Genomic DNA, 57,671 nt, shown 5'->3' on the forward strand with positions numbered 1-57,671 from the left:
CCACCAGCTTCACCGCCTCCGCCCGAAATTCCAGCGTGTAAATCCCTTTCGGTATCCGTTCCATTTCCGTCCTCCATTTCTGATATTTTATAAAACGTTGGACTCCTCTTTTTTCAACCTACCTCAACCCTTACGGTTAGCATGCTGGTGCAGATCCAGATCGGCGATTTCATTATTTTCTACGATAACCGGGCCACGTTCAGTCAAAGCAATATCCCAGTGGTGGAGATTCATACCCATCAGGTAATTTGCTGCCCGCCCACAGATTTCTGTTAGCTGTGACCAGTCAGGCAATATGTATTGATCAAATCGCATGCCTGTATCCGGATGAGTAGCGACTGTCTCGATCCGGTTGTTAACCCTGCCGACTACTCGGGTGATCTGGCCGCTGAATATGTCGACACCACCCAGCAGGTTACCGGAAGCACCGTGCTGAAAATTATCTATCATGTTTGATCCGGCGGGAATGCGCCAGACTGCACTGACAATAGTATTTTTTCCGTTAATCCGGGCGGAAGTAACACGTATACTGCTGACGCGAGAGCCACAGATACGTGCAATTTCCGGATGTGGCCTGAGCAGCTCCTGGAATAGAATGCCACGTGCAAATCCGGGATTGAGTGATTCAACCCATTCAGTTACCTTGCATTGCCGGCCATTCAGAAAAATAATGCTGTCTGACTCCGGCAGATAATTTTGCAAACCCATGGCTCCCCAGCCATAAGCACCGTGACTGGGTTTGGCAAACAGCGGATAATGCCGGGAAGTGCGAAGGTAATCAGCAGCTTCATCACTATTGTTTAATGTGATAGCACCAGGCAGATTTCTGCCGCTGAGGTCATATATTGCATGGATCCTGGGCATGGGGAGTTCAGTTGCCATTATGAAAAGTGTCATGGGCAACTTTTCACCCAGCATGAACCAGTGAGGATCATTACATACATGATTAAGCCGGAATTTCCGGCCATTTCCCAGAAATCTGCTGCGTTCTCCGGCATTCAGGTCATCCAGTTCATGCAGGCGATAGTCAATATATTCCTGAAACAGCAGACGTTGTGAGCCAAAACGCATCCTCAGCACTTCAAACAGCACTGAAAGGGGGGCTTTGCGCGCGCGTTTACCCAATAAAATCCGGAAAATATTCATAAGCACCCTAAATAAATCAGTTTTTACCGGAGCCGGACTTCCCAACAGGGACTTACCAGCGTGTGCTGATAATTTTAAGGCCTTTTGCAGTACAGTCCATTATTACATGTAGACCGGAGCAGCCTGATATCTGACAGGTCAAGCTATTGACCGATTCTCGTTTTTCATTGAAATAAACAGTTGTCGAGATAATATCACCGGCGAACCAGATCGATCACTTCATGGTAGCCGCGTTTGTTGAAGAGCAGCGTAAGACCGGCATAAGCCAGCATGCCTGCAGTAATCATGACCAGCAGTTTTATCCACTGATCAACATTGTCTGCCAGCAGTGTGGCTGTTGTCCATACTGCCAGATACATTCCAATGGTGGCACCCATTGCTGGCGTAATGGCATAAAAAAAATCAGACAGCCGCAGCTCAATTACCAGGAGCATACGCTGGATATTGATAAAAAATACTAGCGGGTAGACGATAGCCCAGCTGAGCGCAACCCCCTCCAGCCCCCAGTTGCACCCGACCAGAAAGGCAATTGGCATAATGATTGAGGCCAGGAGCACATTTCTCATGGTGACATCAGGCCTGCCCAGCGCATCAACGGCAGAAGGCAGGAAATTTGCGAGCATGCGTAAAGGCATGACTAATGCCAGTAATTGCAATGGCAGTATTGCGCTACTCCATTTTTCTCCCAAAAGCAGAGGAACCATTTCACTGGCAATGCTTGAAATCCCCCACAGTACAGGAAATGTAACCAGGGCAAGTATCCTGGCAGCCTTGAGTATGAAATTACGAAATTGTCCCGGGTCATCCTGAATTCTGGAAAATACCGGGAATGCGACCTGATTGATGATCGATGATATTTTTTGTACGGGCAGTGACGCAAGTTGCATTGAGATTGAATAGAAACCAAGGGTTTCTTTCCCGAGTAACTTGCCAATAATCGTCGTGTCAGCTTGTGTGAAGAAAAACCAGAGAATGCGCGATAACGTGACATTCCTTCCAAAGGACAGGAGATGACGCATCCCTGTTAAAGAAAATCGGGGTGCCAGATGAACTGGAGCTGCAATATTGATGGCAATTACATTTAATGTGGCAGAAAACAGATTCCCCAGAATAAGCGCCCATACACCAAATTGTGCAAATGCCATTAGCAGTGTCAACACACTTCCGGCGATTGTGGTTGAAAAATTAATCAGCGACAGGCTTCTGAATCGTAGCTGCCGATATAGCTGAACGCCAGGAAGCGTATCAAAAATTTTCAGTAAGAACTGAAGTGACAGCACTCGAAGAATGGGTATCAGCCTGTCTTCATTAAAAAAATCTGCGATGGTGGGCGCCAGCAGGTTGAACAGTAATAACAATCCGATATTTGCGATGATTACGATGGCAAAGACGCTGCGTAATGAAGCTTCATCGAGATCCTGTTTCTGTATCAGAGCCGGCCCGAGGCCGGCTTCTGACAGCATGAGCATAAAAGCAATAAATACAGTTGCCATTGCCAGCAGGCCGTAATCGTCAGGTGTCAGCAGGCGCATTACAATCAGTGTGATAGCCCATGTAATGATTTGTGCACCCAACTTCCCGCCGGCAGTCCATTTGAGGCCTGTTAATACCTGCTCTCGTGCTGTCATATCAGGAAGGTTATTTTCCGTTTATCAGTATTTTTCATAGCTGATCCCAGTTTTTGCTGTCTTGGAGCCTGCTCAAAGTCTCGATCAAGGGATGAGTTCAATTTCAACGCTGCAATGTGTCCCTCGGTGAGATATGGAACAGGTTCTTACGCAATTTTGGACCAGTATTGATATAACACTCTCGGTAATTGAAGCAGATACGAGCTGTCACTTTGCTTCCATGGCATCAGTAAAATCCATAATCGCAGATAAGTACGGTTAAGATATTTATGTGAGAATTCTGTGGCGGAAAGCAGCTTTTTTGCCCATTGCAATGAATTCTGTTTGTTCTGTCTGATAGCTTCGGTACCAGATTCCCACTGGTACGTCAGTCCTTCTGGCTGAGGTAAAGGACAGGGCACATGGCCAGGGTAAGCCTGCCACGGCACTTCCAGTGCCGCTTCAGGAAAATGGCTTAGCCATTCCAAATAGAAAACGTGACGCAGGAAGGGGTCTATGGGTTGTCTGATGATTTCTGCAACAAAGTTGGAATCAAAAAACGGGAGCTCAAACTCCATTCGTCCAAGATCGATATTCTCAAAATGATTGAACAAATGTCGTCGCTGGTCGTTCAGCATCAGAAACAAATAAAAGGTACGACCAGGGTCCTCAGGGTGAACTGAATTCAGCTCGGATTGAATCCCCTTGTCAAGGTATTCCCGGAATGCCAAGGCTGTTTCCGGCTTTAAAAGCCGGGTGCCCAGTCCCCAGTTGACGTGGCTAAAAAATTTCTGCTTCGCTATTTGCAGATTGGCTTCCCGTGATGCCCGGATAATTTCCGGATTCAGATATACATGGCCAAGGCCGACACTGCCACCATCCCCTGACCAGATGATACGAGGTCTGGGCAGATTTTCAGCCTTATAAGACTGTGAATTTATCCACTCATTTACAGATAGCTTGTGGTACGGATCCCTGTCATTCTGTCTGCCTTCCGGAAGGTGGGCATGATGAGTGCCCAGTTTCTCGGCGATAAGCTGTCCAAAAACCTGATCCTGGCTGCCAGCCGGAGCAAAATTTGATGTGACTACATCGGCGCCAAGGCTTCTGAGTGCCGCAACAATGGCGCGAGAATCCAGGCCACCACTTAAAAATGCTGCAACAGTTTTTTGTTCCCGCAACCGGATCCTGATGGAATCGATGAAAACTGCGTGAAGATGTTTGGCAGAAGTACCCGTATCATCAGTTTTTTTGACAGGTAACTTATCCCACTCCCAGTACTTTTGCCGGTTGATTATTTCATCCGAAAAACTGACTGTTTCACCGGCGTAGAGTGTAAATATATTTTCATAGGGGGAACGGTCGGACAGCGGGTAACCGAAGCATGCTATTTCTGCGATACCCTGAAGATCTAACGATTTTTTCCGGAAAGATAAGGATTCAAGAATTCGCAGGGCAGTTGCAAAAACAATAAAATCCGGCAGTATCCAGTAATAAACCGGGCGGACACCGAGTTTATCCGTTACCAGGTAGAGTTTATGCCCGATTTGTTCGTAAATGGCTGCGCAGTAAGTCCCGCGACAGGATCGCAGGGCGTCCTGTTTTTTGCTGACAGCCAGATCGTATGCCAGATTTTGCAGGCTTTCTGCCCGCGTTCCCGGTAAGTCAGGACCGGTCTGGAGTAAAGGATCGCCTGCCACGAATGCGGTAAACCCCGGGGAAGAAGAAACACCCGGTTCTTTTAAGATACCCGCATCAACCCTGGCCAGATATATGCCGGTACCAGAGAACTCCGCTATGGCATCGACGTCATCCGGATGGCGTGATATGGCAGATTGAAGTTCCTTTATGAATGATGCGGGTATCGCTTTATTTTTAGAACGGGCAAATATTCCGGCAAAAATTGTCATCAGGAAAATATCAAAAAAAGATAAATAAAAACGGGAAATATTGAGGAATACTTTGCAGTATATGCTTTTCCGGCACTATGATGATGTCATAAACTTTACCTGAAACTGTTCAGATAAATCTTTTTAACAGAAATTACTGATGACCGTAGCGTACCTGTAACTATATCGAATATAGTGGTAAATAACGGTAATTTTTCCACGGTTAATTATTATGATCATTTAATATATTTTCAGTCAGACTGGCTGTTCAAAAAGGGGGCAGTATGAAATTTGCGTATCAGAGGGTATCCGGCTGGCCGCCGCTTGCCTGGATAGCCCGTTGTGCTGCTAAAAATGGAATTGTTACCGTCTGGCATGGCAGCCAAGTTGAAGTGCGGGAACAATGGTTTTGTGAAGCAGCCTGGCCAGGCCTGTTTGAAGAAGGTAATTTCGATCAGACAGATCTCACTGCAGGTACAGGCGGCCGGTGCCGTGATGATAGTGTAATTTTTGCAGCACCAGGTAATACGACAGATCGGATCCTGTCATTATTAACGGATAAAGGGCTGTTTGTTTCAAATTCACTGGCATGTCTATTAGCTGTATCTGGAGCAGCAATCGACATTTCTTACCCTGATTACTATAAAGATTTTACCAGTATCATCTATGGTTTATCGAAATATAAACAGACTGTTGCCACTTCATTGGGTGATGTCAGGATTACAATGTTCGGTTATGTTGTCTGGGATGGCAGCAAAGCTGCTTATACATTGAGGAAGCTGGAAAAAAGGGATTTTAGAAACTTTGCCTGTTACGAACAATTTCTTCAGGAAAATCTGAATAAATTTGCCGACAATATTGCTGACAGCGGGAGAAAGCGACGTTATCGATTTCTTGCTACTGCATCCTCCGGCTACGATTCTCCCGCCATTGCAGCACTTGCGAAGGGGGCAGGATGCAGGGATGCTTTATGCATTGACAAAGATCGTTTTGGGGAAAAGGAAAATGGCGAACAGGTGGCAGCTTATCTGGGCCTTAATTCAGTCTGCGTCGAACGTGATGCCTGGCGCCAGCTTGAAGGAATCGAGATTTTTTTCCTGGCGGCTGATGGAACAGCGGAGGCTGTACCATTGGCCAGTGCCAAAAATGAGTTATCGGGCCGGGTATTATTGACCGGATATCATGGTGACAAGATTTGGGCAAAAGATACTCAGGATCTTGGTGACGATATCGTGCGCGGTGATTCATCGGGCCTTTCTCTAACGGAATATCGTCTTTGGGCGGGATTTATCCATTGTCCGATCACTTTTTGGGGAGTACGGCAGATTCGTGATATTAATTTACTGAGTCGTGCAGAAGAGATGCATCCATGGGATGTGGCAGGAGATTACAGTCGGCCGATTCCACGCCGGATTATCGAATCCGGCGGTGTGCCGCGAGGTGCTTTTGGTATCGCTAAAAAGGCCAGTGCTGTGGGATCTGGTGAATTTTTGAGCTCTGTTTCTTTCGACGCCTATCGTACCTGGCTTGCCGGGAATCGTATGGAATGGCTGAAACGTGGTCGACTTCCCCCGCCGCTGAGCAAACGTTATGAGCATATCACCGGCAGGATTTCCGGTACAGTAGAATCAATTTTGCATAAAACACCGCTGCTCTGGCGACTTGCCCCCCGTAATTCTCTTGATCGTCCCACACGGTTGCGACAGTATGTGTTTGCCTGGGCAGTAAACGAGGTAAGCCGGCGTTACCGTGCTCATTTTGACTATGACCGGTATTGATTTCTCATTGGATGATTTGGCCGGGAGGCCGGAAAAAATGAGTCGAAATATAATATTCCTCAAAATACGGCAGGTAAGTGCCATGGACTTTTATATTTGTCGGTTTTGGCCGCAGTCCGCATAAAAATTCTTATAGAAAGCCAATATATGTCTGTTATTCGTAAAGCAGTTTTTTCAGATGGAAAATACAGCTTACTGACACCATTGCTGACTTGATTAATAAAGAAAATGTTCTGGCTTACCGTTGTAAAGATAAACGCTATGATTGCGGGAATAAATTGGAATATCTGCAGGCTACTGTTGAATATGTACTGAAAAACCCTGAACTGAAGAACAGGTTCAGGGTTTTTTGTGAAATAGTGAATGGTAGTTTTCCCGGTATTCAGCGATAACTGTTCACACAAGGGGCGCTTGCAAGCGCTGTCTAACGCATGGCTGTGAGTACACCGTAACTACAGGATAAAACTTTGTCGCTTCGAGATATTGCCATAGCACTCATTATTCTGGTCGCGGGACTGTATGCGTTACGTCGTGCGTGGATCGGAGTGTTGCTCTGGACCTGGCTGAGTACCATGAATCCGCACCGTTATGCATGGGGAATACTTTCCAGTTTGCCAATTGCAGCATTCGCTGCAGGGGTAACGTTGCTGGGGTTGGTATCCACTAAAGAACGGCGCTCACCATTTATTGGCCTGCCAGTTACTATCTTTGCTCTTTTTGTTACGTGGATAACTTTGTCTTGGCTGATGGGACATGATGTATCCGAAGATTATTGGCAGTGGAACAAATGCATAAAAATATTTCTGATGATCTTTGTTACCCTGGCACTGATTCAAACCAAGGAACACATTATGGCGTTTGCCTGGGTTCTGATTGGTTCGTTAGCGCTACTGGGGGCAAAAGGTGGATTTTTTACACTTTCAACCTTGGGAAATTATCGTGTATGGGGGCCTCCGGGATCATTTATTGAAGATAACAATGAGTTCGCTTTGGCACTCATCATGACAATTCCTCTGATATATTTTTTACAACTCCAGGTGACAAAGAAGGCTTGGCGTCACGCACTTAATATCGTAATGCTGTTGTGCGCTGTTTCTGCTCTCGGATCATATTCCAGAGGAGCATTGCTGGCTATTGTTGCTATGGGAGGGGTATTCTGGTGGCGCAGTCCTAAGAAAGGGGAAGTAGCGATATTTATTCTTATTATCGCTGTGGCAATGATCCCTATGCTTCCGGAACAATGGTGGGCACGAATGGATACTATTTCGGAATATCAGGCGGACAGCTCGGCAATGGGGCGGATCAATGCGTGGGGTGTGGCGTGGGAGGTAGCCTTGCACCATCTATTTGGCGGGGGAATGAGTTACCAATACCCTGACTATTTTTTGCTTTATGGAAAGTATGAAACCATTGTACGTGCTGCTCATAGTATATATTTCCAGATTCTGGGAAACCATGGCTTTATAGGGTTATTTCTTTTTCTTCTTTTATGGATTATTACTTATCGGGAAGCCGGATGGTTGAGGAGAAATGCGTATAGTGATCCGAATACTTTATGGGCGGCTCAACTTGGAGCCATGGCGCAAGTCAGTCTTGTCGGATATGCCGTTGGTGGCGCCTTTTTGAGTTTGGGCTATTTTGATTTGCCCTATAACCTAATGGCACTAGTAGTAATGGCAAAAAAATGGGTTACATCCCAAGCCGGATATAGCCTTAATAAAGGGCCCAGTCAGAAATTCTGATTTTTTCTGTTCTCCGGGGCTCAAGTCAAGGCTCCACAATACTAATGCGACAGTCCCCATCTGTAAAAACAGTTTTAGCTTCAACGCTATTCCAAGCTGCTGGTTGAGCTATCCCAGAAGAAAGCACCATAGTAAATTTTCAGGTATTTATACTTCTGAGTATATGCCTTAATAGTCCCTGGCTTGCATTTTCTACCAGATCCAATACTCTTTCGAATCCGTGACTGCCGCCATAATAGGGGTCTGGTACTTCCTGATGGGTTTTCCATTGATCACTGTATTGCAGGAGCAGCCCCAATCGGCTTACATATTGGGGCGGGCAGTTTTGTTGCAGACCTTCCAGATTGTGGTGGTCCATAGCCAGAATGTATTGAAAGCGTGAAAAATCTTCCTGTATGACTCTTCTGGCGCGCAAATCCTGCATGTTGTAGCCCCGTTTGAGTGCAGCCCGTTGTGAACGCCGATCAGGCGGTTCGCCAATATGATAGGCGTGTGTTCCGGCGGAATCGATATGAAAGAGATGTTCCAGTCCGGCTGATTTGACATGATAGTTGAAAACCGCATCTGCGGTGGGTGATCGGCAGATGTTTCCCATACAGACGAATAGCACACCGATTTTTCCTGCTTCTGAATATTTCATTTATCCTGCTGTTACAATTGAACCAAAAACCCTGTAATTATACTGTTGATCGTCAAATCCGGAATTGTTGTCTCTCTTTCCTTTTTCTGCCCGATCTGAGATTTAGCCCCGGGATTTATGTATGACGAGTAATCGCTGGCAGGCTGTTTTAAAAACGGCTGCTTTCCTTAAACCCTATAAGTTATCGATGGGTCTCAGTTTGCTGGCGTTATTTCTGACTGCCGGCATTACCTTGTCACTCGGTCAGGGGATACGGTTGATGGTGGATCGTGGGTTCGCTACACAATCCCCCGATCTGCTGACCCGGTATGTGCTGATTTTTCTGTTACTGGTAGTGTTGCTTGCAATAGGCACATTTGCGCGCTACTACTGGGTAACGTGGCTGGGCGAACGGGTGGTTGCGGATATAAGGCGTAAGGTTTTTGCACATTTGATCGAGTTACATCCAGGTTTTTTCGAAGCTAATCGCAGTCTTGAAATCCAGTCCCGCCTGACTGCAGATATGACCTTGCTGCAATCTGTAGTGGGTTCTTCCATCTCGGTAGCGCTACGCAATCTGATTATGCTGATTGGTGGTGTGATCTGGCTGTTCATTACCAATATTAAACTGACGGTAATCGTTATGTTTAGCATTCCGCTGGTTATTGCTCCTATTCTGCTGTTTGGCCGGCGGGTACGTGTATTGTCACGGCAAAGCCAGGATAAGGTGGCGGCAGTCGGTGCTTATGTTGGGGAAATGCTTGGGCAGATCAAGACGGTGCAGGCGTATCACCATCAGGCGGTAGATAAAATGCGTTTCGACCAGTATGTGGAGGATGCATTTCTCATTGCCTGCCAGCGGACATTGCAACGTGCCTGGCTGATCGCGGTGGTGATCGTCCTGGTATTCAGTGCGATCGGTATGATGCTTTGGGTCGGTGGTATGGATGTGATCGAAGGTAGAATCAGCGGGGGAGAGCTGGCAGCGTTTGTTTTCTATAGCATTATCATTGGCTCGGCAGTCGGGTCAATATCAGAAGTACTGGGAGAATTGCAGCGCGCTGCGGGAGCAGCGGAGCGTACCATAGAACTGCTGGAGGAACCCAGCCGGATTCGTTCACCTGAAAACCCCTGTCAATTACCAGCTGTAGCAGGCAACATCATGTTTCAGCAGGTATGTTTTGCTTATCCGTCGCGACCGGAGATACAGGTCATCAACGATTTTTCACTGGCCGTACGGCCGGGTGAAACACTGGCATTGGTTGGTCTTTCGGGGGCAGGAAAATCAACCTTGTTTGATTTGTTACTGCGTTTTTATGATGTACAGTCCGGCGCTGTCATGCTTGAAGGTGTGGATATCCGTGATCTGGATCTGTCTGATCTCAGGCACAGTTTTGCACTGGTATCCCAAAATCCCGCGCTGTTTCACGGCAGTATCGAGCAGAATCTGCGTTACGCCCGCCCCGACGCCACTGACATGAAGGTAGAAATGGCAGCTAAAGCTGCCTTCATACATGATTTTATTGTTTCCCTGCCGCAAGGTTACCAGACTATCCTGGGTGATACCGGGCTGGGGCTGTCCGGTGGCCAGAAGCAACGTCTGGCAATTGCCCGGGCTATTTTGGCAAATGCTCCAATTTTATTGCTGGATGAGGCTACCAGTGCGCTGGATAGCCAGAGCGAGGACCAGGTACAGCAGGCAATTACCAGATTGAGCGCTGGCCGGACGACCATTGTTATCGCCCATCGCCTGAGTACTGTTATTGCTTCTGATCGCATTGTCCTGATCCATCATGGCCGTTTGAAGGCGCTGGGCACACATACGGAATTGATGAAATCCAGCAATCTTTATGCGCGTTTGGCAGCATCACAGTTGCAGACATCGGGTTGATGCTACTGGAAATTACTGGTTTCCTTTGCTAGAGCAGAGCCGCATGCCGGGCACCGTGGATCTTTACTTAATTTGAGTGAGCGCCAGTGCATAGTCAGCCCGTCCAGGAGAAGTAAACGGGCATGCAGTGTCTCACCGATTCCCAGCAATACCTTGATCGTTTCGGCAGCCTGGATACAGCCGATAATGCCTGTCAGCGGAGAAAACACACCCATAATCGCGCATGCGGGATCATCGCTGTCACCTGAATCAGGGAACAGACAGTGATAACAGGGACTGTCATGCTGGCGCAGATCGAATACGGCAACCTGTCCGGTAAATCGGACAGCTGCTCCTGATATTAAAGGTTTACGATGGGTGAGGCATGCCTGATTGAGCAGATGGCGCGTTGAGAAGTTATCGCTGGCATCAACGACAGCATCAACACTTCCAATTTCCCTGTTCAGCAGTTCGGCAGTTGCATGTTCCGACAGCGGAATAATCTCAATTTCCGGGTTGATGCGCTGCAAGGTATTTTGGGCGGAAATTGCTTTTAATTTACCAACGGAGGCAGTTTCATGCAGAATTTGCCGCTGGAGGTTGGTCAGATCAACCTGGTCGTGGTCACAGACAATGAGTTTTCCGATTCCGCTGGCGGCAAGGTAAAACAGGGCGGGAGAGCCTAGGCCACCCGCTCCCAGAATAAAAACACTGGAGTGTGTTAACTTTTCCTGACCGGGAATATCAATTTCCGGTAACAGGAGATGGCGGCTGTAACGTAACAGCTTTTGGTCATCCACGTCGCTCCCGTGCTGCCTTCATCAGAGAAAATCAGCTCCGGGCCGCCCTGGCTGTTTTATTTCTGGATTTCTGAGACATGGATTTCAGGTGATTGACTGCTTTGGTGAGCAGCAGGTCATCTTTGGATCCAAATTCCATGGGCTCATGTTTTTTCTGTGTACTGTCTGCTTTATTTTTGGGTTCTTTGGAAGGTTTCACACCTTTTTTATCAGATGTTGACGCCTTGTCAGTTTTTCCTTCCTGGTTATTACTCAAATGCCGGTTAAGATCGGCTTCTCTCAGCAGGCGTGAGTTGCTGTCGGTTTCTTCGTCCAGTATATCCGGTGTGATTCCTTTCGCCTGTATCGACTGACCATTGGGTGTAAAGTAACGTGCCGTTGTCAGCTTGATGGCTGTGTTATTGCTGAGTGGCAGAATGGTTTGTACCGACCCTTTACCAAATGTTTGTGAACCCATAATGATGGACCGTTTATGATCCTGGAGTGCACCAGCCACGATTTCTGAAGCAGATGCTGATCCGCCATTAACCAGCGTTATCATAGGTATGGTTTTAACACTCTGAGGGAGATTCGCCAGAAAATCACGCCCTGACCCGCGGAGATAGTACTCGGAATTGGCACGAAGCTGCATTTTGGCGTCATTCGTGCGCCCTTCGGTATAAACCACCAGCGCGTTACTTGGCAGAAAAGCGGCTGAAACTGCGACTGCGCTGTTAAGCAAGCCACCCGGATCATTGCGTAAATCCAGCACTATACCTTTCATGGGAACCTTGCTTTCACTGTAAAGCCTGGTAATGGCTTCAGCCAGGTTTTCACCTGTACGTTCCTGGAACTGAGTGATGCGAACGTAACCATAGCCCGGTTCGATAAGCTTGGATTTTACGCTGTCAATTTTGATTACAGCCCGTACAAGTTTGAATGTAAGCGGTTCTGACTGGCCTTCACGAATAACAGTTAGTGTAATTGGTGTGTCCGGCTTTCCGCGCATCCGTTTGATGGCATCATTAAGGGTCATGCCTTTAACAGCGGTATCATCAATCTTTATGATCAGATCACCTGTTTTAACGCCGGCGCGGAATGCGGGTGTATCTTCGATTGGAGAAATGACTTTAACGAGGCCGTCTTCCATTGTTACCTGTATCCCCAGCCCGCCAAATTCTCCCTGTGTACCAATCTGTAATTCTTTGTATTCTTCACTATCCAGAAAGGCTGAGTGTGGATCCAGGCCAACCAGCATTCCGTTGATAGCTTCAGTAATCAGTTTTTTATCTTCTACAGGTTCAACATAGTCGCTTTTGATACGTCCGAAAACCTGTGAGAACGTGCGTAGTTCTTCGATGGGAAGTGTTTGTAATTCTTCTTTAATTTCTTTATCGGCGATGGCGGAGAAGTTCAGGCTGATCATGATTCCGGCGATGGTGCCAGCCAGGACTAAACTTATTTTTTTCATAAAACTACGCATGGTGTATTTGCTCCGCACTTGGTCTTTTCTGTAGATTCTGTATTTTCACTTGATTTACTGCCTGACTGGAATTTCGGCTTAACCCGGCTAGTCTATTTTCACCCAGCTTAACGGGTCAAACGGCCTGCCCTCGTATCGGAGTTCAAAATATAAACCTGCTTCAGCGTTTCCGCCACTATTGCCAACGGTTGCTATCGTATCACCACTTTTCACTTTGCTGCCTACTCGTTTGAGAATCGTTTCATTATTACCGTACAGGCTCATATAGTGGCTGCCATGATCCAGAATCATTAGGTTTCCAAATCCGCGCAACCAATCGGCAAATATTACCTCACCCCCTGCGATAGCTTTGACTTCACTGCCTCCGGCAGATCGGATGAACAACCCTTGCCATTTAATACTTCCGCTTTCACGTGGACTGCCAAAGCGATTGGCAAGTTCCCCTTTGACGGGCAGTCTCAATTTTCCTTTTAATGCAGCAAAAGCACCTCTGTGTTCAATGTTGCTGTCTGGCAGTTTTTCATTACGCAATACTGATTTTCCACCAGATCGGGCTGGAACACTTTTTTTCCGGGCAAGTTGTTTGTTCAGTTTGTCAATTAGTTGTGAAAGGCGCTGTTCATCCTGTTTCAGTTCATCAATTTTTTTCTGCTGTCGAGTGACTTCTTCGGAAAGCGCTGCAACAATTTCAGATTGCCTGTTCTTTTCCAGCTCGAGCAATTGCTTTTGCTGGATTTGTTTAGTACGGATCTGTTTAAGAGATTCATTTTGTGCCTGGCGTTCATGAGTTAATGTATCCAGAGTGGCCAGTTGGTTACGCAAGTTATCTATATTTTTTGAACGTGCCTGAGCAATATAACTGTAGTAGTAAAAATTACGCGCAGCTTTATCTGGATCCCGCTGCCTGAGCAGTAACGGCAAATAGTCACCGTATTTCGTCATATGCTGGCTGTAGATGAGATTGCCAAGTTGTTTTTGTCCGGTTTTAACCTGGTCCTGGAGTTGAATTGATTGCTGCTGCAGCCGGTTGAGTTTTTCCTGTGTGTTTTTCTGCTGCTGTGCAAGCAGCGAGAGCTTTTTGTGCAGATCGTTTATTGATTGTTCAGATTTTTGTAATGTATCAGCAGCTTTGGTCTTGGATGATTTTTTATTAATCAGATCTTTTTGCAGTGTATCAATACGAGTGCGTAATTCCTGTAACTGTTTCTGACTATCCCGGTTGGTTTGCGGAATTGCATGCAGAGAGGAAGATGAAAACGCATTAACCAAAAGCAGCACAAAGCCGGTTTTAAGTAATCTCCGTATTTTTAGAGAAAGGCGGTGCGGTGCTGGGCCTGGGCTCGAAATTAAACCAGGGAACATTAAATTCCGGATTTGCCCTGATTGGCGACTGCCGAAATTGCTTGTCCAATTTGGCTGTCATCGCCTAGATAATAACTGCTGACTGGTTTCAGGTCGTTGTCAAGTTCGTATACCAGCGGGATTCCGGTGGGGATGTTGCAGCTCAGAATGTCCTGATCCGAGATATTATCAAGATGTTTGATCAGGGCACGCAGTGAGTTTCCATGCGCGGCAATAATTACCTTTTTGCCAGCCGTTATCTGTGGTGCAATAGTCTGATTCCAGTAAGGAAGAAATCTCGCAACCGTATCCTTCAGACTTTCCGTAACCGGAATATCATTGAATGGCAGGTGCTTGTAACGCAGATCAAGTCCAGGATAGCGTTCATCATCAACAGTAATAGAAGGTGGGCGAATATCGTAACCGCGTCTCCAGATAAGTACCTGCTCGTCTCCGTACTGTTTGGCAGTTTCAGCTTTATTCAAACCTTGAAGCGCACCGTAATGCCGCTCGTTTAATCGCCAATTGAGCTCGATTGGTGTCCACATCTGATCCATTTCATCCAGCACGATCCAAAGTGTACGAATTGCGCGCTTTAGTAGCGAAGTGTAAGCGATGTCAAAAGAAAAATTATTTTCCTTGAGAACCTTGCCTGCATCTCTGGCTTCTTTTAGACCTTTAGAGGTTAAATCGACATCAGTCCAGCCAGTAAAGCGATTTTCCTGATTCCATATACTTTCTCCGTGTCGCAGGAGAACGAGTTTCTTCATGTCAACCTTAGTTAAGCAAGGGGCAAATTACATAATGTAAAACTTACTATATTTTATTATATTTTACGCTAAGACGCAGCAAATCAAAGTAATGCCAGTAACAGACAAGTCCGGTTAACGAGGGCTGGCATTGACGCAATCCGGTTTCGCAGGTAGCATCCATCGGATTTTACGAATCTGGATCCGGATAAACAGGGGGAGTAATGGCGCGCGCGCGGTTTGTGGCAGGAAATTGGAAAATGCATGGAAATTTGGCGCAGAACCAATCATTGCTGGAAATGGTTATCTCAGGAATACGTACATTACAAGATGTATCCTGTGCTGTATGCGTGCCTTATCCCTACATATCGCAAGCACAGTTAATGCTGAAGGGCTCTCATTTGGCGTGGGGGGCTCAGAACGTTAGCCAGTACCATCAGGGGGCCTATACGGGTGAAGTATCGGCTGATATGCTGGCTGATTTAGGGTGTCAATATGTGATTGTTGGCCATTCCGAGCGGCGAACATTATTTGGTGAGACGGACCAGGTCGTGGCTGAAAAATTTCGTGCCGCACTGGGTCGGTCATTAATGCCGATTCTTTGTGTCGGTGAGACTTTAGCTCAGCGAGAGCAGGATGAGACCGAGAAGATAATTGCAAGGCAGCTTGATGTTGTAATCAATTTGGCGGGTATTGATGCGTTTAAGGAATCGGTAGTAGCGTATGAACCAATATGGGCAATTGGTACGGGTAAAACTGCCACACCCCATCAGGCACAAGAAGTTCATGCGTATATAAGAAATCGAATTGCCGTGCATGACAGGAAAATAGCTGAGAATATTCAAATTCTCTATGGTGGAAGTGTGAAAGCAAGTAATGCTCGTGAGTTATTTGAGATGCCGGATATTGATGGCGGGCTTATCGGGGGAGCATCTTTGGTTGCTGCAGAATTTGTATCGATTTGTCTGGCTGCGCAGAGTTAACTGGAAAAGGTATATTGTGGAAACGCTTATTTGGTCAGTACATGTTATTGCAGCGGTTGTAATCATTATCTTGGTTTTATTGCAGCAGGGGAAAGGCGCTGATATGGGAGCGGCTTTTGGTAGTGGTGCTTCCGGAAGTCTGTTTGGTGCCAGTGGATCAGCCAATTTTTTGAGCAGAATGACTGCAGTGGCTGCTACAACTTTTTTTATTACCAGTCTGACGTTGGCTTACTTTTCAAGCAGCAGTAATCCTGCTGGTGAGAGCGTCATGCAGAAACTGGATATGAAATCCGGTGAAATGGCTGTCCCTGCTAAAGAAGGTAGTAAATTTGAAGATTCCGGTAATGGAGAAAAGAGTGAATCCAAGGCCGGGGAAATTCCGGAATAATTTTTCTTCTTGAGACCGGGTGGCTGAAATTTTTTGGCCGACGTGGTGGAATTGGTAGACACGCCGTCTTGAGGGGGCGGTGGCGAAAGCTGTGCGAGTTCGAGTCTCGCCGTCGGCACCAGGTAGGTGGATGTATTCAGAGCCGGATCTGAATGGTCTGGATTTGGTGGATTGAGTTAAGGGTATGAGAAATGCTAAACACCATGCTTGGGAACTATTTCCCGGTTTTATTATTTATTTTAATTGGGCTGGCGATCGGTGTGTTGTGTATGCTGGCAGGGTGGTTTCTTGCTCCCAACAAACCGGATGCCGAGAAATTATCTTCCTACGAATGCGGTTTTGATGCGTTTGAGGATGCACGTATGAAATTTGATGTGCGCTATTACCTCATTGCAATCTTGTTCATACTTTTCGATTTGGAAATTGCTTTTTTGTTTCCCTGGGCTGTTGTTCTTAAAGAAATCGGGTTGTTTGGTTTTGTTGCGATGCTGGTATTTCTCGGGTTGCTTGTAGTTGGATTTATTTATGAGTGGTTCAAAGGCGCTTTAGAGTGGGATTGAATAATGGGTATTGAGGGTGCTTTAGATAAGGGATTTGTTACAACAAACCTTGATTCCTTAATCAATTGGGGAAGAACGGGTTCGATGTGGCCTATGACCTTTGGGCTGGCGTGCTGTGCAGTTGAAATGATGCAAACCGGGGCATCCCGCTACGATCTGGATCGGTTTGGTATTGTTTTTCGCCCCAGTCCACGACAGTCAGATGTCATGATAGTTGCGGGTACGTTATGTAACAAGATGGCGCCTGCGCTACGTAAGGTGTATGACCAGATGGCCGAGCCTCGCTGGGTGATTTCCATGGGATCTTGTGCAAATGGTGGTGGATATTACCATTACTCTTATTCAGTGGTGCGCGGGTGTGATCGGATAGTGCCGGTTGATATTTATGTGCCCGGGTGCCCGCCTACGGCAGAAGCGCTACTCTATGGAATTATTCAGTTGCAGAATAAAATAAAGCGCACTAACACCATCGCACGCTAGAGGGTTGAAATGACAGAAAGCCGTCTTGATAAACTTTCGGCAGATTTGCAGTCGGTATTGAGTGTCTATCAGGTTGTTATTGGTTGTGCACTTGGGGAGCTGACAGTACTGGTACATTCTCGGGATCTGCAGAATGTTGCGGGGTTATTACGAGATCATCAGGATTTAGGGTTCGATACGCTGATTGACTTATGCGGAGTGGACTACAGTGAATATTCAGCAGATACTCATGCCGGATATCAGCGTGGAGATCGGCGGTTTGCTGTTGTTTATCACTTACTTTCTGTTCAGCATAATTTCAGATTACGAGTGCGGGTCTTCGTGGAGGATAATGAGCTTCCTACGGTTGATTCGGTTACGCAGATATGGCCCTCAGCCAGCTGGTTTGAGCGGGAGGCGTTCGATTTATTTGGAATCATGTTCAACAATCATCCGGATCTCAGAAGAATTCTCACGGATTATGGGTTTATTGGAAATCCGTTTCGTAAGGATTTTCCATTATCGGGGTATGTGGAAATGCGGTATGACCCGGATCAAAAAAGGGTTATCTATCAGCCTGTTACAATCGAGCCTCGTGAGATTACACCTTACATTATTCGTGAAGAACAATATGGCAGGGAAGAGGTATGAGATATTCTGATGTGAATTGCTGGAGCATGGGAGATTTTCAGATAAAAGGGTGCTTGGGAAATGGCTGAGATTCGTAATTACACTATGAATTTTGGGCCACAGCATCCGGCAGCTCATGGTGTTTTACGCCTGGTAATGGAGCTGGATGGGGAAGTTATCCGACGTGCCGACCCCCATATCGGATTACTGCACCGGGCCACAGAGAAGCTGGCGGAAAATAAAACTTATATACAGTCTGTGCCTTATATGGATCGTCTGGATTATGTATCTATGATGGTCAATGAGCACGCGTATGTGATGGCAATTGAGAAGTTATTGCAAATTGAGATACCAGTCAGAGCACAGTATATACGTGTAATGTTTGATGAAATAACACGTATCCTCAATCATTTATTGTGGCTGGGTGCTCACGCATTGGACGTGGGGGCGATGACAGTGTTTCTGTATGCCTTTCGCGAAAGGGAAGATTTAATGGACTGTTACGAGGCAGTATCAGGTGCTCGTTTACATGCCGCTTATTATCGTCCGGGTGGGGTTTATCGTGATTTGCCAGATAGTATGCCGCAGTATCAGTCATCAGCAATACATGATGAGAAAGCAACCCGGGTACGAAATGAAAACCGCCAGGGCTCGTTGCTTGATTTTATAGAGGATTTTACTAACCGGTTCCCGGGTTATGTTGATGACTATGAAACGTTGCTGACAGATAACCGTATTTGGAAGCAACGCTTGGTTGATATTGGTATTGTATCTCCAGATCGTGCTAAAGCCCTTGGATTCAGTGGACCGATGTTGCGTGGATCCGGGGTGGAATGGGATTTGCGTAAAAAACAGCCATATGAGGTTTACGATCAGGTAGATTTTGATATCCCTGTCGGCGTCAATGGTGATTGTTACGATCGTTACCTCGTCCGTATTGAGGAAATGCGTCAATCCAACCGGATAATTAAGCAGTGTATTGATTGGTTAAGAAAAAATCCGGGTGCTGTGATAACGGATAACAATAAGGTTGCTCCTCCTTCCAGATTGGCGATGAAACAGAATATGGAAGACATGATTCACCATTTCAAATTATTTACGGAAGGTATGCATGTTCCGCGTGGTGAAGCTTATGTTGCAGTGGAACACCCCAAGGGAGAATTTGGTATTTATATCATTTCGGATGGTGCTAATAAGCCTTATCGCCTGAAAATTCGTGCACCCGGTTTTGCACACCTGGCAGCATTGGATGAGATGACTCGAGGACATATGATCGCTGATCTGGTGGCGATTATTGGTACACAAGATATCGTGTTCGGTGAAATAGACAGGTGAGTTGACTGATGTTAAGCACTGAAGCTCTGAAAAAAATTGATCGGGAAGTTACCAAATATCCCGAAGATCAGAAACAATCAGCTGTAATGTCTGCGCTGGCTATTGCGCAGGATGAAAAGGGGTGGCTGGCTACTGAAACAATGGATTTTATTGCGGATTATCTTGAAATGCCTGCAATTGCTGTCTATGAGGTAGCGACTTTTTACAATATGTATAATTTGAAGCCGGTTGGGAAACACAAGCTTACAGTTTGTACCAACTTGCCCTGTGCATTATCCGGTGGAAATCAGACGGCAGATTATCTTAAGCAAAAGCTTGGGATTGGCTTCAATGAAACCACGGCTGATGGGTTATTTACCCTGAAAGAGGGAGAATGTATGGGGGCCTGTGGCGATGCGCCGGTACTTCTGGTTAATAATAAACGTATGTGCAGTTTTATGACCGAAGACCAGATAGATAAATTACTTGAGGAGTTGAAGAAATGACTCAGGTTATCATGGCGGGTGTAGATGCTGCAGACCCGGATAACTGGCGGTTAAAGAGCTATCTGAAACGCGATGGTTATGCCGCGCTGAAAAAAATCCTTATAGAGAAAATTCCGCCGGAGGCCGTTATCGAGGAGGTCAAAAAATCTGTACTTCGCGGTCGTGGAGGAGCTGGTTTTCCCACCGGGCTGAAATGGAGTTTTATGCCAAAGCAGTACACGGGTGAGAAATATCTTGTCTGTAATTCAGATGAGGGTGAGCCGGGTACATTTAAGGATCGCGATATCATGCGTTACAACCCCCATATCCTGATTGAGGGTATGTTGATTGCCGCCTATGCAATGGGGATACGAACCGGGTACAACTATGTACATGGAGAAATATGGGATACCTATGAACGCATGGAGGAGGCTGTTGAGGAGGCTAATGCAGCTGGCTTCCTGGGAAATAATATTTTAGGTTCTGGTTTTAATTTTCAGCTTTATAACCACCACGGGTATGGCGCTTATATTTGTGGAGAAGAAACCGCTCTTCTGGAATCTATAGAAGGGAAGAAAGGTCAGCCGCGCTTCAAGCCGCCATTCCCTGCTAATTTTGGTTTATACGGAAAACCTACCACAATTAACAACACGGAAACATTTGCCTCTGTCCCCTGGATTATACGTAATGGCGGGGAAAAATATCTGCAGCTCGGTAAACCAAACAATGGCGGTACTAAAATTTTTTCCGTTTCCGGGCATGTGAATAAACCAGGTAATTATGAAGTTCCTATGGGAACGCCTTTTGCCAAATTATTAGAGCTTGCCGGCGGGATGCGTGGCGGTAGAAAACTGAAAGCCTGTATTCCTGGAGGGTCGTCAATGCCAGTGTTGCCTGGTGGTGTCATGATGGAAACAGATATGGATTACGATTCAATTGCAAAGGCCGGTTCCATGTTAGGTTCTGGTGCAGTAATCATCATGGATGAAACAACTTGTATGGTACGTGCATTAGAGCGACTTTCTTACTTTTACTATGAAGAATCCTGTGGACAATGTACACCGTGTCGCGAAGGAACGGGCTGGCTTTACAGGATCATCAACCGGATTGAGCATGGCAAAGGACGAGTGGAAGATATGGATTTACTTAATAATCTTGCAGATAACATCCAGGGCAGGACTATCTGTGCGCTGGGTGACGCCGCTGCGATGCCGGTAAGGGCGATGTTACAGCATTTCAGGGATGAATTTGTTTTCCATATTGAACATAAAAAGTGCATGGTTTAGTAAAGTTGGTACTTTCGTATCGTACTTTTCTGACTTTCAATGAATCCGGAATTTATTGTTGATGATTAATATAGAAATTGATGGCAAGCAGGTAACTGTTGCGAAAGGCAGCACTGTAATGGATGCTGCCAAGCAAGTTGGTATCTATATTCCACATTTTTGTTATCACAAAAAGTTGTCGATAGCGGCGAATTGCCGGATGTGTTTGGTCGAAGTCGAAAAGGCACCCAAGCCGCTGCCTGCTTGTGCAACACCAGTCGCTGAGGGGATGAAAGTATCGACACACTCCCAGCAGGCCGTAACTGCACAAAAAGGTGTAATGGAATTTTTGTTAATTAACCATCCTCTGGATTGCCCGATTTGTGATCAGGGTGGGGAGTGTCAGCTGCAGGATTTAGCGGTCGGGTATGGTTCAAGTGGTTCACGTTATCAGGAATCCAAACGGGCTGTAACTAATAAAAACCTTGGCCCGCTTATATCCACAGATATGACGCGTTGTATTCACTGTACCAGATGTGTTCGTTTTGGCCAGGAAATTGCCGGGATTATGGAACTTGGGATGGCGGGGCGCGGAGAACATTCTGAGATTTTAACTTTTGTTGGCAGGACCGTTGATTCCGAGCTTTCTGGTAATGTGATTGATTTATGCCCTGTTGGTGCGTTAGTCAGTAAGCCTTTCCGTTATTCTGCCAGGACTTGGGAATTATCGCGCAGGAAATCCATTAGCCCACATTGCGGGCTTGGCAGTAATCTCGTTGTACAGGTAAAAAAGAATCGCGTGATGCGTGTTCTGCCTCGCGAAAATGAAGCCGTTAATGAATGCTGGCTGTCAGATAAAGATCGTTTTTCTTATGAGGGATTGAATTCAGAAGACAGGCTGACGGCCCCGATGATCAAAAAATCTGGAGAGTGGCAGACCTGTAGCTGGCAGGAGGCTCTGGCTTACACTGCTGAAGGCCTTACTAAGATAATTAAGGAACAGGGTGCACAAAGCATAGGCGCGTTAGGATCCTCTCATAGTACGCTGGAGGAGCTCTATCTGTTGCAAAAATTGATACGGGGCCTGGGAAGTCACAATATCGACCATCGGGTACGTCAATCCGATTTTCGTGCAGATACTGTATTGCGAGGGATACCATGGCTGGGTATGCAAATTGCTGAAGTATCTCAGTTAAAAGCGATGTTGGTCATTGGCAGTAATCTGCGTAAAGATCACCCGTTACTTGCTCAGCGCATGCGCCAGGCTGTAAAACAGGGAGGGCAGCTGAGTCTGATTAATCCAATAGGGGATGATTTACTGACCAGAGTTGCCCAGCGTGCGATTGTTGCACCGTCAGCCATGCTTGATATGGTATTGCAGGTGCTTAAAGCAGCTGCTGAAATTAAGGGTGTTACTGTACCGGGGCATATTAAGCCTGTCACAGGCGCAGTTAAAGTTTCAGAAGTTGCGCGGGAAATAGCAAAAAACCTCACAGATTATAATCCGGCAGCAATTTTTCTGGGTAACCTCGCCCAGCATCACCCGCATTATGCTGACTTACATTGTGCAGCTTTGGCTCTCTCAAAGATAACAGGTGCACGTTTCGGTATGCTAGGTGAGGCTGCAAATAGTGTGGGAGCATATTCTGCCGGTGTTTTACCTTGGAATACCCGCGCCAGTTCAGTAAATAAAACCCTATCAGAAAAAGTGGGCTTAAATGCAGGGCAGATGTTGGGCTTAGGTACACCAGATGAAGAGCCGGTTTGTGGTGCTTATATGCTGCTAAATCTCGAACCTGAACTGGATTGTTATGATACAAGGCGGGCACTTCAGGCTTTGAAGAAAGCTGAGTTTGTAGTTTCTCTGAGCAGCTACAGAGGTAATATCCCTGATTATGCAGACATTATTTTACCTGTAGCACCTTTTACTGAGACATCTGGTACTTTTATCAATACTGAAGGGAGGGTACAGAGTTTCAACGGTGTGGTCTCTCCTTTGGGGGAAGCGCGCCCTGCCTGGAAGGTATTAAGAGTGCTGGGAAATTTGCTGCAATTGGATGAGTTTAATTATGATTCTTCGGAACAGGTTCGGGCAGAAATAGTATCTGCCGAGGATGGGTTTGTTCAAAATATAAATAATGCACTGGAAACATTCTCGATTTCAGATGTTAATTTGAAAACTAATGGTATTGAAAGAATTGGCGAGGTACCAATTTATCGAACCGATCCTGTTGTGAGGCGTGCAGATTCACTGCAAAAAACTAATGATGCTGTTCCGCCAGTTGCGTTTGCTTCTCCTGTTTTTCTGGGTAAATTCGGAGTCCAGGCTGGTGAAACAGTAAAGATCAAACAACAGAGTGGTGAAATACAGATAGAAGTTGCTGCTGATGTCAACCTGCCCGATAACTGTATTCGGCTGGCTTGTGCTCACTCTCAAACATCCAGATTAGGCGGGATGTTTGATGAGATTAAACTGGAAAAGTTATAAAAATATGGATTTGGAATTCATCAATGGATAGTTTGCAACCATTATTTGAGCAATTATTTGGTAGTGAGTGGGGTATACCTCTTTTTCAACTGATCAAGAATTTATTGCTGATTGTGGCGATTATTGTCCCTTTGCTTTTGGCGGTTGCATACCTTACTTTTGCAGAAAGAAAAATTATTGCCTATATGCAGGTTAGGGTAGGGCCGAATAGAGTTACCTTTTTTAACATACCTTGGTTGCGTGGTTGGGGTCAGCCTATAGCTGATGCTGTCAAGGCAATCATGAAGGAAATTATTGTTCCAACTGGTGCCAACAAATTTCTGTTTTTATCAGCACCGGTTCTTTCCATAGGGCCCGCACTGGCAGCATGGGCTGTTGTACCGTTTTCACCAGAATTAGTATTAGCTGATATAAACGCAGGCTTACTTTATATTCTGGCAATGACATCATTGGGTGTTTATGGTGTCATTATTGCCGGATGGGCATCAAATTCAAAATACGCTTTCCTGGGCGCGATGCGTTCCGCTGCACAGGTTGTTTCGTATGAATTGGCAATGGGATTTGCATTAGTTTGTGTGCTAATGATGTCTTCAAGTCTTAATTTGGGAGATATCGTGGCGGGTCAGCAAGGAAGCAGCTTTTTGAACTGGTATTTGATTCCGCTATTTCCAATGTTTTTGGTGTATTTCATATCCGGTGTGGCTGAAACAAACAGAGCTCCTTTTGATGTGGCAGAAGGAGAATCAGAAATCGTAGCAGGTTTTCATGTTGATTATTCAGGGATGGCCTTTACGGTATTTTTCCTTGCTGAATATGCGAATATGATACTAGTCGCAACTTTAACAAGTATTATGTTTTTGGGTGGATGGCTTCCCCCCGTGGATATTACCCCGTTTAACCTGATCCCGGGTATGGTCTGGCTGCTCTTGAAAGTAGCTTTTATGCTGTTTTTCTTCCTGTGGTTTCGTGCCACGTTTCCTCGTTATCGTTATGATCAGATTATGAGGCTGGGCTGGAAAATATTTATTCCGATAACGCTTGTCTGGATCGTGCTGCTGGGGATGGTGATGCAATTACCAGAGAATATTCGACAAAGTTTTCCATTGAATCTCTGGTTTAACTGAGGGTATTGGGCAAATGGAGCGTATTAAGCAGTTTTTTAAATCGTTACTGTTGTTGGAATTGTGGGATGGGATGAGAGTAACAGGGCGTTACTTATTTGCACCTAAAATTACTGTTCATTATCCGGAAGAAAAGACACCACAATCGCCTCGTTTTCGTGGATTACATGCATTACGCAGATATCCAAACGGCGAAGAGCGTTGTATTGCATGCAAGCTGTGTGAAGCTGTTTGCCCTGCTATGGCAATTACTATCGAATCAGAGCAGCGTGATGATGGCACACGGCGTACGACCCGTTACGATATTGACATGATTAAGTGCATTTTCTGCGGGTTCTGTGAAGAAGCTTGTCCGGTTGATGCGATTGTAGAGACGCGTGTTCTTGAATACCATGGCGAGGTTCGTGGGGATCTAACTTATACGAAAGAAATGTTATTGGCAGTTGGTGATCGTTATGAAGATCAGATAGCTGAAGATAAAGCCGCAGATGCTCCTTATCGCTAAACAAGTAGATATATAGGTTTATGAATTTACAGGATTTTGTTTTCTATAGTCTGGCTGGTATGACCGTAATTGCTTCATTGGGAGTGATTACGCTACGCAACCCCGTTCATTCGGCGTTATTACTGGTATTTACTTTTGTAACATCTTCAGGATTATGGCTGTTGCTTGAGGCTGAGTTTTTGGCAATAGCCCTGGTATTGGTATATGTTGGTGCAGTTATGGTGTTATTCCTGTTTGTGGTAATGATGCTGGACATTAACCTGGATCAGCTTCGAGAAGGTTTTTGGAAATGGTTTCCATTTGGTGCCGTACTGGCTTTAGTTATGGCTGGTGAATTGGCTATGGTATTGATGAGTAAACAATTTGGATCTGAAAATATATCAGCTGTGGTTGCAAAATCAGCTGATTACAGCAATACAAAAGAGCTGGGTCGTCTGATTTATACAGATTATGTATATGCTTTTGAGTTGTCAGCGGTGATTTTACTGGTGGCTATGGTTGCAGCTATCGCCATTACTTTACGTTATCGAACTGACAAGAAATCTTCGAATGCTTCAAATCAAATAGCTGTTAGCCGTGAGAAGCGATTAAGAGTTATTTCCATGCCAGCGGAAAAGAAAGATTAATTTTTGCCTGGAATCTCTTTTATTTCCTATTTTCTCCATCTCTAAAAGGTAATCATCTTGGTATCACTATCACATTATCTTGTGCTGGGTGCTCTCCTGTTTGCCATTGGGGTCGTCGGTATTTTTCTTAATCGGAAGAATGTCATTATCCTGCTGATGTCGATTGAGTTAATGTTATTAGCTGTCAATATGAATTTTGTAGCCTTTTCACATTTTCTACAGGATACGGCGGGGCAGATATTTGTATTTTTTATTCTGACTGTAGCCGCAGCAGAGGCAGCCATTGGGTTGGCAATTTTAGTTGCGCTGTTTAGAAATCTGCGCACTATTAACGTAGACGATCTGGATGAGTTGAAAGGTTGAATACTGGCTGGTTCTTTAAGATTGACGATAGTTTGTTAAACCAATTCGAATAGTTGATGGCTTAAATGGAAAATCTCTATTTACTAGTTCCAATGGCACCCTTGTCGGGGGCAATTATCGCCGGGTTGTTCGGGAGATGGATTGGCCTGGCCTGGAGCCATCGCACAACAATCATGCTGGTGGCACTGTCATTCATCGCATCCATAGTAATTTTCTTTGATGCATTACAGGGAAATGTCTATAACGGCAGTGTTTATACCTGGATGACTTCCGGCGAGGTTGCAATTGAAATCGGATTTTTGATTGATATGCTCTCAGCCACGATGATGGTGGTAGTAACCGGTGTATCGTTAATGGTGCATATTTATACCATCGGGTATATGCATGGGGACCCGGGATATCAGCGCTTCTTCAGCTATATATCCTTATTTACATTTACGATGTTGATGCTGGTAATGTCCAATAATTTCCTGCAATTGTTCTTCGGCTGGGAAGTTGTAGGATTGGTGTCTTATCTGTTAATCGGGTTCTGGTATACACGCCCAACAGCAATCTATGCAAATTTGAAGGCGTTTCTTGTTAACCGGGTTGCGGATGTTGGTTTTTTGCTGGGCATTGGCCTGATTCTGGCATATTTTGGCACGCTGGATTATGAACTTATTTTTGCTCATGCCGAGCTTATGGCTCCCCGTTCCATTGAGATAATACCCGGGCAACCCTGGATGCTGTTGACAGTCATTTGTTTATTGTTATTTATCGGTGCAATGGGTAAGTCAGCCCAATTTCCGTTGCATGTATGGCTGCCGGATTCAATGGAGGGGCCTACCCCGATTTCTGCGCTGATTCACGCTGCGACAATGGTAACCGCAGGGATATTCATGGTGGCCCGTATGTCTCCCCTGTTTGAACATTCTGAAACTGTGTTATCAGTAATTCTGATAATTGGTGGTATTACAACGCTGTTTATGGCGCTGGTTGCAGTAGTTCAGAATGATATCAAGCGAGTTGTTGCTTTTTCTACATTATCTCAGCTTGGTTATATGACGGCTGCATTGGGTGCATCGGCCTATTCTGCTGCTATTTTCCATCTGATGACTCACGCTTTTTTTAAGGCGCTACTCTTTCTTGGGGCCGGTTCAGTCATCATCGCAATGCATCATGAACAGGATATGCGCAAGATGGGTGGACTGAGAAAATATATGCCGATTACTTTTGCGACCATGTTTATTGCTGCTTTGGCCAGTGCTGGTGTTCCCGGGTTTTCGGGCTTTTTTTCCAAAGATGCGATTATTGAAGCAGTTCATTTATCCCAGCTTCCAGGAGCAGAGTTTGCTTATTTTTGTGTGTTGGCGACAGTTTTTGTGACTGCACTTTATACTTTCAGACTGATGTTTATGACTTTCTACGGTAAGCCGCGAATGGATGAGCATACACGAGAACATTTACATGAATCACCCTGGGTCGTAACTGTGCCATTAATAATACTGGCAATTCCAACGGTTGCCTCAGGCTGGTTAATTGGTACGATGCTTTTTGGGGACTATTTTGCTGGAGCTATCGAAATACAAGCGCAGCATGATGTGGTAGTGACTATGAGCGAACATTACACGGGTGTGTTTGGCATGATAATTCACTCGTTGACAACGCCACCTTTCTGGTTGGCAATGGCAGGTATTTTTACCGCCTGGTTCCTGTATCAGTATAAGGTTGAACTGCCAGGTAAAATTCAAAAAATTGCAGGTCCTCTCTATACGCTTTTGGACCGAAAATACTTTATAGATGAATTTTATTCATGGCTATTTGCAGGCGGGGTGCGTACATTGGGTAGTTTACTGTGGAAGTATGGAGATACCAAGGTGATAGATGGCTTTGTGGTGAATGGTTCTGCAAAGGCTGTTGCATGGTTTTCTACGGTAGCTCGTCGCTTTCAGTCTGGCTATATCTATCACTATGCTTTTAGCATGATTGTGGGTGTTTTTGTGTTAATGAGTCTGTGGCTGTTTCATTTTTAGGATTCAGAGAAGACGTGGTTTTTTACTATTTCCGGCTCTCTGAGATAAATAACCTGCATTGATATGCAATTCGAGACGAAAAGATTATGTTGTTTGGATTTCCACTGTTAAGTCTGATTATCTGGTTGCCAATTATTTTCGGTCTGATCGTACTAGTAATGGGTGACCGGAATGTGCAGGCTGTACGCTGGGTTTCCCTGGTCGGAGCCACAGCCGGGTTTCTGGTAGCACTCCCGCTTTACAATGAGTTTGATTCATCCGTGAGTGTGATGCAGTTTTCAGAACATAGTGCATGGTTTGAGCGACTCAATGTTTATTACTCCCTTGGGGTCGATGGTATTTCTATGCCACTGATTCTGTTGAATTGCTTTACGACACCGTTAGTTGTGATTGCCGGATGGGAAGTGATCCGGGAGCGTGTTTCCCAATATATGGGTGCTTTCCTGGTTATGTCAGGTGTCGTCAATGGAGTTTTTGCATCGCTGGATGCTGTGCTTTTTTATACTTTCTGGGAAGCATCAATAATTCCGATGTTTATCATTATTGGTGTTTGGGGAGGGCCTAACCGGATTTATGCAGCTTTGAAATTTTTTCTTTACACGCTGCTGGGTTCTTTAATGATGCTGGTAGCTTTGATTTATCTGTATCAGATCTCTGATGGCAGTTTCTCGATTCTGGATTATCACCATCTTCCGATACCAATGACTGCCCAGATTCTGATTTTTATAGCATTTTTACTTGCTTTCGCTGTGAAGGTGCCTATGTGGCCGGTACATACCTGGTTGCCGGATGCGCACGTCGAAGCCCCAACTGGTGGATCGGTAATATTGGCGGCCATATTGCTTAAGCTTGGTGGCTACGGTTTTCTCAGGTTTTCATTACCAATTGCTCCGGATGCCAGCCAGGAATTGTCGTGGCTGATGATATCCCTTTCTCTGATTGCCATTGTGTACATTTGTATGGTTGCGCTGGTGCAGCGGGATATGAAAAAGCTGATTGCCTATTCATCTGTTTCGCATATGGGTTTTGTTACACTGGGTTTCTTTCTGTTCAATGCTTATGGCATAGAGGGCGGCATGATACAGATGATTTCGCATGGATTCATCTCCGGTGCGTTATTTTTATGTATCGGTGTGATGTACGACCGTGTTCATTCTCGTTTGATTGCAGATTATGGCGGTGTAGTTAATAAGATGCCCGTTTTTGCAGCATTTTTTATGCTGTTTGCAATGGCTAATTCCGGGATGCCGGGTACCAGCGGTTTTGTCGGTGAATTTATGGTTATCATGGGTTCCATGCAGGTAAATTTCTGGTATGCATTTTTTGCTGCGACAATATTGGTTCTGGGCGCGGCTTATACGTTGTGGATGTATAAGAGAGTTGTGTTTGGCGCAGTAGCTAATGATAACGTGGAAAAAATGCAGGATATCTCCATGCGTGAGTTTCTGATCCTGGCTATTCTTGCCGTGGCAGTGCTGGGATTTGGTATTTATCCTTTGCCACTGACAGAGGTTATGCACGTTACAGTCGATAATTTGCTGGAGCATATCTCTCACACCAAGCTCTAAGGTTTTTTATTAAGATTTTGGAATGACTGGATTATTCTTCCTGCCGGAAAATTAAGGATTCTTCATGGATTTTTTGTTACCTGACTTTACACCAGCCTACCCGGAAATTTTTTTGTTGTTCATGGTTTGTGTGGTAATGCTTTCTGATTTATTCGCCGGTGAGAAAAAGCGTTACCTGGCGTTTTATTTGTCTTTACTGGCACTTGCCGGATCTGCACTGGTTACTTGTGGAATAACTTCTTCAGAGATTCGATACACATTCTCCGGTATGTTCGTCGGCGATGCGATGTCAGACACCCTGAAACTGCTGATTTACCCAACAGTTGCTGCTGTGTTGATCTATTCCCGCTCATATATCAGTGCCAGGGGGTTGCTGAAAGGTGAGTTTTTCAGTCTCTCGCTATTTGCAACTCTGGGTATGATGGTTATGGTTTCGGCGAATCATCTGATTACGCTTTATCTGGGGCTTGAACTGTTATCCCTTTCACTTTATGCCATGGTGGCATTGCAACGTGAATCGGCTACTGCGACTGAGGCTGCTATTAAATTCTTTGTTCTGGGTGCACTGGCTTCAGGCTTTCTGCTTTATGGCATGTCTATGCTGTATGGTGCGACTGGTACGTTACATATTCCAGAGGTGGCAAGAGCTATTCACTCCGGCCAGGCGGATCATGAAATTTTTATTGTCGGACTGGTTTTCATCGTCGCCGGTATCGGTTTTAAACTGAGTGCAGTGCCATTTCATATGTGGGCTCCGGACGTTTATGAGGGAGCCCCTACAGCAGTGACACTGTTCATCGGGTCGGCTCCCAAGTTTGCAGCGTTCGGTTTTGTTATGCGACTGCTGGTGGAAGGCCTGGGAGATCTGGTAGCTGACTGGCAGGGGATGCTGGTGATACTGTCGGTTGCTTCTCTGGTAGTTGGTAACATTGTGGCGATTGCACAGCAAAACATTAAGCGGATGCTTGCATATTCTACTATTTCGCACATGGGCTTTGTGTTGCTCGGTTTTATAGCAGCCGGGGAGAATGGCTATAGCTCGTCCATGTTTTATGTGATTGCTTACGTACTGATGACGTTAGGTGCATTTGGTATCGTCATGCTGATTTCACGCGAAGGTTTTGAAGCAGACAGGATTAGCGATTTCAAGGGACTTAATCAGCGCAGCCCATGGCTCGCTTTCATGATGTTGCTGGTAATGTTTTCAATGGCCGGGATTCCACCCATGATTGGCTTTTATGCAAAGCTCTCCGTGTTACAGGCCGTCCTGGAGGCAGGGTATATTTGGCTGGTGGTGGTTGCAGTCGTCCTTTCTCTGATTGGTGCGTTTTACTATCTGCGTATCATAAAATTTATGTATTTTGATACACCGGAGCAAACCCAGCCCATCCTGTTCAGATCGGATGTGAAAGTACTTGTCAGCGTTAATGGCCTGGCCATAATACTACTGGGTATGTTCCCTCAAATGCTCATGGGGCTGAGTTTATCCGCTATTCAGCACTCCATGTGATTACTCCCGGACCGGGGCGGCCGGTATAAGTATTTTATGGTTGGCTGTAGCTGATGCGGTAAATTACACCTGCCATATCATCCGACACCAGCAACGCCCCATCTGACATTACCAGAATATCTACCGGCCTGCCCCACGCCTGATTTTCCTGTAACCAGCCTTCCGCAAAGGTTTCTTTTTTTATAATTTTGTTTGCATTAAGCTGTACCCGTTCAATTTGGTAGCCAACTTTCCTGCTCCGATTCCATGAACCATGTTCCGCAATAAAAATGCTGTTGTGGTATTCGGTGGGGAACATGGTGCCGTTGTAAAATCGTATTCCCATTGGTGCTACGTGCGGATTGAGTTCAATGGCAGGTGGGGTAAATTTATTGCAATCACGTTTTGCTCCAAGCTTGGGATCAGAAACTTCCTTCCCGTAACAGTATGGATAACCGAAATGTAAACCTGAGCCAGAGGCATGATTCAGTTCATCTGGCGGTAAGTTATCCCCCATCCACTCGCGGCTGATATCAGTAAACCATAGCTCTTTAGTAATGGGGTGCCAGTCAAATCCTTCCGAGTTACGAACACCTTTTGCGAATATTTCATAACCTGTCCCGTCCGGCTGGATGCGTGAAATCAGGGCGAAGTGATCTGAATTATCTTCACAGGCATTGCAAGATGAGCCGATTGAAACATATAGCCTGCCATCCGGGCCAAATGCCATAAAACGCTCGGCGTGATAGGTTTCTTTAGGGTAATCGGCCGTTATAATGCGTGCCGGTGCGGGTTGATCAAGTGTGACCTCGATATGATCAAACCGTAAAATCTTGTTAACAGAAGATACAAATAGTGCTCCATCATGAAAGGCGACCCCTGTTGGCATTTTAAGTTTGCTGGCGATAATGTGAACCTGGCGACTCCCTTCTTTTTCGGTGATGGCGTAAACGTTGCCGGCAGCTTTGGAGCCGACAAACACGGTTCCCTGATCACCCAGAGCCATAGTGCGTGCATCTGGGACCTTTGCCCATACACTGATGGAGAATCCCGGGGGTAATTTAATCTTATCAAGAGGCAACTCCGGCTCTTGAGCGTTGATTTGTGAAGCCAAGGCGCACAGTGACGCCAGAAAAATAAAAGACGAAAATTTCATACGATCAAAATAGTGAAAAAAATTGTGAAATAAGGGTTCCAAAACTGAAACAGTTTGAAATCAGGAAGCCTGATTACACAATGTTAGCGTATTTTTACAGGAGGAAAGCATGCAAACAGCGGAAAACATCGAACACTTGAATTTTCAGGCTGAAGCCAATCAGCTTCTGAAATTGATGATTCATTCTTTGTACAGCAATAAGGAGATATTTCTGCGAGAGTTAATTTCGAATGCATCGGATGCGGCAGATAAATTGCGGTTCGAGGGGTTATCCGATGCAGCGTTATATGAATCTGATCCTGATCTGAGGATTCGTATTGCCTATGATAAGGAAGCACGCACCATCACCATTACCGATAATGGTATCGGTATGTCCAGGCAAGAAGTCATTAACAATATAGGTACTATCGCCAAATCAGGTACGCGTGAATTTTTCAACTCTCTGACTGGTGATCAGGCTAAGGACGCCAATTTGATCGGACAATTCGGAGTGGGTTTTTATTCCGCTTTTATTATTGCGGATAAAGTGACGCTAACCACGCGCCGTGCCGGACTAACGGCGGAACACGGTGTTCGCTGGGAGTCAGCCGGGGAAAGTGAATTTACACTGGAAACGGTTGAGAAACAGAATCGCGGCACTGAAATTATTTTGCATTTGCGTGAAGGAGAAGATGAACTGTTAAGCAGTTTCCGGCTGCGTTCCATCATTCGCAAATATTCCGATCATATTACGCTTCCCATTGTCATGAAAAAGGAAATATGGGATGAAGAAAGCAAAGCGTATAAATCAAGTGATGAAGAAGAAACCATCAATCAGGCCAGTGCGATCTGGGCGCGGCCAAAGAGCGAAATCACACAAGAGCAGTATGATGAATTCTATAAGCATGTTGCGCATGATTTTGAGCCGCCGCTCGCTCACGTGCATGCCAGAGTGGAAGGAAAACAGGAATATATCCAGTTACTGTATATCCCCGCGCATGCCCCATTTGATCTTTTTGACCGCGATCACCGGCACGGTCTGAAGCTCTACGTCAGACGTGTATTTATTATGGATGATGCAGAGAAGCTGTTGCCCGGCTATTTGCGTTTTGTGCGTGGAATTATTGATTCCAGTGATTTACCACTGAATGTTTCTCGTGAAATTCTGCAGGAATCGAAAGATATCGACAGCATTCGTGCAGGATCTGTCAAAAAAGTGCTGGGATTGATCGAGGATCTTGCCACCAGTGATAAAAGTGAAGATCAGGAAAAATTTAAAACTTTCTGGCGCGAGTTTGGCCAGGTGCTGAAGGAAGGTATTGCAGAGGACTACAGTAACCGTGAACGTATCGCCAAACTGCTGAGATTTACTTCAACCCATGATGAACGGGAAGAACAGACGGTTTCACTGGATGATTACATTGCCCGGATGAAGCCGGAACAGGAAAAAATTTATTATGTTACTGCTGATGGTTTGAAGGCTGCTCAAACCAGCCCGCATCTGGAGATTTTCCGTAAAAAAGGTATTGAGGTATTGCTGCTGTGTGATCGGATTGATGAATGGCTGGTGGCTAACCTTAATGAATATGCGGGTAAATCTTTGCAGTCAATTGCTAAGGGTGATCTTGATCTGGGCAAATTGGAAGACGAAGCGGAGAAGAAAGAACATGAAAAAGAAGCGGGAGATTTTCAGGAATTAACAGCAAAAATGAAGGAAGTGCTGGGAGAGCAGGTAAAAGATGTCCGGATCACTTACCGGCTGACAGAGTCGCCCGCCTGTCTGGTGGCTGATGTGCACGATATGAGCGGTAACCTGGGGCGTCTGCTGAAATCAGCCGGGCAGAAAGTTCCGGACAGCAAACCATTCCTGGAAATCAATCCGCATCACCCTATGGTGCAGCGGTTGAAGTATGAAGATACTAAATTTGCCGATTGGAGCCGTATTCTGTTTGATCAGGCTTTGCTGGCTGAGGGAGGTCAGCTTGATGACCCAGCCGGTTTCGTCAGGCGACTGAATGATTTGCTGCTGCAAAATATCTCGAGCTGAAAACAAGGTATTGAGTATTGACAGGTTCAGCTGATTCAGCACAGGCGAGAAATAGAGCAGTCTTCTGCTCTATTCCTTCAGCTTGACATGCCTGTCGTTCATCATTTACCCTCCCATTCTCAAAAAAGAGAACGATCAGTTTACTTTTGTCCGAGGAGGAGAAACAGAATGAAAAACAATCCCGTTCTGAAATTGGCGGCACTGCCGGTTTTTGTGCTGGCAGGTAATCTGTCTTATGCCATGCCGGGTATGCACGGTGCCGAAGGTCATGGCGCAACTGAGCCACCGGCAGCATCAAAAAGTATGGGGGCCCCGATCAACTCACCGGGTTCTGAAATTGAAATTACCTATAGTGCGGATGGCAAAACAGCCATTTTTGTATCAACACGTGAAGGGAGCGTTGAGTCACCTGGTACGCCGTACAATTTCGATATCTGGATGTCTCATAACGTGGATGGTGTGTGGCAGGAGCCCGTTCACCTCGGCCCGGAAATTGATCCGGCCGTAGGTCCCAATATCAACACTGCTGCCTGGGAACTGGAGCCCAGTCTGTCTGATGATGGCAATGTGATTTATTTCACGCGTTATGAACCGGGCAATCTGTTATCGGGCGATCTGTATGTTGTTCAGAAGGTGAACGGTGTATGGCAATCCGCCAGAAACTGGAATGATGTACCGGAACTTCCCGGCATCAACACGCCAACCGGTGAGGAGCATTGCCCGATTATTGCGTCAGACAGCCTGATTTACTTCAACTATAGCCAGCCGGGAGTCACACAGGAAAGCGATATCTGGAAAGTTGAGAAAAAAGATGGGGTATGGCAGAAGCCGGTCAGCCTGGGGGCAAAAATCAATTCCCCGCAGCGCGATCACATGCACTGGACTGGATTGTCGAAAGATGGCAAGAGTCTGGTTGTTACCAGTATGCGAACGGACCTGGGTTCCCGTGGCGGGCATGATATGTGGATTTCGCGCCAGGACACCAGAGGAGAGTGGCAGGAGCCGGTCAATCTTGGCGATGTCATTAATACTGCAGGCGAAGAAATGTGCTGGACTTTCACACCGGACGGCAGGAGTTTTACTGGCAGCTGGGGGCCGCAAAACACGTTTGATACCGATATCAGGGTGATCAGTAAGGAAGAAATACCTTTACTAAAAGATTTTGACCCGATCGGCCCGCCACCTAATTTGCTCCGCAATCGTAAAGGCTGATCAATTTCCTGTAACGGGGCTCTTACGGGTGCAGGGAAATCCGGGGTTTGCGGGTTCCCTGCATCACAGGCTGACAGCCGTTCAGTCACAAGCCACTCAGTTACAACACTCAGTCAGACTCATGGCCAACCCCGCGCTTTAACGTTTTACCCTGCCAGCAATTTCCTTTCCTGAAATAGCGCTTCATACACCAGATGCAGCTGTAGCAGAGATCTGACGGTACCTCAGTGAAACTGCTCTAAAATATCACCTGATACGATAATTCTGAATTGCAATACATAACCTGGAATCGGGGCAGGAAACAATGAAATTTTCACATGGCTGGATTTACAGCTTTTTCGCATTCTGTACCAGCTTCAGTTACCGCCACGCTCCCCGGGTATTGCTGGCCGCCTTGCTTCTTACCGTGGCAAGTGCAGTTTATACCGCGCGTAATTTGGGTATGAATACGGATACTACCAACATGCTTTCCGAGCACTTGCCGTTCCGTATCAACAGTGAGAGGTATAACAAGGCATTCCCGCAGGATACGGATATCCTGCTGCTGGTGTTGAGTGCCCCTACCCCTGAGCAGGCTTATTCCATCACAAGTCGTCTGGCTGCGCTCCTGAAGAAAGACAATAAAAATTTTTCCGATATTTATGCGCCGGGGGTGGATGATTTTTTCGGACGTAACGGTCTGCTCTACGAGGATATTCCGCAACTTGAGCGTATCACCGATCATCTGGCCGAGGCACAGCCGCTGATTGCACAAATTAGTCGTGACCCCACGCTGTATTCCTTCATACAGCTGCTTACACAGGCGGTTGATGAATTGAACAAAGGTCAGCATCTGGAGCTGGAACCCGTTTTCAAAGGAGTAAGTGAAACACTGGATGCAAAACTTGCCGGAAAATCACATCCTTTGTCATGGCAGACATTGTTTCGTGGCGAGCCGGCAAAAGCGCGCTATCAGGAAGTCATCATCGTTAAGCCGACACTGGATTATTCGGAGCTGCTTCCAGGCAAACAATCCATACAGGCGGTACATGCGGCTGCTAAAGAAGCCGGTTTGACGGATGATGGTTCCGTCCGGCTGCGTATCTCCGGTGATGTGGCATTGGCAGATGATGAGCTCAAAAGTTCACTGGATGGTATGGAAATCGCCGGTGTTGTTACATTCATCCTGGTAGGGGGCGTGCTTTATTCAGCCATGTACACGGTGGGGATGACAATTGCTGTATTGATATGTCTGCTATCCGGCCTGGTTTTGACTGCTGCTTTTGCAACCGTTGCAATTGGTCAGCTGAATGTAATTTCTATCGCTTTTGCCGTGCTGTATATCGGTCTGGGAGCGGATTTTGCCATTCATTTCTTGCTCCGTTTCCGTGAAATGCTGGATGGAGGAATGTCCACAAACGATGCGGTATATCGATCGGGTGGCGAAGCAGGCGTTGCCCTGGCTGCCTGTACGGTTGCAAATGCACTGGGTTTTTATGCATTCATCCCGACCAGTTATCGCGGGGTGGCGGAGCTGGGGATTATTTCCGGTACGGGTATGCTGATCAGCCTGATTGTGACTTTCATTATCGGGCCGGCACTGCTGCGTTATTTATCAGGCAAACCGATTGTCGAATCCAATGGTAAAAAAACGCTGGGCAGGCTGCTCGAGTTTTCGCTGAGATGGCGGAAACTGACACATGTTTCGGTGGGGTTGTTATTACTGCTTGCCATCGCACTGTGGCCACAAATCAGATTTGATTACAACCTGCTCAATATGCAGGATCCAAACGGAGAGGCTGTACAAACTTTTCGTGAATTGCTGGCATCGCCTGATAATTCACCGTGGTACGCAGTGATGCTGGCCGAGGATCGCGAGGAAATTCAGCGACTGAAAAATAATCTGGGCAAATTGCCGGAAGTAAGCAGGGTGGTTTCGATTCTGGATTTTGTACCATCTGAACAGGAAACAAAACTGGCAATCATTGAAGGGATGTCGCTGATTATGGGGCCTGATTTATCCATGGCACAACCTTCTGCACGTGAATACACCGTGTTGCAGCAGGTACAGGCACTGATCGCACTGAATACGGCGCTGGATAAATTTGCCGCACAGTATCCGGATTCGGGGACATCAGCTTCTGCTGCAGCACTCGGAAATTCGGTCAATGCGTTGCTCAACCGGCTGGATATGGCAGATCAGGGTGAAAAGAAGCAGTTACTGTATTCGCTGGAAGGAGACCTGCTTTCCACGTTATCCGTAGCGTTGCAGCGTTTACACAATCTGATCGGGGCAGAACCTTTCAGCGAGCAGGAATTGCCTGAAGCTGTCGCAAGCCGCTGGCATAGTCGTTCGGGAGAATTTCTGGTTGCGGTATACCCAGCTCACGATATAGGGGATGATGAGGCGTTGCGCCGCTTTGTCAAGGCAGTACAGCGGGTGGCTCCTCAGGCCACCGGTATGCCGGTAATCAGCCTGGAAGCAGGGGATGCCGTAATCAGTGCTTTTATTCAGGCGTTCACACTGGCACTGGCAGGTGTGGTGGTTGCTTTGCTGATTATGCTGCGCAGTATTAAATATACTGTGCTGGTACTCATCCCACTGTTGCTGTCCAGCATATTTACCGGAATTTTTACTGTCCTGCTGGATATTCCGTTCAACTTTGCCAATATTATTGCGCTGCCGCTTTTGCTTGGCCTGGGTATCGACAGCAGTTTACACATGGTACACAGGAGTATGGATAACCGGGTTGAGAGTGAGGTCCTGATCCATACCAGTACGGCACGAGCCATTTTTTACAGCGCCCTGACAGCGCTGGTTGATTTTGCGAGCCTGATGTTTTCATCACATAAAGGAACTGCCAGTATGGGGATATTACTTACGGTAGGGCTGGCATTTACCCTGATCTGCACGCTGATTATCCTGCCTTCTCTGTTGAAGAACCCGGCTAAGCGTGCGGCTTCCTGAAATTTCAGGTGTGGCCGGTTTTATTTTTTCCGGAGCGATGTTTGAGATATTCGATGACTGGCGGGGTAATCGATAAAATGATAATGGCAAGAATGACAAGTTTAAAGTTCTTTTGTACCAGTGGAAGCTGGCCAAAATAAAATCCGGCATAAACGAATATACCAACCCACAGCGTGGCTCCAATGACGTTGTAAGTAATAAATCTGCGATAGGACATTGTGCCGATTCCCGCGACGAACGGTGCAAAAGTCCGGATGATCGGGATAAAGCGCGCGATGATGATGGTTTTTCCGCCATATTTAAGATAGAAGGCGTGGGTTTTATCCAGATGTGCCTGTTTCAGGAAACGGAATTTTCCTGAGGTGAAAACGGTTAATCCGAACTCCTTGCCTGCCCAGTAATTGACACTATCCCCCAGAATACCCGCCAGCGTCAGCCCGACAAACAACAGGTGAGGGTTAAGCTGTGATCCCTGTAACGATGCCAGCGAACCGGCAGCAAACAGTAAGGAATCCCCGGGCAGGAAAGGAAGTATAACCAGACCGGTTTCACAGAATATGATCAGAAAAAGAATGCCATTGACCCATGTGCCATATTCTGAGACAAGCTGTTGCAGGTGGCTGTCAATGTGAATGATGAAATCAACAAGAAACATAAGTGGAGGAAGGTTTTTTCTGCTGATGATCCGACTGTGTCACAGCCGGACGGCGCTGATCGGGTGCAATCGCCCGGATAAAATCCGGGCAAGAAAAAAGGCACTTGGTCATATACTGATCCAAGTGCCTGTATCTGGTAGGCCGTGCGCGATTCGAACGCGCGACCAACGGATTAAAAGTCCGCTGCTCTACCGGCTGAGCTAACGACCCGAAGGCGGCAATTATACCAACTCATCTCCCGTTGTGGAACACTTTATCGCTTGTCCGGGTCGAAGGCGGTGGTATTGGATGTGCGTCTGCAACCAGTCCGGCAATTAGCAGAAAATAAAATAAAAAAGCAATTCGAGGTTCGTCTGTTAAGGTATTCAGGATTCCGAGGATAAGAAAAACGCCCAGTGAGATACACAAAAACAGACTGAATGAATCCCCATGCCAGGCACGTGCCGATCCGCGTATCAATAAATAGCCCGCTAATGCAATGAAGCAGGATAAGCCAAACCAGCCTTGTTCAAAAAAGACATGTACGTACAGATTTTCTATGTGCCAGTAAAGATGGTCATCAATAGAAAAAAACCAGTGGAACATTCCGTCGGAGAAATCACCATTATTTACCAGCTCGCTGCCATTCGAACTTTTCAGTGAAATGTTATCGATCGCTATGACAGTACCGGGTTGCCCGTTATAAAGAGAAAGTTTTACCGGGCGTTTTATCCGGCTGTTTGACCGGTTAAATTTATCGGTGAAAAGTTCAATCGTATAGCGTCCCCACTGTCCGGCCGGTACTTTATCAAGCTGTATTATTTGCCCTGTACAGTTAAATGAATACAGTAATGCTTTTTCACAAACGGATGCTGTTATTGCTGCGGCCTGTGTCTGACTGCGTAAATCCATTGTGAGTACATAGTGTTGCTTGGGCTCGACCGCTACCGGTTGTTCAAAATATAGCAGCCCTCCACCGCCGAGCTGCAGGAAAATATTCCGGTTTTCTGTGGTAAAGGTATAAGTTGAGGGGCGTGTCAGTATGTTCGAATGCCAGAAGAAGGTGGAGGGGAATAATCCCGGGCCGACTCCAAAAACAGGGTCACCTTGCTGCAACACGATATCGATTGCTTTCTGCCAGTGACTCACACGCGTTACAGCATCCTTTTCCATTGTTGCAAAGCGTGACTGGCTGTACGAGCCACTGATTATCGGCCAGGCAACTGCCCCGGCTACTCCGATAACCAGGATTGCAATGATTGCATTGGAGAAAATATGTGTGCGTTTACGTAAAACAAAACCCGGGAGTCCAATTGCCAGCAATACTGTTATCAGCCCGAATGCAATTTGCCCGCCCCGGGAGAACGTTACCATGACGCAATAAGCATCCAGGCAATACAATCCGACAGCCAGTAATGTTGCCAGTGTATTGCGCTGCTGCCAGGCCCGGAGCACGATGAATGGCGCGGCCAGTATCAGATATCCCTCGATATAGGCGCCACCGACATGCATACCGTGGAATGAACCCGTAATACGGTAATCGGTTTCGAAATTGAAAAGGCCTGGAAAAGTTACCCGTTCCCAGAGGATATACAGAATTTCTGCAGCGAGCCCGAGCGACATTCCTGACGCAAGCCGACGGGCCGCGAGCCCGGGGTTATTCCATTCGCGCACCAGTAAAGGAATAAAGATCAGGGAGAACAAAAAACCTTTTATCGAGCGTAATCCATTATAGGAGCTGTAGTAGCTGGAGAAGGCATTGTAATCAGGCGGGCTCAGGGGGAAGAGGCTGATCCCGAGACTGATAACCGCAGAAATGACAAACAGTGTCAATAATATGGCTGCCGGACGGCGCAGTACCGGATGCGGGTAAGGATGGGGCCATAAACGAAGATAACCAATACCGGCTGTCGCCAGTAACAGGGTGTCATATTCTGTCCAGTACAGCCGGCCGCTCCATGGTGTCAGATCCAGCAGAGGCAGGGAGGCGAGTACCCAAACCAGCCACAAATCAGGTCGCCACCAGAGCAGTACCGAGTAAATAACCAGCGGGAGCAAAACCCATACTGCACCCAGCGGGCTGGTGGCAGCGGCCATACCTGCCACCAGCAGCGCAACCGCCCCGGTAAGGATCAGCCAGACCGGACGATGGCGCAGGGGGTATTTTTGTAAACCGGTCAATATAGTGGTGGTAGCGGGTGAGGGTGCGGGAGAAGACGTTAACCGGGGAGATGGCTGGCGATGCCGGGCAGGTATTTCATTCAGTTCACTGGTCCATCCGGTGGTTTTATCGTCATTGCCTTGTATCGGGAGAATGTTTACATGATTACTGTCCGAGCTGATGTCGGGTTTATCCGGAAACAGTAAATCAAACAGGCGGCAGGCCAGGGATGCGGAGACGACTGCTATCAGAATATTGGTTGGATCCGGGTGGGTGGCGGGTATAAAAAGTTTCCCTGCTTCAATCACGCAAGATAGTGTGCCTGCAATCACGCCTGGCCATAAAATGCTGTGGTGCTTCATATTCACTGGCCTGTTTGTCCGGCGCCAGATCCAGAAACCGATTCCTGCAGGGATATAGGCACCTGCCTGGAGCAGCAGACTTACCAGTGCTGCCAGCTCTGTCGTAAAGTAGTGGTAATAGAAGGGGAGAAAGTGTATCTCTCCCGATCTTTCCATCCCTTCTGTCAATCCGAGCCAGTTGCCCGAGAACCAGTAATTTATATAGGCAAGGATACCCAGATACGGCGCTGATGCCAGCAGCAACAGATAACGGACATACGGACGGAACTGCTGCCAGTTTATTGTCGGCAGGATCCGCATCAGGACAGTTCCCAGCATCATGCCGGCCATGCGGGAAATGACGGATGCACCCTGGCTGATACCGGATGCGACTGTCAGCTGTAACCCTTCGATAAATATACCCAGCATCGCTCCGGTAAGGGCAGCCAATACCAGGGATGTTCGTTGTACTGACCGGGACAGAAGCATGGCCAGCGGAATGGTCATTAATGCTTCTGGAATCAGTTTTAACGTACAGCTGCTGCCACAGGCAGGAGCAAATAACCACCCTGCCAGTCCTGAGGCCAGTTTCTGCTGCCATTCATCGTATGACAGCAGAAAATCATAAGGAAAAAAGCTCAGCACCAGATAAGCCAGCGCATAGATTATCAGAGCGGCGTGCTGTGCATTTTTACCGCCACGGAGCAGATTAAAAGCCATTTCCCGCAGACGCATGCCGGTTATGGGCCATAACAGTGTCCCCAGCAGTGAGCCTGCAAGTTCGGCATAAATATCGTTTAGCGAGACCGTGCGCGGACTGAAGAATTGCTGGATGAATTCCACACTCAGTGCAATGGTTGTCGAGAACAACAGGGACAGGATGATTCCTGCCGCCAATACCAGCGAGTCGCGGTTTCGTCCTGTCAGCAGACCGCAGGTCAGAAAACCAAGCGGCATGTATAACAGCAGATTGGCAACCAGATCAGCACGACTGGCTACTCTCAGCGTCAGCAGGGGAATATGCTGAAAATTTTCCCATGCGGTATCGAATGCCAGTCCATTCCAGGAAAATGGAATCAGGCTGCCGTAAACGACGAAGAATAAATAGCCTGCAACCAGAGAAACAGAAATGATCCGGTTGTCTGTATCGGGCCGGGCAAGGGTGTGAACAGAGGATTGATGCAATTGATACTCCGGCTATTTGTACTTCGTGAGTCAGGAGTCGAACCCGACTCCGCTATAATTACCAAAGCCATCGGTGTGTCAATGAAAATCTTTATAACGATCAGCCGCATCTGCCGGTTGTTACCTGACATGGCGTCATTGTTCCGGCTGCCGGAAATTTTTCCGGCTTACGGTTTTTTTTCGATTCTCAACTTTATTTTTCTATGCTCTGGATCAAATCATTACATATCATTTCCATGGTGACCTGGTTTGCCGGGTTGTTTTATCTGCCCCGGCTGTTTGTCTATCATGCCATGTGTACGGATCAGGCGGGGATAGACCGGTTCAAGGTAATGGAGCGCAAGCTTTACTACGGTATTATGACGCCCGGCGGGCTGTCGACGATCATTTTTGGCACGTGGTTGTGGCTGGGTTACGGTTTTTCCGGAGGATGGCTGCATACCAAGCTGGCACTGGTTGTTCTGCTGATTGGCTACCATCTTTATTGCGGCAGGTTGCTGATGGATTTCCGGGAAGATCGTAATCAGCATAGCCACGTTTACTATCGCTGGTTTAATGAGCTGCCGGTACTGGTATTGTTTGCCATTGTTATTCTGGTGGTGGTCAAACCCTATTGACAGGGATAACAGAACAACGATAACGGGTGAATCAGTCATCCGCTATTGTCTGGCCGGGAAAGAGGGTGTCGGTATAACCGAATTTGCGTAAATCGTCGATGCGCATGGGGTAGAGAATTCCATTCAGATGATCGCATTCGTGCTGTACCACGCGCGCATGAAATCCTGTAACGGTTCTGTCAACCGGAGTGCCGGTGGCATCCATACCCTGATAACGCAAATGGGTGTAACGGGGAACCAGACCGCGCATTCCGGGAATACTCAGACACCCTTCCCAGTCTTCTTCCATTTCTTCGGACAGCGGGGTAAGTACCGGGTTGATCAGCACAGTAAATGGAACACTTTCGGCATCAGGGTAACGTGGTGAATGCGCAACGCCAAATATAACCACTTGCAGGCTTACCCCGATTTGCGGTGCTGCCAGTCCGGCACCATTGAGTGCAGCCATCGTATCCTGCATGTCCTGCAGTAATGCCGCCAGTTCGGGTGTGTCAAACTGCTCAATGTGCTGTGCTGTCTGTAACAGGCACGGATCCCCCATCTTCAATACCGGTTTAATCATCGTCGTTCCTTACCAGGTGTTCCAATATGTTCCTGACGCTTACCATCGCATTTTCCAGTGCCTGATGAGCTGCCTGCAGCGGAATGGCCTGCGTGCTTTCCCCGCGTCCGGCCGCATGGTTTGCAACAGCGGCAATAGCCGCGTAGGACATTCCCAGCTCTCTGGCGAGAATCGCTTCCGGCATCCCTGTCATGCCCACTAAATCTGCCCCATCACGCTCAAGACGGTTGATTTCGGCCGCCGTCTCAAACCTGGGGCCCTGAGTGGCGGCATAAACACCGCCATCAATGACAGTTTCTTTTGCATCCCGCGCTGCTTTCAGAAGGCGTGCCCTTGCCTGGGGGCTGTAAGGCTGTGTGAAATCAGTATGGGTGATGGTACCGTCGGAGTGATCATGAAAAGTGGATTTTCTGCTATGGGTGTAATCAATGATCTGATCGGGAATGACAATTTTTCCGGGTCCCATATCCTGGCGAATACCACCCACCGAGGCAACAGAAATAATTGTTTCCGCTCCCGATGTATTCAGTGCCCAGATATTGGCCCGATAATTGACGACATGCGGGGGAATGGTAAGGCCATGGCCATGTCTGGCCAGAAAAACAATTTCCCGTTCACCAATCGTACCGAAAACCAGTGGGCTGGAAGGCTCGCCGTAAGGCGTTCTTACAATCTGGCGACGGGTCACTTCCAGATTGGCAAGTTTTTTCATGCCAGTTCCACCAATAATTGCAATCATATTGATCCTGATAAGAGTTGGAGAGTTTTTAAGAATCCTCTGATTTATCGGCGGAATTTATCTGCAGCAGTAACAGCAGCTGATTTTCATCAAGTACGGGGATGCCTAGCTCAACCGCTTTAGTATATTTGCTGCCCGGGTCTGATCCGGCGATGACATAACTGGTGGCAGATGAAACGCTGCCAGTGACTTTGCCACCCTGCTGTTCAATCCTGCTTTTGGCCTGATCACGTGTCATGGCAGGTAATGTTCCGGTCAGAACAAAGGTTTTACCGGAAACAGCCGGATTGGCTGGCAATAGCTGCCGGGGATGATCGGGTTTCTGCCACTGCAGCCCGCTGTTCAGCAATTGCCCGATCACTTCCCGGTTATGTGCCTCAGAGAAAAAATCCGCAATACTTTGTGCCACAACCGGGCCAACATCCGGGATCTGCTGCAGCTGCCCGGCATCCATGTTCATCAGATGGTCAAGGTCACCCGTCTGACCGGCGAGCGCTTTGGCGGTTGCTTCCCCCACATGGCGAATACCCAGCGCATAAATGAAACGTGGCAGCGTAGTGTGTTTGCTGTGCTCAATCGCAGTAACGAGATTATGAGCGGATTTTTCCGCCATGCGTTCCAGTCCGGCCAGCGTACCGACATTCAGCCTGTATAAATCAGCCGGGGTGTGAACCAGACCACGATCAATCAGCTGATCGGCCAGTTTTTCGCCCAGCCCGTCAATATCCATGGCACGGCGTGAGGCAAAATGCAGAACGGCCTGTTTGCGTTGTGCCGGACAATACAACCCTCCGGTACAGCGAGTAACAGCCTCATCCGGCAGTCGCACTGCTTTTGATCCGCATACCGGGCAGTGACCCGGCATAATGAATGGCCGGGCATGGGCTGATCGCCGTTCCGGTATTGCGGCAACCACCTCCGGGATGACATCACCCGCCCGTCGTACAATGACGGTATCGCCGATCATGATCTGTTTGCGCTGAACTTCATCTTCGTTATGCAGCGTGGCGCTGGTGACCGTTACTCCGCCCACAAATACCGGAGCCAGACGAGCTACCGGCGTCAGGGCACCGGTTCTTCCCACCTGGATTTCGATGGCCAGCAGCTCGGTACTGGCTTCCTGTGCCGGAAATTTATGGGCAATGGCAAAGCGGGGGGCACGTGAAATATAGCCGAGTGTTTCCTGTTGCCCTAAATCATTGACTTTGTATACCACACCATCAATTTCGTAAGGCAGAGATGGACGCAAAGTACTTATTTCCCGGTAATAGGCCAGCAGCCCGCCTGCGCCTGTTGCAGTCCGGCTTTGTTGTGATACCAGAAACTGCTGTGATGCCAGGTAAGCCAGAATCTCACTGTGAGCTGAAAAAACCGGTTGGCCTGCATGATAAGTGCCGATGCCATAAGCGAAGAATGTCAGTCTGCGGGAGGCGGTAATACAGGAATCAAGCTGGCGCAATGAACCGGCAGCGGCATTGCGCGGATTGACAAAGGGTTTTTCATCATGCTTTCGCTGCTGTTCGTTAAGGTGTTCAAAATCTGTTTTCAGCATGATGACTTCGCCGCGTACTTCGAACAGGCCGGTTGCGGGCAGCGTTTGCAGGCGCAGGGGAATTGACGGGATTGTACGCAAGTTCAGCGTAATGTCCTCGCCGGTATAACCATCTCCCCGGGTGGCACCTTTTGCCAGAATTCCGTTTTCATAAACCAGGCTGACAGCCAGTCCGTCGAATTTCGGCTCAACTGCATATTCCACCTGATCCACACCCAGCGCCTCACGAATCCGCCGATCGAAGGCGGTGACCTCATCTTCAGAGAACGCATTGGCCAGCGACAGCATGGGAGTCTGGTGGGGGAGCTGGGCAAAGGCTTTTAACGGTGGTGCACCTACCCGCTGCGTTGGGGAATCCGGCGTAATCAGCTGTGGATACTGCTGTTCCAGCTGCTGCAGTGAACGAAAGAGCGCATCATATTCCGCATCCGGGATGATCGGCGCATCCTGAACGTAGTAATGGAAGTCATACAGCGCGATGGCTGTGCGCAGTTCCTTCAGACGTTCTTCAATCGTTTTTTCAGATACCATGGCAGCAATTATTCTGTAACGGGGAGCAAAGTGGAAAAATGCTGGTCACAGGATAATGGAAAACAGAGTGAATGAAGAGAGTTTCCAGATTTTTGCAGAACATTGCGCAGAGCAGGTTGTTTTGCGTATTTCCTAAATCTTTCAGGAGAAATCACATGAAAATCAGATTGACCGGTTTATCACTTGCTATAGGTGCTTTGTTTGCGCTTCCGTCTGCCATGGCGACTTCACCAGCAGCGGATACTTCAATCCGGCAGGGGGGAGCCAGTTATCTGGTGCTGGCAGAGGCCCAGCAACAGCAGCAGGAACAACATCAGCACCAGCAGCGCCAGGGGCAAGGGGGTGGAGCGGGTGGCGGTCAGGGTCATGCGAATAACTCGGGGGAAGGCGGTCATGCTGGCCATGGCGGGGGCGGGCAGGGTGATCAGGGTCAGCATGGCAAGCAATGCAAGGGTAAAGATAACGGGGGAGGCGAACATGCCGGCCATGGAGATAAAGGTAAACATGGGCATGGTCACGGCTATGCGCACAGTATCGCCATGCAAGCTGATGCATTGGGCCTGTCCGATGAGCAGCTCGGTAAAATCGTACGCCTGCACCTGAAGGAAGATAAACAGGCGCATGAGCGTATCAAAGAGAAAATGAAAGCCAGTATGAAAGCTTTCCGGGAAGCGGTTTCTCAGCCGGCCACAGATGATGAAACCCTACGCAAACTGGGGCAGGCACATGTTGACAGCTTTAACGAAATGGTTAATTACCATATCCAGGAGCGGAAAACCGTTCGCAGTATCCTGACCCCTGAGCAGATCGGGAAGCTTAAGGGTATTACAACCGGGCATGAGCACTAAGGTCTGCTGAGAAACTGTTTTTACTGTCAGGCCAGGCAGTCAGTGACCGGACCGGCAAATTCGGGACCGGCAGTGGTGGAAGTGCCCTGCCGGTTCTGGTCTGGCGTGACTTTTTCTTCTTTTCCCTATAGCCAGCGTTTGCGCCGGAAGTAGATAAGCATGCCGATAACAATCATGATCATTACACCGAGCACATAGATATAACCAAAGCGCCAGTGGAGTTCCGGCAAATTCCAGGGACTGGAAGTATCGAAATTCATTCCGTAAAGCCCGGTGATGAACATGAGCGGAAGAAAAATAGTTGCGATGATGGTCAGTGCTTTCATGATGTCGTTCATGCGCTGGCTTACCGCGGATAAGTAAGTATCAAGCAGGCTGTAAGCCATTTCACGGTAAGTTTCCACAAAATCAATCACAATCACGCAATGATCGTAACAATCTCGCATGTAGAGGTGAGTGGTTTCAGAGAGAAATCGCCCGTCATCGCGCATGAGCTCGGCGATAATCTCGCGCTGTGGCCACCAGGCACGGCGCATCAGTACCAGTTTGCGCCTGGCGTAATGAATCCGGTTACGTGCTTCGCGGCTGGGGTCATCCAGAATCTCGTCTTCCAGTGATTCCAGTTCATCGCCCAATTCTTCCAGCAATGGAAATCCGTTGTCCACGATGACATCAATCAGCGCATACAGCAGATAATCTGCTCCGTATGTACAGATTTTCCCCATACCTCGAATCCGCTGACGTACTGATTCAAACGTATCGTCCCGGTTTTCACTGATACTGATAAGGTAGTTTTTACCTGGAAAGAAGCTGATCTGGTCAATAATCAGCGTATGTTCATCAGTCCGGTGTATGTGATTGAGTACGATAAACTGATGGTTGTCATAGGCTTCAATCTTGGCTCTTGCCTCCTGATGCAGTACATCCTCAAGCGCAAGCGGGTGTAATCCGAAGGTTTGGCCAAGTATTCGCAGCTGTTCCGGTGCCGGCAGGCCCTGCAGGTGCAGCCAGGTAATATCAGTGGCATCCGTTTCGGGAGGGCCACAGTCTGTGATCGCAATATCGTGCCTTTCTTCAATCAGGCCTTCCTTGCCATAACGCAATAGAGACAGTCTGGCCAGTGGCACGCGGGTGATTTTTTCATCTTTTGCCAGCTCCAGTGAACCCGGAGAGGCCCCGGGGCGGTAATTGCGAGTATGACTTTTATGTGATCTGGCGGGGTGTGTTGCTGTTTTATGTTTCATGGCAAGCATCTGTTACAAAATAGCCGGGAGCCGGGTCTTTCTGCTTCCGGGAGGATAGGCCGGAAATTTTAACCTAAAAACCCCGGCTGACTGCTTGTTTATTTCCTTAACATCATGATAATTTTCAACTTTATTTCCATTTTTGTATTCATTCTCTGGTGGGTTCGCTACGAGCAGGATTGTATCTTTTTCCGGGGGCATGGCTGCGTTGTAACTCCCGGGAAGGGAACAACCATTCCGCGTCGTTGCGCCTTGTCCTGCACCCGGCAAGGCACACTCCCACTCGTCTAACTGAGGTTTTCAGGTTTAATTCTGATAGTGGTTTTCAGTAATGGAACAATACTTCGCAGCTATTCTGCCTTCAATCGAGCATTTTCATGCGCTTGGTTACTGGGCGGCTTTTCTGGCAGCACTGCTGGAAACGGTACTGGTGGTCGGATTGTTTCTGCCCGGATCAACATTTCTGTTGCTGCTGGGAGCGCTATCATCCGCCGGGCATCTCGATTTCACCGGTTTGTTATGGTTTGCTGTAGCAGGCGCAGTACTGGGAGATAACGTCAATTACTGGCTGGGGCAGCGGTATGGCCGGAAATGGGTTCAAAGCGGCATCGGGTTCCTGACGCCGGATCATTTCGGGAAAGTTCGCCATTTCTTTGATCAGCATGGTGCAAAGAGTGTTTTTCTCGGGCGTTTCGTCCCAAGTGTCAAGGAAATCGTACCTTTTGTGGCGGGGATGGCAGGGATGCACTACCGCACGTTCATGCCCTGGAATATCCTGGGCGGAATCGGCTGGGGGGTGCAGTGGGTGGGCGGTGGCTATCTGTTCGGGCAGTCACTCACGCTGGCACAAGCCTGGATGTCCCGCGCAGAAATGGCGTTACTGGCCATACTGACTGCCTGGGTCGTGCTGTGGCTTGTCCGGTATTATCTGCTTCGCTATGGCAACCGGCTGTGGCGGGCAACAGTATCGTTCGGTCATATACTCGGGAGCAGATTGATTGGCAATCCATACGTGCAGCGGTGGATGCACCAGCATCCCGGCAGTGTCCGGTTTCTGGCGGAGCGTATTGATTACACCTGTTTTTCCGGCCTTCCACTGACGCTTCTTGTTTTGTCACTCGCTGTTACGCTGGTTTTGTTTGCCGAGGTTGCTGAAGATGTTGCCACTGCTGATTCGATTGTCGTTGTGGATCATGTCACAGCCCGGCTGATTTCTGCATTTCGTGCACCCGAACTGGTTCCAATTGCCATCTGGATTACGAACTGGTGTGCGCCACCCGTGGTTGGCGTATTGCTGGTGGTGGCATGTTTGCTGCTGTGGCTGGTGAATCGCCGGTTTGCTGCTGCAGGTCTGGTGATTTCATTACTGGGCGCCTCCCTGTTCAGTATGCTGAACAAACTGGCCTTTCAGCGGCTCCGGCCGGATGGCGCCGTGCTGCTGGAACCATCCTATTCCTTCCCGAGCAGCCACGCCACCCTGTCAATCGTATTTTATGGATTTCTGGGGTACTTACTGATCAGATGCGCGAGGAAGCGGGACACACGGATCAAATTATTTTTTATCACAGCCGGGTTCGCCCTCCTGATCGGACTGAGCCGCATCGTGCTCGGCGTACATTATCTGAGCGATGTCTGGGCGGGCTATCTGGTGGGGTTGCTGTGGCTGATCGTGGGCATCAGCGTAAATGAATGGCTTGCCGCAAGCGGACGAATTGACTGGAAGTTACCGCTCGACCGGCGCCGGAAAATAATGGCGTTCTCCCTCATATTCATCACAGTGGTCAGCATTGCCGGTTATTTGTTCGCCCGGGCACTGGTTTTCCGCAATCTGCAATAGAAGTATCGCCCAGTGTGATTGAAAGGCTTAACGTTTGAAATCAGTGACACAAGCTGCAGAAGGGCATCTTCCCGGACGAATAATCATGCGTTACTTGTTACAGCGGGTTGTGCCGAATGAATCTTTCCGGCAGCTCAGGTCAGCGGCTGTTATCGAACCGGTAACGCTGAGTGTGAGAATGATCAAAGTGAACTCTTTGACATTCATAGCCATCACTTTTCCTCAGTTGATTTGATCGAAAGATTCGCCACAATAGCAACATGACGGCCTCGTCTCACACCAGTTCTACGCAGGGTGGACATTTCCCGGTAGGTGCCGGAGCCGGCATTTCTTTGCGCAGCATCTGATCGACTGCAGGGTTGGCCCTTGCCATTGACATGAATTACTTGAGCAGGCCGTACTTGGTCAAGCAGCGATGCTTACCCTGCTTTTCACGAGGAATGACAGTCGCAGGTGTTTTTTCGAAAGGATCTGTGTCTTGCTGGTCTTTGTACCATCCCTTCTTGTAATCAGTTGTGCACTCTGAAAATTTGTTGCAAACCTCAAGTTTTGTGCAGATGAGCTGATCATCTTTCTCATAGAAATAGTAGGTGGCGCCAGAGTATGGTGGTCTGGGGTAGCTTTCCGTCCGAACAGTTATCTTGGCAGCTGAATCCGACCGGCCGACTGTAGCCTTTGTCGCTACAGCGGCGTGGGGCAGGTTAGACACGGTGGCCAAAACCAACATGATCAAATGAGTATTTTTCGTTGCTTCCATGTGATATCGAAAGAGCTAACGTAATGTATATGACATGTTATCTAATAATCTGCATTGCCTTAATACGATGCCGGTAAATTAAAGAGTGCTTTCAATAAAGCGCATCACCGACATTTTCGTAATTATCGCGACTCTGGGTGAATCAGTGCGAGTTTTTGTGCCCAACCCGTTGCCACGCTTTACCATCGAACATATACGCCAGCAACGGAATATCAGTTTCCCGACAGCCACTGCAGCCGTATTCTGAAGCATTCCAGGGTTGTGCAAAGGTGTCCGGGGATTCAAACTGTATACAGTTGGTATCTTTTTCAATCGGTCTGTCATGAGGGTAAGTTATGAAAAAACTGATAACGGGTGTATTTTTTCTGATCTTCATGCTGTTCGGAACTGCCCGGGCAGCGCCGTTTACCAGCCTGTACGCGTTTGGGGACAGTCTCTCGGATGGCGGTAGCAGCCCGGCTGCGGTAATGAGCATTTACAGGCTGCTGGGAAATAATTGTGATCCGGCTCATCCCTGTCCGCCTTATGTGGGTGGGCATTATTCCAATGGGCCGGTAGCGGTTGAATATCTGGCAAATTCAATCCTGCCTGGCGGCGCAAATCCGGGTAATTTTTTCAATTATGCAGTTGCCGGGGCAACCAGCGGTATTGGCAATTATGGTGATGAAGGAACGGCAGCTACAGGAGGTGAATTTGAATTACCCGGTATCAGCCGGGAAATTGTGGGTTATTTACTTTCTTCGGGAGGTGCAGCTGATCCGGATGCGCTTTATTTTGTCTGGGGGGGAGCGAATGATTTCCTGACGGGAGGAGCGCCTGCTGATGCGGCGAAGAATATTGCAAACAGTGTGGATGCCCTCATTTTTGCAGGTGCCACCCATTTCTTTATACCCAATCTGCCTGATCTGGGGCGGACACCTTATGCTGCAGAACAGGGTATGCAGGAGCTGGCGCTGGCTTTTTCCAGTGCGTTTAATGCAGCACTGTCTGCCGAGCTGGCGGAACTGGGTATGCAGTCCCCGGCTGTAGAAATCATCCGGTTTGATGCCTTTTCCGTTTTTAATCAGATTACGGATAATCCGGCGGCACATGGTTTTACCAATGCACAGGAAAGCTGTCTGACTTTTCAGGCTGGATGGGTGCAATGCAGCGATCCGGATCAATACGTGTTCTGGGATGGACTGCATCCTGCCACGCGAGCACATGCCCTGTTTGCTTCGGTTTTTGCCCGGGCAATCCCGCTACCGGGAACGCTTGCCCTGCTGATATCAGGCTGGCTGATGCTTGTGATTGTGCGCAGAAACAGGGTTGGCAAGAACCTGACCGATTGATTATCGGGTTGCTTCGAGTGCTTCCCGGTAGCCTTGCCAGTCGAAATAAGGGCCAGGGTCAGTTTTTCTTTGTGGTGCAATATCAGTGTGTCCAACGATGTCATTGATGGGATAGGCTGCCTGTATGGCCCGGGTGAGTTCTACCAGCCGGGTATATTGAATCGATTCAAATGGCTGGTTATCACTGCCTTCCAGCTCGATGCCAATGGAGAAATCATTGCAGCAGGTGCGACCTTGCCAGTTGGATGCGCCGGCATGCCAGGCACGCAGGGTACAGGGGACGAACTGGATGATTTCACCATCGCGCCGAATAAAAAAATGGCTGGAGACTCTCAATCCTGCCAGTGCCTGATAATACGGATGTGCTTGCGGGTTGATCCGGTTGGTAAACAGCTCAATCACACCTTCACCGCCAAATTCTTCCGGTGGCAGGCTGATGGCATGAATCACCAGCAGGCTGATGTCATTCCGGTCCGGCCGCTCGTCGCAGTTGGGCGAGGGAATGTATCTGGCATGAATAAGGCAGCCGTCCGCGTCGATTCGCATGGATAATGACAGGTTAGTAGCGTGACAGTCTGGTGCTGTTACTAAGTGCACCCTGTAAACAAATCATTTTAATTGAGTGACTGCTTTGCAACACGGAAAACTGATTACGTTTGAAGGGATAGATGGAGCGGGAAAGAGCACGCATCTGGCCTGGCTGGCGAGTTTCCTGCGTGACAAGGGGCTGGAGGTGATCGTAACGCGCGAGCCGGGCGGTACAGCGCTGGGTGAACAATTACGGCAATTGCTGCTGGATCATCGCCAGGCGATGCACGCCGAAACCGAGGCACTGCTGATGTTTGCGGCACGGCGGGAGCATCTGGATAAAGTAATCCTGCCAGCGCTGGAACGGGGTGCCTGGGTGGTGTCGGATCGCTTTACCGATGCCAGCTTTGCTTATCAGGGTGGTGGCAGGGGAGTGCCCCTGGCCAGACTGGAGATACTGGAGCAATGGGTACAGGGTAATTTTTCACCGGACTTGACTCTGTACTTCGACGTGCCCGTGACAATCAGCCGCCAGCGGCTGCAATCCGTCAGAACAGCCGATCGCTTTGAACAGGAACCCGATCCATTTTTTGAGCGCGTGCGGCAGGCTTATCTGCAGCGTGCCAGCCAGTTTCCTGAACGAATCAGGGTTGTAGATAGCAGTCTGCCTTTGGCGGAAGTCAAAACAGCTGTGGCAGAAATAGTGGAAGAATTCTGGTCAAGCTACGCTCCATCCCGCTGACAGTGCCTCGGCCTGCTGCAGCACCGTCTGCACCGCCGCATCCTGCAAATCAGGCGGATAGCCGTACTTGCGCAGAATGCGCTTCACCAGCACACGCATCCGCGCCCGCGCTGAATCTCGATGTGCCCAGTCTACCGACACGTTCTCGCGCAGACTCATCAGCAATTCGTGGGCGATCAGCTTGAGCTTGTCGTCGCCCATCATCTGCACCGCGCTGTCGTTCTCGGCCAGTGCATCGTAGAAGGCGATCTCCTCGTCTGACAGACCGGACTCTTCGCCCCGCTGGCGGGCCGCGCGGATGTCCTTGGCGATCTGGATCAGCTCCTGCAATACCTCGGCAGTGGTGATGGCGTTGGCGTGGTAGCGCGCCACGGCGTCTTCCAGTCGCTCCGAGAACGCCTTAGTCTGCGTCACGTTGGCCTTGCTGCGCGAATGGATACCGTCGTTGATCAGCTTGCGCAAGGCTTCCAGCGCTAGGTTCTTCTTCTCCATCTGCTGAACTTCGGCGAGGAATTCGTCCGAGAGGATGGAGATGTCCGGGCTCTTGATGCCCGCAGCGGCCAGGATGTCCACAATCTCGGTCGAGACCACCGCTCGGCTGACGATTTGCTGGATGGCCAACTCGCGCTCTTGCTGGGTCACTCCGGAGCCAGTGCTGCTCTTGACCAACGCGGCACGGATCGCCTGGAAGAAACCGACTTCCTCCCGAATCTCGCGGGCCTCGTCGGAGGCGGATGCCAGGGCGAACGCCTTGGACAGTGCCAGTACGGCGTCCTGGTATCGACGGTGTGCGTTCTTCTTGCCTTCTTTGGTCTTCTCTTTCGCTGCCAGCTTCTGTTGCAGGTCGAGAATCCACTCGATGGCCCCTGCCATCATCGCTAGGCGCTCCTGCGGCGTGCCGCTCATCGCGGAGACGTAGTCGTAGCCGTGGTACATGTCCCGCACGACCTCGTACTTCTCCGTCATTACCGCGATGGCCTGCGCTTCGTCGACTCCAGTGTTTTCCTGGTCGTTCTTGGAGTACTGCTGCAAAGCAGACTTTAGGTTTTGTGCGATGCCGATGTAGTCCACGATCAGCCCCGCAGGCTTGTCACGGAACACCCGATTCACGCGCGCAATTGCCTGCATCAGTCCGTGACCCTGCATCGGCTTGTCCACGTACATCGTGTGCATGCAAGGTGCGTCAAACCCGGTCAGCCACATATCCCTCACGATCACCAGCTTCAGTGAGTCTTTCGGGTCGCGCGCACGCTTGGCCAGCAGATCGCGCCGGGCCTTGTTGCCGACGTGCTGCTGCCATTCCTGCGGGTCGCTCGCCGCGCCCGTCATCACGATCTTGACCGCCCCGGCGTTGTCATCGGTGCTGTGCCAGTCCGGGCGCAGCTTGACGATCTCATCGTAGAGCTTGACGCAGATACGACGGCTCATACACACTACCATCGCCTTGCCGTCGAGGGCTGCCACGCGATCCTCGAAGTGGGCGACCATGTCCTTGGCCACCAGCGCCAGGCGCTTGTCGCTGCCGACCAGTTTTTCGACCGTCGCCCATTTCGCCTTCAGCTTCTCCTGCTCGGTGACGGCCTCGTCCTCCGTCAGCGCCTCTACCTCGGCGTCGAGTTTGGGCTTTTCGTCCTCGTCCAGTTCGATGCGCGCCAGCCGCGATTCGTAGTAGATCGGCACCGTCGCGCCGTCTTCCACCGCGCGGCTGATGTCGTACACGTCGATGTAGTTGCCGAACACCGCCGGGGTATTTACGTCCGCCGCCTCGATGGGCGTGCCGGTGAAGCCGATGAACGAGGCATTGGGCAGGGCATCGCGCAGGTACTTGGCGAAGCCGTAGGAGATTTCGCCCGTCTTCGCATCCACCTTGGCCTTGAAGCCGTACTGGCTGCGGTGCGCCTCATCGGCAATCACCACCACATTGCGGCGCGTGGTGAGCGGTTCGCTGACCTCGCCGAACTTCTGCAAAGTCGTGAAGATCACGCCACCCGATGCCCGGCTCAAGACTTTCTGCAAATCCTCGCGGCTTTCGGCCTGCACCGGCGTCTGCCGGATCAGGTCGCGGCACATCGAGAAGGTGGCGAACAACTGGTCGTCCAAGTCGTTGCGGTCGGTCAGCACCACCAGCGTCGGGTTTTCCATCGCCGGGTGCTTCACCAGCCGTCCGGCGTAGAAGGCCATGAGCAGGCTCTTGCCGGAACCCTGCGTGTGCCAGATCACGCCCGCGCGCCGGTCGCCTTGTTTCTGGTCGCGCACGGAGGGCAGGCCATAGTTCGCCGGTTCCTCGGCCACGCCTAGCCGTGGGTCGGCGGCCCGAATCGTGGAATCAATGGCGCGGTTGACCGCATGGTACTGGTGATAGCCTGCCATGATCTTCGCCAGCCCCGAGCCGCCGCTTTTATCTGAAGTGCTGCCGAACACGGTGAAGTGGCGCAGCAGGTAGAGGAACCTTTGTTTCTCGAACACGCCCTCGATCAATGTCTCCAGTTCCGGCAAACCTTTCGGTGCGATTGCACGACCATCCGTGGTGCGCCACGGCATGAAGCGCTCAAGGTCTGCCGAGAGTGAACCCACGCGCGCAGCAATGCCGTCTGAGGTGACCAGCAGCGCGTTGGTGTGGAACAGCGCCGGAATCTGCTGTTTGTAGGTTTGCAACTGATTGAACGCCCCGGCCAGATGCGCGCCCGCGCTGCCCGGCGCCTTCAGTTCGATCACGGCCAGCGGCAGGCCGTTGACGAACACCACCACGTCCGGCCTGCGGTTGATCTGCCCGTTGATGACCACGAACTGCTGCACCGCCAGCCAGTCGTTGCGCGCAGGTGCATCGAAGTCCAGCAACGCCACCTTGCCCGCCGTCAGCGTGCCGTCGTCCGCGTAGTACTCGACATCCACACCTTCGGTCATCAGCTTGTGCAGACGGCGGTTCTCTTCGAGCAGCGACGGCAGTTCGGACTGCATCACACGCCGCACGGCATCCTGACGCGCCTCCAATGGCAAACCAGGGTTCAGGCGCGCAACGACGTCCTCGAGCCGCTTTTTCAGTACCACCTCATCGTGACTTTCGCGTTCCTGTGCGCTACCGTCCGGGCCGATGACCTCGTCATGCGCCGCCGACCACCCCAGCGTCTTGAGCTGTTCGATCAACCCGGCTTCGACATCGGCTTCAGACAGAAAGGCCATCAATTCGACTCCTTGGCGATGCGCTCCAGGCCTGCCGCCGTCGTGCGGTATTGCTGGTTCGAGCTGCGCGGCTTGTCAGGAATGGTCATTTCGAGCAGGCCGGCATCGAGCAGCGGGCGCAGGACCTGGTTCCGGAACTTGGTCCTATTGACTCGTTTGACGGTGGCCATCAGTTCTGAAATTGCCTTGGGAGTAACAGCCATTTCAATGATCTGGACTTGGTGCTCACTTAGTCCCGACTGGGTCCCGACTGGGTCCCAACTGGGTCCCAACTTGATCCT

At 48.5% G+C, this 57,671-nt stretch carries 47 protein-coding genes and 2 tRNA genes (1 of these 49 running past the window's edge); 29 read left to right on the forward strand and 20 right to left on the reverse strand.

Translation table 11 applies throughout. From position 1 onward, the window contains the following. Window positions 1–123 precede the first annotated feature (123 nt). From IT527_RS03490 to IT527_RS03500, 3 genes are all read right to left on the reverse strand, one after another. Window positions 124–1,146 (reverse strand): sugar-transfer associated ATP-grasp domain-containing protein, encoded by a 1,023-nt coding sequence (locus tag IT527_RS03490; RefSeq protein WP_292966637.1) that lies wholly within the window; start codon window positions 1,144–1,146, stop codon window positions 124–126. A gap of 194 nt (window positions 1,147–1,340) precedes the next feature. Continuing rightward, the gene (locus IT527_RS03495; RefSeq protein ID WP_292966640.1) at window positions 1,341–2,774 is read right to left on the reverse strand and encodes a lipopolysaccharide biosynthesis protein; all 1,434 of its coding nucleotides are present in this window, start codon (window positions 2,772–2,774) and stop codon (window positions 1,341–1,343) included. 146 nt (window positions 2,775–2,920) lie between these two features. Then, a complete protein-coding gene (locus tag IT527_RS03500) occupies window positions 2,921–4,663 on the reverse strand; it encodes an asparagine synthase-related protein (RefSeq protein ID WP_292966644.1) in 1,743 nt (580 codons plus the stop codon). Window positions 4,664–4,926: 263 nt separating this feature from the next. On the opposite strand from IT527_RS03500, the gene IT527_RS03505 reads away from it, so the two are divergent. Next, window positions 4,927–6,420, forward strand: coding sequence for a hypothetical protein (locus tag IT527_RS03505; RefSeq protein ID WP_292966646.1), 1,494 nt, complete (start codon window positions 4,927–4,929; stop codon window positions 6,418–6,420). 467 nt (window positions 6,421–6,887) lie between these two features. Continuing rightward, window positions 6,888–8,162: a putative O-glycosylation ligase, exosortase A system-associated gene (locus tag IT527_RS03510; RefSeq protein WP_292966648.1), complete on the forward strand. Its 1,275-nt coding sequence runs from the start codon at window positions 6,888–6,890 to the stop codon at window positions 8,160–8,162. Window positions 8,163–8,301: 139 nt separating this feature from the next. Here the strand turns inward: IT527_RS03510 and IT527_RS03515 are convergent, their stop codons facing one another. Next, the gene (locus IT527_RS03515; RefSeq protein WP_292966650.1) at window positions 8,302–8,802 is read right to left on the reverse strand and encodes a low molecular weight protein-tyrosine-phosphatase; all 501 of its coding nucleotides are present in this window, start codon (window positions 8,800–8,802) and stop codon (window positions 8,302–8,304) included. Window positions 8,803–8,923: 121 nt separating this feature from the next. Between IT527_RS03515 and IT527_RS03520 the strand changes: the two genes are divergently transcribed. Further along, window positions 8,924–10,672 (forward strand): ABC transporter transmembrane domain-containing protein, encoded by a 1,749-nt coding sequence (locus IT527_RS03520; RefSeq protein ID WP_292966653.1) that lies wholly within the window; start codon window positions 8,924–8,926, stop codon window positions 10,670–10,672. Window positions 10,673–10,674: 2 nt separating this feature from the next. Here the strand turns inward: IT527_RS03520 and IT527_RS03525 are convergent, their stop codons facing one another. The 4 genes from IT527_RS03525 to gpmA form a co-directional block, all read right to left on the reverse strand. After that, window positions 10,675–11,451: a HesA/MoeB/ThiF family protein gene (locus tag IT527_RS03525; protein ID WP_292966656.1), complete on the reverse strand. Its 777-nt coding sequence runs from the start codon at window positions 11,449–11,451 to the stop codon at window positions 10,675–10,677. Window positions 11,452–11,482: 31 nt separating this feature from the next. Continuing rightward, window positions 11,483–12,913, reverse strand: a complete 1,431-nt coding sequence (locus tag IT527_RS03530) for a S41 family peptidase (RefSeq protein ID WP_292966658.1) — start codon at window positions 12,911–12,913, stop codon at window positions 11,483–11,485. Between the two features lie 87 nt (window positions 12,914–13,000). Then, on the reverse strand, window positions 13,001–14,191 hold the full coding sequence (locus IT527_RS03535; protein ID WP_292966661.1) for a peptidoglycan DD-metalloendopeptidase family protein: 1,191 nt from the start codon (window positions 14,189–14,191) through the stop codon (window positions 13,001–13,003). An 83-nt stretch (window positions 14,192–14,274) separates the two neighbouring features. Continuing rightward, window positions 14,275–15,024, reverse strand: a complete 750-nt coding sequence (gpmA, locus tag IT527_RS03540) for a 2,3-diphosphoglycerate-dependent phosphoglycerate mutase (RefSeq protein ID WP_292966663.1) — start codon at window positions 15,022–15,024, stop codon at window positions 14,275–14,277. Window positions 15,025–15,227: 203 nt separating this feature from the next. Between gpmA and tpiA the strand changes: the two genes are divergently transcribed. The 17 genes from tpiA to nuoN all read left to right on the forward strand — a co-directional run bounded on the left by tpiA (window position 15,228) and on the right by nuoN (window position 31,280). Further along, on the forward strand, window positions 15,228–15,986 hold the full coding sequence (tpiA, locus tag IT527_RS03545; protein WP_292966665.1) for a triose-phosphate isomerase: 759 nt from the start codon (window positions 15,228–15,230) through the stop codon (window positions 15,984–15,986). Window positions 15,987–16,002: 16 nt separating this feature from the next. Further along, a complete protein-coding gene (gene secG / locus IT527_RS03550; protein ID WP_292966668.1) occupies window positions 16,003–16,374 on the forward strand; it encodes a preprotein translocase subunit SecG in 372 nt (123 codons plus the stop codon). A gap of 36 nt (window positions 16,375–16,410) precedes the next feature. Beyond that, window positions 16,411–16,495 (forward strand) — tRNA-Leu (locus IT527_RS03555). Between the two features lie 82 nt (window positions 16,496–16,577). After that, window positions 16,578–16,934: an NADH-quinone oxidoreductase subunit A gene (locus IT527_RS03560; protein ID WP_292966837.1), complete on the forward strand. Its 357-nt coding sequence runs from the start codon at window positions 16,578–16,580 to the stop codon at window positions 16,932–16,934. Window positions 16,935–16,937: 3 nt separating this feature from the next. After that, the gene (locus IT527_RS03565; protein ID WP_292966671.1) at window positions 16,938–17,414 is read left to right on the forward strand and encodes an NADH-quinone oxidoreductase subunit B; all 477 of its coding nucleotides are present in this window, start codon (window positions 16,938–16,940) and stop codon (window positions 17,412–17,414) included. Between the two features lie 9 nt (window positions 17,415–17,423). Beyond that, window positions 17,424–18,044 (forward strand): NADH-quinone oxidoreductase subunit C, encoded by a 621-nt coding sequence (locus IT527_RS03570; RefSeq protein WP_292966674.1) that lies wholly within the window; start codon window positions 17,424–17,426, stop codon window positions 18,042–18,044. A gap of 60 nt (window positions 18,045–18,104) precedes the next feature. After that, window positions 18,105–19,358: an NADH-quinone oxidoreductase subunit D gene (locus tag IT527_RS03575; RefSeq protein ID WP_292966677.1), complete on the forward strand. Its 1,254-nt coding sequence runs from the start codon at window positions 18,105–18,107 to the stop codon at window positions 19,356–19,358. An 8-nt stretch (window positions 19,359–19,366) separates the two neighbouring features. Continuing rightward, complete coding sequence (nuoE, locus tag IT527_RS03580; protein WP_292966680.1) at window positions 19,367–19,843, forward strand: NADH-quinone oxidoreductase subunit NuoE; 477 nt, start codon at window positions 19,367–19,369, stop codon at window positions 19,841–19,843. After that, the gene (gene nuoF / locus IT527_RS03585; protein ID WP_292966682.1) at window positions 19,840–21,108 is read left to right on the forward strand and encodes an NADH-quinone oxidoreductase subunit NuoF; all 1,269 of its coding nucleotides are present in this window, start codon (window positions 19,840–19,842) and stop codon (window positions 21,106–21,108) included. Before nuoE ends, nuoF begins: the two co-directional genes overlap by 4 nt. Before the next feature lie 61 nt (window positions 21,109–21,169). Then, window positions 21,170–23,575: an NADH-quinone oxidoreductase subunit NuoG gene (nuoG, locus tag IT527_RS03590; protein ID WP_292966683.1), complete on the forward strand. Its 2,406-nt coding sequence runs from the start codon at window positions 21,170–21,172 to the stop codon at window positions 23,573–23,575. 23 nt (window positions 23,576–23,598) lie between these two features. Next, on the forward strand, window positions 23,599–24,699 hold the full coding sequence (gene nuoH / locus IT527_RS03595) for an NADH-quinone oxidoreductase subunit NuoH (protein ID WP_292966685.1): 1,101 nt from the start codon (window positions 23,599–23,601) through the stop codon (window positions 24,697–24,699). Between the two features lie 13 nt (window positions 24,700–24,712). Beyond that, window positions 24,713–25,201 carry an NADH-quinone oxidoreductase subunit NuoI gene (gene nuoI, locus IT527_RS03600; protein ID WP_292966687.1) on the forward strand — a complete coding sequence of 163 codons (489 nt, stop codon included), beginning with the start codon at window positions 24,713–24,715 and terminating at the stop codon, window positions 25,199–25,201. A 20-nt stretch (window positions 25,202–25,221) separates the two neighbouring features. After that, a complete protein-coding gene (locus IT527_RS03605) occupies window positions 25,222–25,827 on the forward strand; it encodes an NADH-quinone oxidoreductase subunit J (RefSeq protein ID WP_292966689.1) in 606 nt (201 codons plus the stop codon). 57 nt (window positions 25,828–25,884) lie between these two features. Continuing rightward, on the forward strand, window positions 25,885–26,190 hold the full coding sequence (nuoK, locus tag IT527_RS03610; protein WP_011112318.1) for an NADH-quinone oxidoreductase subunit NuoK: 306 nt from the start codon (window positions 25,885–25,887) through the stop codon (window positions 26,188–26,190). 65 nt (window positions 26,191–26,255) lie between these two features. Further along, window positions 26,256–28,202, forward strand: a complete 1,947-nt coding sequence (nuoL, locus tag IT527_RS03615) for an NADH-quinone oxidoreductase subunit L (protein WP_292966705.1) — start codon at window positions 26,256–26,258, stop codon at window positions 28,200–28,202. Between the two features lie 86 nt (window positions 28,203–28,288). After that, on the forward strand, window positions 28,289–29,770 hold the full coding sequence (locus tag IT527_RS03620) for an NADH-quinone oxidoreductase subunit M (protein ID WP_292966708.1): 1,482 nt from the start codon (window positions 28,289–28,291) through the stop codon (window positions 29,768–29,770). A gap of 64 nt (window positions 29,771–29,834) precedes the next feature. Then, window positions 29,835–31,280 carry an NADH-quinone oxidoreductase subunit NuoN gene (gene nuoN, locus IT527_RS03625; protein WP_292966711.1) on the forward strand — a complete coding sequence of 482 codons (1,446 nt, stop codon included), beginning with the start codon at window positions 29,835–29,837 and terminating at the stop codon, window positions 31,278–31,280. Between the two features lie 34 nt (window positions 31,281–31,314). Here nuoN and IT527_RS03630 read toward each other — a convergent pair whose 3' ends face one another. Further along, window positions 31,315–32,373, reverse strand: coding sequence for a PQQ-dependent sugar dehydrogenase (locus IT527_RS03630; protein ID WP_292966714.1), 1,059 nt, complete (start codon window positions 32,371–32,373; stop codon window positions 31,315–31,317). 151 nt (window positions 32,374–32,524) lie between these two features. Here IT527_RS03630 and htpG point away from each other — a divergent pair, with 151 nt between their 5' ends. The 3 genes from htpG (at window position 32,525) to IT527_RS03645 (ending at window position 38,600) form a co-directional block, all read left to right on the forward strand. Further along, window positions 32,525–34,441, forward strand: a complete 1,917-nt coding sequence (gene htpG, locus IT527_RS03635) for a molecular chaperone HtpG (protein ID WP_292966717.1) — start codon at window positions 32,525–32,527, stop codon at window positions 34,439–34,441. A 168-nt stretch (window positions 34,442–34,609) separates the two neighbouring features. Continuing rightward, window positions 34,610–35,653, forward strand: a complete 1,044-nt coding sequence (locus IT527_RS03640; RefSeq protein ID WP_292966720.1) for a hypothetical protein — start codon at window positions 34,610–34,612, stop codon at window positions 35,651–35,653. A 304-nt stretch (window positions 35,654–35,957) separates the two neighbouring features. Further along, window positions 35,958–38,600, forward strand: a complete 2,643-nt coding sequence (locus IT527_RS03645; protein ID WP_292966723.1) for an MMPL family transporter — start codon at window positions 35,958–35,960, stop codon at window positions 38,598–38,600. Window positions 38,601–38,604: 4 nt separating this feature from the next. On the opposite strand, the gene IT527_RS03650 is transcribed toward IT527_RS03645, so the two are convergent. From IT527_RS03650 to IT527_RS03660, 3 genes are all read right to left on the reverse strand, one after another. After that, window positions 38,605–39,255, reverse strand: a complete 651-nt coding sequence (locus IT527_RS03650; protein ID WP_292966726.1) for a DedA family protein — start codon at window positions 39,253–39,255, stop codon at window positions 38,605–38,607. A gap of 135 nt (window positions 39,256–39,390) precedes the next feature. Further along, window positions 39,391–39,466: transfer RNA gene (locus IT527_RS03655), tRNA-Lys, on the reverse strand. 21 nt (window positions 39,467–39,487) lie between these two features. Then, window positions 39,488–42,922, reverse strand: a complete 3,435-nt coding sequence (locus IT527_RS03660) for a VanZ family protein (RefSeq protein ID WP_292966729.1) — start codon at window positions 42,920–42,922, stop codon at window positions 39,488–39,490. 203 nt (window positions 42,923–43,125) lie between these two features. Here IT527_RS03660 and hemJ point away from each other — a divergent pair, with 203 nt between their 5' ends. Further along, window positions 43,126–43,539, forward strand: coding sequence for a protoporphyrinogen oxidase HemJ (gene hemJ / locus IT527_RS03665; protein WP_292966731.1), 414 nt, complete (start codon window positions 43,126–43,128; stop codon window positions 43,537–43,539). A gap of 31 nt (window positions 43,540–43,570) precedes the next feature. Here the strand turns inward: hemJ and def are convergent, their stop codons facing one another. The 3 genes from def to ligA are packed head-to-tail and all read right to left on the reverse strand — an operon-like array spanning window position 43,571 to window position 46,923. Beyond that, window positions 43,571–44,101, reverse strand: coding sequence for a peptide deformylase (gene def / locus IT527_RS03670; protein ID WP_292966734.1), 531 nt, complete (start codon window positions 44,099–44,101; stop codon window positions 43,571–43,573). Next, window positions 44,094–44,840: an S-methyl-5'-thioinosine phosphorylase gene (locus IT527_RS03675; RefSeq protein WP_292966737.1), complete on the reverse strand. Its 747-nt coding sequence runs from the start codon at window positions 44,838–44,840 to the stop codon at window positions 44,094–44,096. Before IT527_RS03675 ends, def begins: the two co-directional genes overlap by 8 nt. Before the next feature lie 28 nt (window positions 44,841–44,868). After that, window positions 44,869–46,923, reverse strand: a complete 2,055-nt coding sequence (gene ligA / locus IT527_RS03680) for an NAD-dependent DNA ligase LigA (protein WP_292966739.1) — start codon at window positions 46,921–46,923, stop codon at window positions 44,869–44,871. Between the two features lie 155 nt (window positions 46,924–47,078). Between ligA and IT527_RS03685 the strand changes: the two genes are divergently transcribed. After that, entirely contained in the window at window positions 47,079–47,771 is a 693-nt protein-coding gene (locus tag IT527_RS03685) for a Spy/CpxP family protein refolding chaperone (RefSeq protein ID WP_292966741.1), read from the forward strand. A 125-nt stretch (window positions 47,772–47,896) separates the two neighbouring features. On the opposite strand, the gene corA is transcribed toward IT527_RS03685, so the two are convergent. Next, a complete protein-coding gene (corA, locus tag IT527_RS03690) occupies window positions 47,897–49,015 on the reverse strand; it encodes a magnesium/cobalt transporter CorA (protein WP_292966742.1) in 1,119 nt (372 codons plus the stop codon). 331 nt (window positions 49,016–49,346) lie between these two features. Here corA and IT527_RS03695 point away from each other — a divergent pair, with 331 nt between their 5' ends. Then, on the forward strand, window positions 49,347–50,852 hold the full coding sequence (locus IT527_RS03695; RefSeq protein ID WP_292966745.1) for a bifunctional DedA family/phosphatase PAP2 family protein: 1,506 nt from the start codon (window positions 49,347–49,349) through the stop codon (window positions 50,850–50,852). Between the two features lie 382 nt (window positions 50,853–51,234). Here IT527_RS03695 and IT527_RS03700 read toward each other — a convergent pair whose 3' ends face one another. After that, window positions 51,235–51,609 carry a hypothetical protein gene (locus IT527_RS03700; RefSeq protein WP_292966748.1) on the reverse strand — a complete coding sequence of 125 codons (375 nt, stop codon included), beginning with the start codon at window positions 51,607–51,609 and terminating at the stop codon, window positions 51,235–51,237. 85 nt (window positions 51,610–51,694) lie between these two features. Between IT527_RS03700 and IT527_RS03705 the strand changes: the two genes are divergently transcribed. Then, window positions 51,695–51,856 carry a hypothetical protein gene (locus IT527_RS03705; protein ID WP_292966750.1) on the forward strand — a complete coding sequence of 54 codons (162 nt, stop codon included), beginning with the start codon at window positions 51,695–51,697 and terminating at the stop codon, window positions 51,854–51,856. Between the two features lie 88 nt (window positions 51,857–51,944). Next, complete coding sequence (locus IT527_RS03710) at window positions 51,945–52,940, forward strand: SGNH/GDSL hydrolase family protein (protein ID WP_292966751.1); 996 nt, start codon at window positions 51,945–51,947, stop codon at window positions 52,938–52,940. Here the strand turns inward: IT527_RS03710 and ampD are convergent, their stop codons facing one another. Further along, a complete protein-coding gene (gene ampD, locus IT527_RS03715; RefSeq protein WP_292966838.1) occupies window positions 52,941–53,486 on the reverse strand; it encodes a 1,6-anhydro-N-acetylmuramyl-L-alanine amidase AmpD in 546 nt (181 codons plus the stop codon). 85 nt (window positions 53,487–53,571) lie between these two features. Here ampD and tmk point away from each other — a divergent pair, with 85 nt between their 5' ends. After that, a complete protein-coding gene (gene tmk / locus IT527_RS03720; RefSeq protein WP_292966840.1) occupies window positions 53,572–54,210 on the forward strand; it encodes a dTMP kinase in 639 nt (212 codons plus the stop codon). On the opposite strand, the gene IT527_RS03725 is transcribed toward tmk, so the two are convergent. Further along, on the reverse strand, window positions 54,187–57,390 hold the full coding sequence (locus IT527_RS03725) for a type I restriction endonuclease subunit R (RefSeq protein ID WP_292966753.1): 3,204 nt from the start codon (window positions 57,388–57,390) through the stop codon (window positions 54,187–54,189). The two genes, tmk and IT527_RS03725, sit on opposite strands and share 24 nt — an antisense overlap. Further along, window positions 57,390–57,671, reverse strand: the 3' end of a protein-coding gene (locus IT527_RS03730) for an RNA-binding domain-containing protein (protein ID WP_292966755.1). It continues 1,209 nt past the right edge of the window; only the last 282 of its 1,491 coding nucleotides appear in the window; its start codon lies off the right edge, out of view; the stop codon is at window positions 57,390–57,392. Before IT527_RS03730 ends, IT527_RS03725 begins: the two co-directional genes overlap by 1 nt.

The sequence above is a fragment of the Nitrosomonas sp. genome, assembly GCF_020852615.1.
GTDB lineage: Bacteria > Pseudomonadota > Gammaproteobacteria > Burkholderiales > Nitrosomonadaceae > Nitrosomonas.

Excerpts from the sequence above, each read along its gene's own strand:
- IT527_RS03490 (WP_292966637.1), bottom strand. The coding sequence starts at position 1,146 with ATGAATATTTTCCGGATTTTATTGGGTAAACGCGCGCGCAAAGCCCCC.
- IT527_RS03495 (WP_292966640.1), bottom strand. The coding sequence starts at position 2,774 with ATGACAGCACGAGAGCAGGTATTAACAGGCCTCAAATGGACTGCCGGC.
- IT527_RS03500 (WP_292966644.1), bottom strand. The coding sequence starts at position 4,663 with ATGACAATTTTTGCCGGAATATTTGCCCGTTCTAAAAATAAAGCGATA.
- IT527_RS03505 (WP_292966646.1), top strand. The coding sequence starts at position 4,927 with ATGAAATTTGCGTATCAGAGGGTATCCGGCTGGCCGCCGCTTGCCTGG.
- IT527_RS03515 (WP_292966650.1), bottom strand. The coding sequence starts at position 8,802 with ATGAAATATTCAGAAGCAGGAAAAATCGGTGTGCTATTCGTCTGTATG.
- IT527_RS03520 (WP_292966653.1), top strand. The coding sequence starts at position 8,924 with ATGACGAGTAATCGCTGGCAGGCTGTTTTAAAAACGGCTGCTTTCCTT.
- IT527_RS03530 (WP_292966658.1), bottom strand. The coding sequence starts at position 12,913 with ATGCGTAGTTTTATGAAAAAAATAAGTTTAGTCCTGGCTGGCACCATC.
- gpmA (WP_292966663.1), bottom strand. The coding sequence starts at position 15,024 with ATGAAGAAACTCGTTCTCCTGCGACACGGAGAAAGTATATGGAATCAG.
- tpiA (WP_292966665.1), top strand. The coding sequence starts at position 15,228 with ATGGCGCGCGCGCGGTTTGTGGCAGGAAATTGGAAAATGCATGGAAAT.
- IT527_RS03560 (WP_292966837.1), top strand. The coding sequence starts at position 16,578 with ATGCTTGGGAACTATTTCCCGGTTTTATTATTTATTTTAATTGGGCTG.
- IT527_RS03565 (WP_292966671.1), top strand. The coding sequence starts at position 16,938 with ATGGGTATTGAGGGTGCTTTAGATAAGGGATTTGTTACAACAAACCTT.
- IT527_RS03570 (WP_292966674.1), top strand. The coding sequence starts at position 17,424 with ATGACAGAAAGCCGTCTTGATAAACTTTCGGCAGATTTGCAGTCGGTA.
- IT527_RS03575 (WP_292966677.1), top strand. The coding sequence starts at position 18,105 with ATGGCTGAGATTCGTAATTACACTATGAATTTTGGGCCACAGCATCCG.
- nuoE (WP_292966680.1), top strand. The coding sequence starts at position 19,367 with ATGTTAAGCACTGAAGCTCTGAAAAAAATTGATCGGGAAGTTACCAAA.
- nuoF (WP_292966682.1), top strand. The coding sequence starts at position 19,840 with ATGACTCAGGTTATCATGGCGGGTGTAGATGCTGCAGACCCGGATAAC.
- nuoG (WP_292966683.1), top strand. The coding sequence starts at position 21,170 with ATGATTAATATAGAAATTGATGGCAAGCAGGTAACTGTTGCGAAAGGC.
- nuoH (WP_292966685.1), top strand. The coding sequence starts at position 23,599 with ATGGATAGTTTGCAACCATTATTTGAGCAATTATTTGGTAGTGAGTGG.
- nuoI (WP_292966687.1), top strand. The coding sequence starts at position 24,713 with ATGGAGCGTATTAAGCAGTTTTTTAAATCGTTACTGTTGTTGGAATTG.
- IT527_RS03605 (WP_292966689.1), top strand. The coding sequence starts at position 25,222 with ATGAATTTACAGGATTTTGTTTTCTATAGTCTGGCTGGTATGACCGTA.
- nuoL (WP_292966705.1), top strand. The coding sequence starts at position 26,256 with ATGGAAAATCTCTATTTACTAGTTCCAATGGCACCCTTGTCGGGGGCA.
- IT527_RS03620 (WP_292966708.1), top strand. The coding sequence starts at position 28,289 with ATGTTGTTTGGATTTCCACTGTTAAGTCTGATTATCTGGTTGCCAATT.
- nuoN (WP_292966711.1), top strand. The coding sequence starts at position 29,835 with ATGGATTTTTTGTTACCTGACTTTACACCAGCCTACCCGGAAATTTTT.
- htpG (WP_292966717.1), top strand. The coding sequence starts at position 32,525 with ATGCAAACAGCGGAAAACATCGAACACTTGAATTTTCAGGCTGAAGCC.
- IT527_RS03640 (WP_292966720.1), top strand. The coding sequence starts at position 34,610 with ATGAAAAACAATCCCGTTCTGAAATTGGCGGCACTGCCGGTTTTTGTG.
- IT527_RS03645 (WP_292966723.1), top strand. The coding sequence starts at position 35,958 with ATGAAATTTTCACATGGCTGGATTTACAGCTTTTTCGCATTCTGTACC.
- IT527_RS03650 (WP_292966726.1), bottom strand. The coding sequence starts at position 39,255 with ATGTTTCTTGTTGATTTCATCATTCACATTGACAGCCACCTGCAACAG.
- hemJ (WP_292966731.1), top strand. The coding sequence starts at position 43,126 with ATGCTCTGGATCAAATCATTACATATCATTTCCATGGTGACCTGGTTT.
- def (WP_292966734.1), bottom strand. The coding sequence starts at position 44,101 with ATGATTAAACCGGTATTGAAGATGGGGGATCCGTGCCTGTTACAGACA.
- IT527_RS03675 (WP_292966737.1), bottom strand. The coding sequence starts at position 44,840 with ATGATTGCAATTATTGGTGGAACTGGCATGAAAAAACTTGCCAATCTG.
- ligA (WP_292966739.1), bottom strand. The coding sequence starts at position 46,923 with ATGGTATCTGAAAAAACGATTGAAGAACGTCTGAAGGAACTGCGCACA.
- IT527_RS03685 (WP_292966741.1), top strand. The coding sequence starts at position 47,079 with ATGAAAATCAGATTGACCGGTTTATCACTTGCTATAGGTGCTTTGTTT.
- corA (WP_292966742.1), bottom strand. The coding sequence starts at position 49,015 with ATGAAACATAAAACAGCAACACACCCCGCCAGATCACATAAAAGTCAT.
- IT527_RS03695 (WP_292966745.1), top strand. The coding sequence starts at position 49,347 with ATGGAACAATACTTCGCAGCTATTCTGCCTTCAATCGAGCATTTTCAT.
- IT527_RS03700 (WP_292966748.1), bottom strand. The coding sequence starts at position 51,609 with ATGGAAGCAACGAAAAATACTCATTTGATCATGTTGGTTTTGGCCACC.
- IT527_RS03710 (WP_292966751.1), top strand. The coding sequence starts at position 51,945 with ATGAAAAAACTGATAACGGGTGTATTTTTTCTGATCTTCATGCTGTTC.
- ampD (WP_292966838.1), bottom strand. The coding sequence starts at position 53,486 with ATGCGAATCGACGCGGACGGCTGCCTTATTCATGCCAGATACATTCCC.
- IT527_RS03725 (WP_292966753.1), bottom strand. The coding sequence starts at position 57,390 with ATGGCCTTTCTGTCTGAAGCCGATGTCGAAGCCGGGTTGATCGAACAG.